General features: G+C 43.0%; 42 protein-coding genes and 2 riboswitches. Of the genes, 36 read left to right on the top strand and 6 right to left on the bottom strand.

Translation table 11 applies throughout. The annotated features are described in order from the left end of the window. Positions 1-96: 96 nt before the first annotated feature. From M2444_RS03900 to M2444_RS03890, 3 genes are all read right to left on the bottom strand, one after another. Positions 97-1032, bottom strand: coding sequence for an outer membrane protein assembly factor BamB family protein (locus M2444_RS03900; RefSeq protein ID WP_280786326.1), 936 nt, complete (start codon positions 1030-1032; stop codon positions 97-99). Between the two features lie 177 nt (positions 1033-1209). Continuing rightward, positions 1210-2166 (bottom strand): alpha/beta hydrolase, encoded by a 957-nt coding sequence (locus M2444_RS03895; protein ID WP_280786325.1) that lies wholly within the window; start codon positions 2164-2166, stop codon positions 1210-1212. A 148-nt stretch (positions 2167-2314) separates the two neighbouring features. Beyond that, the gene (locus tag M2444_RS03890; RefSeq protein ID WP_280786324.1) at positions 2315-3637 is read right to left on the bottom strand and encodes an APC family permease; all 1323 of its coding nucleotides are present in this window, start codon (positions 3635-3637) and stop codon (positions 2315-2317) included. Between the two features lie 128 nt (positions 3638-3765). Between M2444_RS03890 and M2444_RS03885 the strand changes: the two genes are divergently transcribed. After that, positions 3766-4662 (top strand): LysR family transcriptional regulator, encoded by an 897-nt coding sequence (locus M2444_RS03885; protein ID WP_094869129.1) that lies wholly within the window; start codon positions 3766-3768, stop codon positions 4660-4662. A gap of 63 nt (positions 4663-4725) precedes the next feature. Further along, positions 4726-5631 (top strand): tyrosine-type recombinase/integrase, encoded by a 906-nt coding sequence (locus M2444_RS03880; RefSeq protein WP_280786323.1) that lies wholly within the window; start codon positions 4726-4728, stop codon positions 5629-5631. 91 nt (positions 5632-5722) lie between these two features. Here the strand turns inward: M2444_RS03880 and M2444_RS03875 are convergent, their stop codons facing one another. After that, positions 5723-6646 (bottom strand): L-lactate dehydrogenase, encoded by a 924-nt coding sequence (locus M2444_RS03875; protein ID WP_042188714.1) that lies wholly within the window; start codon positions 6644-6646, stop codon positions 5723-5725. A gap of 172 nt (positions 6647-6818) precedes the next feature. Between M2444_RS03875 and bcaP the strand changes: the two genes are divergently transcribed. The 15 genes from bcaP (at position 6819) to murB (ending at position 22546) form a co-directional block, all read left to right on the top strand. Then, positions 6819-8201: a branched-chain amino acid transporter BcaP gene (gene bcaP / locus M2444_RS03870; RefSeq protein WP_280786322.1), complete on the top strand. Its 1383-nt coding sequence runs from the start codon at positions 6819-6821 to the stop codon at positions 8199-8201. Positions 8202-8227: 26 nt separating this feature from the next. After that, on the top strand, positions 8228-9517 hold the full coding sequence (locus M2444_RS03865; protein ID WP_280786321.1) for a WD40/YVTN/BNR-like repeat-containing protein: 1290 nt from the start codon (positions 8228-8230) through the stop codon (positions 9515-9517). A gap of 243 nt (positions 9518-9760) precedes the next feature. After that, positions 9761-9937, top strand: a complete 177-nt coding sequence (locus M2444_RS03860) for a hypothetical protein (protein WP_179085723.1) — start codon at positions 9761-9763, stop codon at positions 9935-9937. 191 nt (positions 9938-10128) lie between these two features. Continuing rightward, positions 10129-10521 carry a DUF2500 domain-containing protein gene (locus M2444_RS03855; RefSeq protein WP_280786342.1) on the top strand — a complete coding sequence of 131 codons (393 nt, stop codon included), beginning with the start codon at positions 10129-10131 and terminating at the stop codon, positions 10519-10521. 208 nt (positions 10522-10729) lie between these two features. Further along, the gene (locus M2444_RS03850) at positions 10730-11161 is read left to right on the top strand and encodes a cell wall hydrolase (RefSeq protein WP_094869125.1); all 432 of its coding nucleotides are present in this window, start codon (positions 10730-10732) and stop codon (positions 11159-11161) included. Between the two features lie 125 nt (positions 11162-11286). After that, the gene (gerQ, locus tag M2444_RS03845) at positions 11287-11766 is read left to right on the top strand and encodes a spore coat protein GerQ (RefSeq protein ID WP_094875742.1); all 480 of its coding nucleotides are present in this window, start codon (positions 11287-11289) and stop codon (positions 11764-11766) included. Positions 11767-12078: 312 nt separating this feature from the next. Continuing rightward, positions 12079-13395, top strand: coding sequence for a hemolysin family protein (locus M2444_RS03840; RefSeq protein WP_094869124.1), 1317 nt, complete (start codon positions 12079-12081; stop codon positions 13393-13395). A 160-nt stretch (positions 13396-13555) separates the two neighbouring features. Next, a complete protein-coding gene (locus M2444_RS03835) occupies positions 13556-14308 on the top strand; it encodes a DsbA family protein (RefSeq protein ID WP_280786320.1) in 753 nt (250 codons plus the stop codon). After that, on the top strand, positions 14305-14769 hold the full coding sequence (locus M2444_RS03830) for a disulfide oxidoreductase (protein ID WP_094869122.1): 465 nt from the start codon (positions 14305-14307) through the stop codon (positions 14767-14769). Before M2444_RS03835 ends, M2444_RS03830 begins: the two co-directional genes overlap by 4 nt. A 196-nt stretch (positions 14770-14965) precedes the next feature. Then, positions 14966-15123: riboswitch (cyclic di-AMP (ydaO/yuaA leader) on the top strand. A gap of 123 nt (positions 15124-15246) precedes the next feature. After that, positions 15247-17064, top strand: a complete 1818-nt coding sequence (locus M2444_RS03825; protein WP_280786319.1) for an APC family permease — start codon at positions 15247-15249, stop codon at positions 17062-17064. A 202-nt stretch (positions 17065-17266) separates the two neighbouring features. Beyond that, positions 17267-18274: an ABC transporter substrate-binding protein gene (locus M2444_RS03820; protein ID WP_094869120.1), complete on the top strand. Its 1008-nt coding sequence runs from the start codon at positions 17267-17269 to the stop codon at positions 18272-18274. Between the two features lie 218 nt (positions 18275-18492). Next, positions 18493-19548, top strand: coding sequence for a FecCD family ABC transporter permease (locus M2444_RS03815; RefSeq protein WP_280786318.1), 1056 nt, complete (start codon positions 18493-18495; stop codon positions 19546-19548). Then, positions 19548-20582: a FecCD family ABC transporter permease gene (locus M2444_RS03810; protein ID WP_094875746.1), complete on the top strand. Its 1035-nt coding sequence runs from the start codon at positions 19548-19550 to the stop codon at positions 20580-20582. The genes M2444_RS03815 and M2444_RS03810 overlap by 1 nt, the downstream gene beginning before the upstream one ends. A 100-nt stretch (positions 20583-20682) precedes the next feature. After that, positions 20683-21483: an ABC transporter ATP-binding protein gene (locus M2444_RS03805; protein WP_094869117.1), complete on the top strand. Its 801-nt coding sequence runs from the start codon at positions 20683-20685 to the stop codon at positions 21481-21483. Between the two features lie 151 nt (positions 21484-21634). After that, a complete protein-coding gene (gene murB, locus M2444_RS03800) occupies positions 21635-22546 on the top strand; it encodes a UDP-N-acetylmuramate dehydrogenase (protein ID WP_094875749.1) in 912 nt (303 codons plus the stop codon). Between the two features lie 69 nt (positions 22547-22615). Here the strand turns inward: murB and ymzB are convergent, their stop codons facing one another. Beyond that, positions 22616-22951, bottom strand: a complete 336-nt coding sequence (ymzB, locus tag M2444_RS03795; protein WP_280786317.1) for a protein YmzB — start codon at positions 22949-22951, stop codon at positions 22616-22618. Between the two features lie 63 nt (positions 22952-23014). On the opposite strand from ymzB, the gene M2444_RS03790 reads away from it, so the two are divergent. The 16 genes from M2444_RS03790 (at position 23015) to M2444_RS03715 (ending at position 38894) form a co-directional block, all read left to right on the top strand. Beyond that, positions 23015-23182: an ATP-binding cassette domain-containing protein gene (locus tag M2444_RS03790; protein ID WP_094869178.1), complete on the top strand. Its 168-nt coding sequence runs from the start codon at positions 23015-23017 to the stop codon at positions 23180-23182. 261 nt (positions 23183-23443) lie between these two features. Further along, a riboswitch (PreQ1 riboswitch) is annotated at positions 23444-23487 on the top strand. Between the two features lie 151 nt (positions 23488-23638). Next, positions 23639-24124 (top strand): preQ(1) synthase, encoded by a 486-nt coding sequence (gene queF, locus M2444_RS03785; protein WP_094869177.1) that lies wholly within the window; start codon positions 23639-23641, stop codon positions 24122-24124. Between the two features lie 29 nt (positions 24125-24153). Then, positions 24154-24816, top strand: a complete 663-nt coding sequence (queC, locus tag M2444_RS03780; protein ID WP_280786316.1) for a 7-cyano-7-deazaguanine synthase QueC — start codon at positions 24154-24156, stop codon at positions 24814-24816. After that, positions 24816-25298: a 6-pyruvoyl trahydropterin synthase family protein gene (locus M2444_RS03775; RefSeq protein ID WP_280786315.1), complete on the top strand. Its 483-nt coding sequence runs from the start codon at positions 24816-24818 to the stop codon at positions 25296-25298. The genes queC and M2444_RS03775 overlap by 1 nt, the downstream gene beginning before the upstream one ends. Continuing rightward, positions 25291-26013: a 7-carboxy-7-deazaguanine synthase QueE gene (queE, locus tag M2444_RS03770; RefSeq protein ID WP_094875755.1), complete on the top strand. Its 723-nt coding sequence runs from the start codon at positions 25291-25293 to the stop codon at positions 26011-26013. Before M2444_RS03775 ends, queE begins: the two co-directional genes overlap by 8 nt. Positions 26014-26143: 130 nt before the next feature. Next, on the top strand, positions 26144-26668 hold the full coding sequence (locus M2444_RS03765) for a cysteine hydrolase family protein (RefSeq protein ID WP_094875757.1): 525 nt from the start codon (positions 26144-26146) through the stop codon (positions 26666-26668). Beyond that, a complete protein-coding gene (locus tag M2444_RS03760; RefSeq protein ID WP_280786314.1) occupies positions 26669-27487 on the top strand; it encodes a VanW family protein in 819 nt (272 codons plus the stop codon). An 80-nt stretch (positions 27488-27567) separates the two neighbouring features. Beyond that, entirely contained in the window at positions 27568-28704 is a 1137-nt protein-coding gene (locus tag M2444_RS03755) for a zinc-dependent alcohol dehydrogenase (protein WP_280786341.1), read from the top strand. Between the two features lie 141 nt (positions 28705-28845). Continuing rightward, a complete protein-coding gene (locus M2444_RS03750; protein WP_179283590.1) occupies positions 28846-29760 on the top strand; it encodes a DMT family transporter in 915 nt (304 codons plus the stop codon). Between the two features lie 32 nt (positions 29761-29792). Then, positions 29793-30635 carry a class I SAM-dependent methyltransferase gene (locus tag M2444_RS03745; protein WP_094875761.1) on the top strand — a complete coding sequence of 281 codons (843 nt, stop codon included), beginning with the start codon at positions 29793-29795 and terminating at the stop codon, positions 30633-30635. 202 nt (positions 30636-30837) lie between these two features. Next, entirely contained in the window at positions 30838-32337 is a 1500-nt protein-coding gene (locus M2444_RS03740) for a sugar ABC transporter ATP-binding protein (RefSeq protein WP_280786313.1), read from the top strand. 32 nt (positions 32338-32369) lie between these two features. Further along, positions 32370-33362, top strand: coding sequence for an ABC transporter permease (locus tag M2444_RS03735; RefSeq protein ID WP_280786312.1), 993 nt, complete (start codon positions 32370-32372; stop codon positions 33360-33362). A 60-nt stretch (positions 33363-33422) separates the two neighbouring features. Then, complete coding sequence (locus M2444_RS03730; RefSeq protein WP_094869106.1) at positions 33423-34403, top strand: ABC transporter substrate-binding protein; 981 nt, start codon at positions 33423-33425, stop codon at positions 34401-34403. 113 nt (positions 34404-34516) lie between these two features. Continuing rightward, positions 34517-36127: a response regulator gene (locus M2444_RS03725; protein ID WP_280786311.1), complete on the top strand. Its 1611-nt coding sequence runs from the start codon at positions 34517-34519 to the stop codon at positions 36125-36127. Then, on the top strand, positions 36124-37908 hold the full coding sequence (locus M2444_RS03720) for a cache domain-containing sensor histidine kinase (protein ID WP_094875765.1): 1785 nt from the start codon (positions 36124-36126) through the stop codon (positions 37906-37908). Before M2444_RS03725 ends, M2444_RS03720 begins: the two co-directional genes overlap by 4 nt. Beyond that, positions 37905-38894, top strand: coding sequence for a substrate-binding domain-containing protein (locus tag M2444_RS03715; RefSeq protein WP_280786310.1), 990 nt, complete (start codon positions 37905-37907; stop codon positions 38892-38894). The genes M2444_RS03720 and M2444_RS03715 overlap by 4 nt, the downstream gene beginning before the upstream one ends. 68 nt (positions 38895-38962) lie before the next feature. Here the strand turns inward: M2444_RS03715 and M2444_RS03710 are convergent, their stop codons facing one another. After that, a complete protein-coding gene (locus tag M2444_RS03710) occupies positions 38963-39847 on the bottom strand; it encodes a LysR family transcriptional regulator (RefSeq protein WP_094875769.1) in 885 nt (294 codons plus the stop codon). 332 nt (positions 39848-40179) lie between these two features. On the opposite strand from M2444_RS03710, the gene M2444_RS03705 reads away from it, so the two are divergent. From M2444_RS03705 to pstA, 3 genes are all read left to right on the top strand, one after another. After that, a complete protein-coding gene (locus M2444_RS03705) occupies positions 40180-41112 on the top strand; it encodes a phosphate ABC transporter substrate-binding protein (RefSeq protein ID WP_094869101.1) in 933 nt (310 codons plus the stop codon). A gap of 91 nt (positions 41113-41203) precedes the next feature. Then, positions 41204-42106, top strand: coding sequence for a phosphate ABC transporter permease subunit PstC (gene pstC, locus M2444_RS03700; RefSeq protein WP_280786309.1), 903 nt, complete (start codon positions 41204-41206; stop codon positions 42104-42106). Further along, on the top strand, positions 42103-42999 hold the full coding sequence (gene pstA, locus M2444_RS03695; protein WP_042128135.1) for a phosphate ABC transporter permease PstA: 897 nt from the start codon (positions 42103-42105) through the stop codon (positions 42997-42999). Before pstC ends, pstA begins: the two co-directional genes overlap by 4 nt. Positions 43000-43035 lie beyond the last annotated feature (36 nt).

Genomic DNA, 43035 nt, shown 5'->3' with positions numbered 1-43035 from the left:
TATTAAGTTGGTTTTCGGGTAAAATAGTCATCGAGTAGGGTTCCTTTCTTGGTGGACTTCGCAATCCCGAGAATACCCTACTTTTTTGTTGCCTGGCTAGGCTCCAAATCCTGGTACACAACTTATTTTACGCCATCCTGTATATAGATAGGATCCTTGAAGTGACGTGAAATAATTACCTAGTCTACTAACATCTTCGAGTGGTTTATAGTTCTTTTTGGTCTTTGCTTTTCCGCTTTTAACATCCACATGCACCAGGGTCATCTGATAGCCTTTAAGAGGTTCGTTAGAGGCATCATTTGAAGCATTCGCTTGCTCCCGAAGTATTAAATCACCATCCCGATAAGCAACAAAGTTGTAAAATCCCTCCATTCTCCATAACCTCTTACCTGTAGCTGGATCGAGGCCGAAAAACTGTGTGCGTCTGTTATCAACGGTACTAGATACGACAAATATTCCGTCATAAAGGCCATATATACTCCCTGCATACATAGGGATGTCTTTATTTCCCCAAATCTTTTTACCTGTAACTGGATGATAAGCCGCTATTCCACCATGATCATTCCGGAAGTATAACACCCCGTTCATTAACTCTGCATAGGCACCGATTTCAATGGGATCTTTGGCAGCCTTAACTTTCCAAAGCAGTTTCCCTGTTTGGGCATTAACTTTTACAAGATAACCCTCATAAGTGATGAAGAAGACGGAATTTTTCGTTATAATCTCAGGGTGTGCGCCGTTTTTGTAGAACCATTTTACTTTTCCTGTGGTTAGATCAGCTGCTTTCAGTGTGCCACCTGATGAATAATAGAACAATCCATTTGAAATAGGAGCTTTTACATCATAAAGTCCCAAGCTATCTGTTTTGTCATGCCATAATGGTTTAATTGTGGTGACAGGATCGACTGTTGAAGAAGAGGAGGAGGCAAGGGGCGTTGCTGCAGCTTGAGCACTAGGCAAACATAGACCAACACCAGATAAGAGTAAGGAGGAGGAAATGACTGTCTTCAGAATGAATGGTCGATATTTCAATATTCTAGCTCCTTTTAGATCATTTAATATATATTGACGCAGAGTCTGGATATTTGTTTCTTATTTGTAAAAATAAACTTGTTTACATAATAATTATTATGTAAACAATAAAAAACGAATGGGTCTACACAAAATTCTTGTGTAGACCCATTCGCCAGGGTTAGAGTAATCAGATGTTTAAAAACCTTCACGAAGCCATGACGTCGCCAGCTGGATGGCGGCTTTTTTGGCATTGGTTTCAGCTAAAGGATTTAACATCACAAAATCATGTATGATCCCTTGAAAACGAACTGCCGTGACTGTGACTCCAGCTTCACGTAATTTGGCAGCATAAGCCTCACCTTCATCACGTAGAACGTCTGCTTCACCCGTTATGACTAGTGCTTCGGGTAGATCTCGTAACTGATCAACACTAGCTCGAAGCGGGGAGGCTGTGATCTGCTTCCGCTCCTCGGGGTCAGTTGTATATTGATCCCAGAACCATTTCATTCCATCACGCTGCAAGAAATATCCTTCGGCAAACTCATGATAGGATTCGGTATCAAAGGAGGCATTCGTTACCGGATAGAACAAAAGTTGTTTCTCTATCTTTGGGCCGCTGCGTTCTTTTGCCATAAGCGTAATGGCGGCTGCCATATTCCCACCGACACTATCACCACCTATGGATAGCTTGCTAGCATCAAGGGCATGATCACTTCCCTGTTCAGCGATCCATTTCAGAACAGCATAGATCTCTTCGATGGCTGTAGGATATTTTGCTTCCGGAGAGAGGCTATAATTTGGAAAAACAATAGCAGCCTCCGCTCCGACAGCTAGTTCACGTATCAGACGGTCATGCGTATGTGCATTACCAAACACCCAACCTGCACCATGAATGTAAAGGATGACAGGCTGCGGCGCGGAAGAGGAACTAGGAGGGCGAACAATTCTTACAGAAACATCACCGTTAGGTCCACCTGGCACCATTAGATCTTCAATATCTACTTCAGGTTTATATATATCACTGGATTGTACGCTATCTACCGTTTCTCTGCCTTTTTCTGGCCCAAGGTCAGGAAGAAACGGAGGTTTGGAATTATCTTCGGCAAATTTCTGCGCTGCTGGCTCAAGAACAATCTTTGGTTGATTTGGCATGATGTATCGTCTCCTTTGTCTGGTCATAGTATAGTTTACCCTCTTCATTCCATAACCATCTAAGGAGCTGCTGAAACGAAAATGAAATAGAAGCAACCCGTAACTAATCCTGGCAAAGGACGAGTTACGGGTTACTGATCTTTATAATTTATAACACTTTTTGTTGACCTTCATACATTTCACGACTTAAATCCTTTATTTCTGCACCCGCTTGTTTATGTTTGATACGAAAGATCAAAATAAACATCAAAGTAATTAGTAACGGATAGCCTATCGCCCAGCCTGTAAAAGGAAACACGGCAGCAGTAGCTAAAAAGGAAATCCAGCTTAGCGTCACACCTAAGCGACTTCCTTTGAGCAGGCGTATCCCTGCAGCACAACCTCCGATATAAGTCAGGATAAATGTCGCATTCGGAAACTGGATCAAAGTAGTGATGGAGATTGCTCCACTGCCGTACAGTGACATCACAGTTACAAAACAGAGGAGTAGAAAAGCTATTCCACCAATAGGGGTATGAAACGGTTTGGATAGCTTACCCATCCATTGCGGGGCATAGCCCTGACGTGATAACGCAAAAGCCACGCGTGAAGCGGCACCGGCATAAGCAATAATGGTGGCGGTACAGATGAAGAGACCTGTAAGACCTGCGATAAATCCTCCCCAGCGTCCAAGAGGCTGGCTGATGATCCAGACAAGGGAAGTGCTCGACCCGCCTTTAAGGTAGCTTTGTGTGCCAACCGTTGCTAAAGCGGATAAGAAATATAGAACACCTACAATAATTGCAGCGATGGTCACACCTTTAACTGCAGCACGTTGTGGATCTTTGAACTCCTCAGAGAGATGTGAGACAGCTTCCCAACCAATAAAACACCAAAATAGGATCGCTGCAGCCTGTCCAATGCTCATCCAACCGTGTGGGGCGAAGGGAGTGAAGTGTTCAACCTCCATCCGTGGAAGCGCAGTAGCAAACGAGAAGACGAGGACAGCTACAATCGCAATCACTACAGCAATTTGTACCTTTCCCGCCACTTGCATACCAATCCAGTTTGTAATTAGCCCAATGGCCAACATCACCGCAGCAATAGTAATTCTCGCGGGTTCATCCCAGCCCATGGCGGCTGTCATATAACCAGCTCCAGTCAGCGCAGCGACAGGCGCACCAATCGGAACGGACATTAGGAAGAACCAGCCCACTAAAGATCCGGCTTTAGGTCCGAAAGCAAGGGTAACGAAGTGGGACACGCCTCCAGCGTTAGGGAATTTGGCAGAGAGCAGGCCCATCGATAAGGCCATTGGCAAAATCAACAGCGTCATAAATCCCCATGCCAGTAATGAAGCGGGACCAGCCATTTCTGCAGCCAGCCCGGGAACGATTAAGACTCCTGAGCCCAATACAGCACCGATATAAAGAGCTATGGCTTGCGGCATGCCGATGTTTCTTCGTAAAGTGGTTGAACTTGAATCTTTCATAATTTTTTAATCCTGCTTTCATTGTCTTTTGTTATAGAGTAGCAGATAATAGATCCATTGGAAAAACAGATTTTTTGAATAGTATCCATTCGAAATTCCGATGGATAACTATTATTCAGGGGGCATCTATGGAATCACGTCATCTTTTTACCTTTATAGTTGTAGTGGAAACTGGAAGCTTCACCCGTGCTGCACAGAAGCTTGATTATGCACAATCCAGTATTACCGCACAGATCCAAGCGCTAGAGACTGAAATAGGTCAGCCTTTATTTGATCGGATCAGTAAAAAGATTATCCTAACCGATGCAGGCCGCCGTCTGCTTCCATTCGCACAAGAGATCTCCAGAATGCACTCTCTAGCGCAAGATGCTCTTCGCTCCGAGAGTGAGTTAACAGGGTCTTTACGAATTGGCGCACCTGAATCTCTGGCTGCTTTTCGTTTACCAGGCATTATCAAGGAGTTTCGTGTTAAATATCCGAAGGTCCAAATTCTTCTGAAGCCTGGAGCCTGCTGGGAGCTAACAGATCTAGTTCGTTCCGGTGAACTGGATCTGGCTTTCTTACTGCAACCCGAAACGGAAGATAAAGATCTGAATATAGAAACTCTGGTGCATGAACAAATGACCCTGATCGCCCCGCCGGAACACCCTCTAATTAATCTTTCGGAGGTAGAGCCTCTACACCTTAAGGGAGAAACGATACTGCATACGGAAACCGGTTGTAGCTACCGTACTTTGTTCGAGCATCATTTAAACAGCCACGGGGTATTTCCTGACCCTACACTAGAGTTTTGGAGTATCGAGGCAATCAAGCAATGTGTTATGGCCGGTCTAGGCATCGCTTTTATTCCAATGATTACAGTGAACAACGAATTAGCGGAAGGGAAGTTAGCCAGGTTGAATTGGAATGATGAATCCCAGCGGGTTGCAACTCAAATAGCCTATCATCATAAGAAATGGAAATCTCCTGTTCTAACAGAGTTTTTAAAAGCTGTGCAAAAGCATGCTGAAAAATGGAGCAGCTAAGTTTAATTCATATAGCCATTCTATGGTACAATAGATTGTCGAAATCAAGGGAGGCTCGAAGCCATGAATGAGTGGAGTGAAGACTACGAAGAGGGGCTTGAGGCTTTTTTAATCTGGATGAAGGATGCCGGTTACACTCCCTATACGCAGAAATCCTATTTAGTGGATGTAAAACAGTTTTTAGAAAGTCTGAATGGCAAAAAGCTAGAGTCCGTAAAGAAGCTGCATGTTATTTCTTTTCTTACGTCAGTGCGTGAACGTGGAGTAAGTGATGCTACCCGTAACCGGAAGCACGCCTCAATTAACTGTTTTTTCAAGGCATTAATTGAGCTGGAATTGCTTCTAACCAATCCTGCAGCTGGGATTAAGAAATCTAAAACGGAGATCAATCGCGAGCCGGTCTACTTAGATGAGGGTGATCTGGGGCGATTTTTGTCTTCTATAGATGGGAAATACAAAGGCCGTAATTTAGCAGTCTTTTTACTAATGTCCTATATGGGGCTTCGGGTGGGGGAAGTCCACACGCTTAATTTAAGTGATTATAATGTAGAAAGACATTCCCTTCGAGTGTTCGGTAAGGGACGTAAATGGCGTAATGTACCGATCCCAGAGGATGTGGTACCTTTTCTCGATCTGGCGATTGAAGAACGATTAAATCCTTGGCGCAGTAAAGAGGAAGCTATGTTCATTTCACAAAAAGGACGCAGGCTCTCCATACGTGGCATTCAGCAAATCGCTGCGGACACCTTCGATCGTTTCCAAAGGGATGTGCCTGCTGCACAACGTCGACCCTATTCCAGCCATAAGCTACGACATTCCTTCGCTACCATGCTGCTACGAAAAGGTGCGGATCTGCGGACGGTTCAAGAGCTGCTGGGACACTCTTCCATTCAGACAACAACGGTTTACACGCATATCACGAGCCGTGAGAAGGAAGAAGCCATGTCGAAATTGCAAATCCAGATTTGATAGAATTCTAAGTGCAATTCTTTTCATGAAAAAGGGGCTATCCCTTGCCATTGTATCATGACAGTAGGGAGAACCCCATGTATTCTTTTGCTTATAGTTCCAGCTTAGCTATCTCAGCTTTAAGCTTCTCGGCAGATTTCTGGAATAGAGCTCGTTCTGTTTCATTTAATGGAAGATCTAGTACTTCTCGTACACCGGACCGATCTACGACGCAAGGCGCGCCAAGGTAGACATCCGAAACTCCGTTATAATTATTCAATAAAGTAGATACGTTCAATACAGAGCCTTCATTATGAAGAATGGAGACTACAATACGATCTAGTGCTAATGCTATTGCGTAAGAGGTTGAGCCTTTGGCATCAATAATTTCATAAGCGGCATTCTTAGTATCTTGGAATATTTCATCTTGTTCTGCTTCGTCAAAACCGAGATCAATCCCGGCAACATTCGCTAGACTCCAAACCGGAAGTTCCGAGTCTCCATGTTCCCCGATAATCTGACCGTGAATACTGCGTGGATCAATTTCTTTGTGGCGTCCAATCAGGTAGCGAAAACGTGCACTATCCAGCACCGTTCCGGAACCGATGACTCTTCTGCGATCAAAACCGCTTATTTTCAAAGTGGCATATGACAAAATATCTACAGGATTAGTAGCAATAAGTAGTATCGCATGTTGATTATATTTGGTGATCTTTTGAACGATATCTTTGAAAATTGAAATGTTTTTGCGGAGGAGATCTATCCGGGTTTCACCCGGTTTTTGTGATGCACCGGCAGTTACAATGATGATATCCGCTTCCCGGCAATCTTCATATGTACCAGCCCATAGCTTCACACCACCAACAAAAGGCATACCGTGATTCATATCCAATGCTTCTCCAAGGGCTTTCTTTTGATTAACGTCAATAAGTACAAGCTCAGGCATACGTCTCCGTAGCAGTAATGTATAGGCTGTTGTTGTACCAACTGCTCCAGTACCAATGACTACGACACGATTGGGTTTCGGGGGGGCCATGATTCCATCTCCTCAGTAATTAAAATTTTTAGCTTTTAATCTTGTCCATCATAATCGCTAACGATATTGTTTTCAAGCAGGTCTTATTTAATGCATTACCCCATTTTGGGCATACTTAATAGAAATTCTCTAATCAATTTGACAACAAGACTAGACAGGAGAGAATGTAAGAATGGATTTATTTCGCAAAAAACCGCTAATCGCACCTTCAAACTCCGGTACAACCAAGTTAAATAAAACACTCGGTGCGCTGGATCTAACCATGTTAGGTGTAGGAGCGATTATTGGTACTGGTATTTTTGTAATGACAGGAGTAGCGGCAGCAGAACACGCTGGTCCTGGCCTTGTCATTTCATTCCTGTTAGCCGCGTTTGCCTGCGTGCTGTCAGCCCTTTGTTATTCAGAGTTTGCATCGAGCATCCCAGTCTCCGGAAGTGCCTATGCTTATAGTTATGTAGCTTTTGGAGAATTACTCGCTTGGATTTTGGGCTGGGACCTTGTGTTAGAGTATGGCGTTGCAGCAGCTGCAGTGAGCAGCGGGTGGTCAGGCTATTTACAGGGACTTTTAGAGGGCTTTGGTATCCATATTCCTACAGCACTATCCGGGGCGTATAATGCGGAAGCAGGTACCATTATTAATTTACCAGCAGTAATAATCATTTTACTAATTTCCTACTTACTAACACGGGGAACTAAAGAGACGGCTCGTTTTAATGCGATTATGGTTATTATCAAAATAGCTGTAGTGCTTTTGTTTATCGTAACTGGATTTTTCTATGTTAAACCAGAGAACTGGACTCCATTCCTGCCCTTTGGCTATCAAGGTGTTGTGAACGGTGCGGCAACTGTCTTCTTTGCCTACATAGGTTTTGATGCGTTATCGACTGCTGCAGAAGAAGTAAAGCAGCCTCAGCGCGATTTGCCTATAGGGATTATTTCATCCCTTGCTATATGTTCTGTATTGTATATCCTAGTTTCACTTGTATTAACGGGGATTATACCTTATACGGATCTCAATGTTAGTGATCCCGTTTCTTATGCGCTCCGTGTTGTAAATCAAGATATGATAGCGGGTTTAATCTCTGTTGGAGCTATTGCGGGAATGACCACCGTACTGCTCGTAATGCTGTTCGGTCAAACTAGATTGTTATTTGCAATCTCACGTGATGGTCTTTTACCACGAGGATTGTCTAAGATCAATGCTAAAACACAGACACCTATTCGGAGTACGTGGATGGTTGGGATCATTATAGCTGTATTAACGGGCTTTATTCCATTGGATCGATTGGCTAACTTAACAAGCATTGGAACACTGTTTGCCTTCTTTGTCGTTTCATTGGGGATAATTGCCCTGCGGGTTATTCATCCCAATATGAAAAGAGGGTTCAGAGTACCCTGGGTACCCTTCATTCCATTGCTAAGTGCGGCAACATGCGGATATTTGATGTATAATCTAGGAAGTGAGACATGGATTGGGTTTCTGATTTGGACGAGTCTTGGACTTCTGATCTATTTTCTATACGGCTACCGTAATAGTAAGTTAAATCATAAATAAGATTCCAATTGAGAGGAGAGAGGGCATTGACATCTAGAACCGCTGGATTGAAAACTCTAAGAATGTTTATGATGTTATTTTTTTTAGCGTGGATAGTCTCAGCATGTTCTTCACCACCACCGGAGCCTTCTCCACAGCCACAGCCTACAGAAGCACCGGAAGAAGGACAGACGATTACTCTGATTACACCACCAAGTAACGATACTAACAAAGAGAGTGGCCCGAAATATCAGGTTCAAACTCGAATTACGGGTTTTCATTTGCTTAGTGAGACAAAGGGCATGGTATGGGGTGTAACAAAAAATGAACTTCGTTTGTACGTTACCCATAATAACGGGTCGACCTGGGCTAATATCTCTCCTGCACCCAATGTGCAGTTCCTTTCCACACCTGTCTATGGAAAAGGCATCTTTTTCACTGACTCTAATCATGGTTGGATTATAAGAAGTGCCTTTGGTACGACAGAAAATATAGTGTTACGAACCACAGATGGAGGGAAGAGCTGGAAAATCTCTTCATTAGGTGATGATAATAATGTATCTTCCGTTTATTTCAATTCACCAACTCAGGGATGGCTAATGACCTCTGCGAACGCTACTCCTAATAAGGAAAGCAAGGCGATTTATTCAACGACAGACGGTGGGGCCACATGGGAAGAAGTGATGCAGAATGAACAGTATAATCCGAACCTTCCAAATCATTCGATCCCGTTCACAGGAGTAAGTACTGGAATGATCTTCAAGAATCATGTAGAAGGATTTGTGACTTTGCAAACCGGTGCCCTTCCTAAGATCTTTATAACTAAGGACGGCGGGCAGAGTTGGAATCCAGGACAGTCTTTTCTGGTAAATGAACAACTGGAAAGCTGTGACAGAGTCATTACTGGCAAACCAGAGTTCTTCGATGCTAGTAAGACTAATGGTTGGATGTCTGTGGGCTGCCAAAATGATAAAGATAAGACGATTACTTACCACGGTTACTTTACCGCTAATGGTGGAGACAACTGGAAATTCACCCCTTTTGAATTAAAGAGTCCAACCGGAGGGAATCATCAGAGCGCTCCGACGTTTCTGGATTCGCAAGTTGGTTGGGCCATTATTGGTGATACGCTTTACCATACCGTTAATCAAGGGAAAACTTGGCTCCCTCTTAAGGAGAGCAGTGTTCTGCAGTCTAAGCTTGAGGAATATCCTGAGACGATTAAGATGCAGTTTATTTCCGCAGAGGTGGGATGGCTTTTGCTTGAGAAAAAAGAACAAAAACGCTCGCTCCTCTTACAAACTACAAATGGTGGGATTAGTTGGCGTGTGATGTAAAGTGAAGCTGTTTCAAAAGTGGTATCTACTACTTTTGAAACAGCTTTCTTTAAAAAATAAACAAGAATGAACTTCCTAATCAATTTGTTTTTGATTGATTGAATATAAGGAAAAAACTTAATTAAAATTTTCTTTAAAGATGTGAAAAAAATCACATGACATTTAAATGATCGTGTGATATATTTAACACATAGAACAAGTTCAAATTTTCACAAACTTAACTTTCGAATAGGAGAGATTACAATGAAAACTTTTGAAACAGATTATATGACAAGAAACCTACTGCAACTTTGCTACAACTGTGATGATGCTCACCTGTGTGAAACGGAAGAACAATGCAGAGCATGCTGGGCAGACAATGGTATGTTAGATGTTGAGACTGATGAAACGAAGCAATTGCTAGACCTCGTTCATGCTTAATCTGAACACTCAATACTATGATTAAAGACCACACGATTTCTTGATTTCTAAGAAAACGAAGTGGTCTTTTTGCATGAAGTCTCACTAATTTAATGCTTTCTGGACTAGAAGAGGCATATACATGTACAGAAGTGCCTGAAGTTAAGCTAAGGGTTGAATTAATGGGTATGAAGGGGGACAATGTCATGGGAATGGGCCCGGATCTTTCATGGATGTTTGATTTCTCTGGAACAGTGATGCCAATATTTCTCATTGTAATGGTTGGTATTCTTGCAGTTTCAGCAGGCAGGGGTTTGCTTCAATGGAGCCGGAACAATAGCTCACCCATGCTAACTATCCCTGCCCGTATCGTCAGCAAACGGAGTGAAATAAGGCAGCAGCAGGTTCAAGAAGATAATGGTTCAAGTCGTACAAGTACAACATACTACTTAACGTACGAATTGAATGGAGGCACTCGAATTGAATTTAAAGTAGATGGCCATGAATATGGAATGAGTGCAGAAGGCGATAAAGGCATGCTTACCTATCAAGGAACTAGATATCACGGATTTGAGCGACAACCACAATACTCCACAGCGGAGTAGTCATTAGCATTCATTCTTAAACCATTCTTCTGTTCTATTCAACGGAGCAGAGGGATGGTTTTTATTTGCGGTCTAATAAGCAACTAGACGGAATGTAAATGGCTTTAAAATTAGGTGGGAACTGTCACCTCTTGGGCTAATGCACATACAATACACCATGCAGTTAAGAACGAGGTTGTTTACGAAGCAACCCCAAGGAGGAGACAGCGTGGCCGTCATCAAAACGAACTCGGAAGATGTGAGGGTGCTAGCGCGGTTGATGAGAGCGGAAGCTGAGGAAGATGGAGATCTCGGTATGCTTATGGTTGGCAATGTTGGTGTCAACCGGATTCTTGGCAATTGCCTTGATTTTTTGAACATTCGTACTGTGAATGACATGGTCTATCAAAGTCCGGGAGGATTCGAAGCCCCGCAAAAAAGCTACTTTTATCAACGAGCAAGAGAAGCAGACATCCGTCTTGCTAAACGTGCAATTGCAGGTGAAAGAACATGGCCGGCGACCAATGCTTTATGGTTCTTCCGTCCTGTAGGAGATTGCCCTCCAACCTGGTATAACCAACAAAACACTGGCCGCTTTAAAGCTCATTGTTTCTTTACTCCGACTGGAGAAGATTGCCCGGCTGTATTTATTGGTAATTAACAGGGTAACTGTGTAAAAGAGAATTACTCATTATTATGAGTAATTCTCTCAGTAAGCTAGTGTAAAGGTTCTTTTGTATCCAAAGGGAGCAACTGCTCCGATAAATATTTAGGAGGTTTCATTAAATGATCGTTCAACCATACCGTCCCGTTACTTACACTATTGGCAGTGTTTCTTCTTCAGGTATGCAAATGCCAATGTCTACAGGAATGCAAGGCATGCAAGGCATGCAAGGGATGCAAGGCATGGGTAGCATGCCACCACAAGTTAGCAGCGGAAGTCCGATGACACCAGGAGGGGTTGTAGTTCAAAACCCGCCTCAACAGTTTGAACAATCGTATATCGAAAATATTTTCAGACTGAATTTAGGCAAAGTAGGTACATTTTATTTTACTTACGAAAATAACAAAGAGTGGAATGCCAAAGTTTACAAGGGTGTGCTGGAAGCTGCGGGCCGTGACCACATTATTATTAGTGACCCAGTAACTGGTCAACGTACTGTATTACTTATGATTTATTTTGATTATGCTACATTTGATGAGCCCCTTACTTATCAGTACCCTGGTGTGATCGGTAATCCTCCTACAACAAGAAACTGTCGTTAATCAAGGTCTTATATTTGTGTATGAACCCCCTCACTTAACCGTGAGGGGGTTTTCTCTGTTTATGCTGATATTTTGGAATAATAAGGGGAATAAAGGCCTATTTTTTTTCGAAAGGACACGCATGCTTGCGGTTTGCCCCAATATATTAATATAATAAAGTATATATTCAAAAACGTGATTCTAGACTGGAGATGAAAGCATTGGGAAATTGATACTGAAAGGAACAACTGGCAAGCGATTTGCCAATACTCTTAAAAAACGAAGGAGGTGGGCCTATCCATCCGTACGGAGAATGGTGGATAGGATTATAAATTGAGCGACCCTTTACCCGGTATATTACACGTAGGTCTTATTATTCTGTTGGTATTATTAAATGGATTCTTTGTTTCAGTTGAGTATGCAATGGTGAAAGTACGAAGCGGTAGAATCGATACCCTTATTGAAGAAGGTAGTAAAAAAGCTTTAAAAGCGAGAAGCATTGTACGCAACTTGGAAGGTTATCTATCCGCCTGTCAACTTGGTATTACATTGGCTTCACTTGCGTTAGGATGGTTGGGGCAGCCCGCTATAGCTAACCTTGTTGGGCCCTTATTAGGAAGTATAGGTTTTGGAGTAACCGCTGTTAATGTTGTATCTTTGATTATTGCTCTAATGTTTATCACTATCTTGCATATCGTGCTAGGAGAGCTTGCACCTAAGACTATTGCAGTTAACAAGGCTGAATCTGTCCTTTTGCTAACATCGGGGCCGATGAATGTGTTTTACAAGATCATGTATCCAGTGATTTGGATCGTAAACGGGCTGGCACGTGGTTTATTACGGATCTTCCGTTTATCCCCTGCTTCAGAGCTGGGAACGGCGCATACGGAAGAAGAAATCCGTATTATCATGCAAGAAAGTAATAAAAGCGGCTTTATTGATAATACCGAAATGGCGCTGGTTGACAATATTTTTGAATTTGTGGATACAATGGCCCGTGAGATCATGATTCCTCGAACAGAAATGATCTGCTTGAATAATCATCTTTCAACGGAAGAGAACCTTGAGATTGCTTTTGATGGAATGAGAACGCGTTATCCAGTCTGTGATGGTGATAAGGATCATATCCTAGGCTTCATCCATATTAAGGACTTAATTAGGGATCGTGAACAAAGCTATAATAAATTGATCCGTCCTATACTAACTGTACCAGAATCTATTCAGATTAGTGCTCTGTTGAAAGTCATGCAGCGCGCAAAGACACAAATCGCCATTCTGATTGATGAGTACGGTGGAACATCAGGAATGGTTACGCTGGAAGATATCATGGAGGAGATTGTAGGAGAAATTCAGGATGAGTTCGATGAAGAACGTCCTGGTGTTGAGAAGCTGGGGGAGGATGAACACTCCATCGACGGCTTGATGCTTATTGAAGAGATCAATGATCTTTTGGGGCTCCATATGGATACTGAGGATTATGATACGATAGGCGGTTGGCTGTACTCTAAATTGGAGGTTAATCCACCTCAAAAAGGACAGTCTGTAGAATTTGATGATCATCTGTTTATTGTGGAAGAAACGGATCATAAGCGGATTTCTCGAATTAAACTGCTGAAGTTACAGCTATTGACTGAAGAAGCTGGTGCATAACGAACTTATTAGAATGATTAGGACACAGTGCTATAGTGCTGTGTCTTTTTTTACAGAGCTTTTACAGTATTGTTTGCCAAAAAGAGACTAAAAATTATATAATTTTAAATGTATATGATAAAAACTACATTAGTCCACAGAGGACAGAAAGGAACTCTCCTTGAGTAAACCTAATAAAAGTACAAGCGTTCCCCAGCTTAGCAAACAAGAGAAACGGCGGGTAGAACAGGAGCAGCAAAAGCAGAAGACGAGAATTTTAATTATTAGTTCAATTGCTTTAGTAGTCATTATTTTTGTTGGATTGTTTATGTTAGCTTCGAAAGATGCCACAAAAAATGCAACTTCGGGAGAACCAGTAGCATTCAATTACAGTGAGCTACCTAGAGTTGGTAAAGAGGATGCACCTGTTAAAATTGTTGAATTTGGAGACTTAAAATGTCCAGCGTGTTCCCAATTTGCAACTTCAGTTAAACCGAAAATTGTTCAAGATTTTGTCAACGAGGGAAAAGCAGCGCTCTACTTTGTAAATATGGCTTTCGTTGGTCCAGACTCTGAAACGGCCTCACTTGCTGCATTATCTGTTTATCATCAGAATAATGATGAGTTCTGGAAGTTCTATGATGCTGTATATGCTCAGCAAGGTGATGAAAGTGAAGAATGGGCGACTGAAGATTTCTTAGTAAGCCTTGCGGAGAAAGAGAAGTTAGCTATCGATTACGAACTGCTTCGTAAAGATATTAAGGATCGTACGTATGCAGATGAGCTGAATAAGGGTATGCAGTTAGCTAGTGAAGCTGGGGTGACGACTACACCATCCCTTTACATCAATGGAGTAATGATTGCGGATCCTTTTAACATTGAAGCGATTTCAACTGAAATTAACGACGCCGCAAAAGCTGTGGAGGCAAAGTGACAAAGTTCCTATCTTTTTGCAAGCGTAACTGCCTGTATCTGGCCTGGTTCGTCTCTTTAGTTGCTGTAGCTGGTAGCTTGTATTTGAGCGAAGTATTGAAATATGAACCTTGTAAGCTTTGCTGGTTCCAGCGAATTTTTATGTATCCGCAGTTATTCCTCTTGGGAATTGCGACGTTTCGAGGAGATAAAAGGATTATCCCATATGTACTTCCATTAAGCTTGATTGGTGGCAGTATCTCGATTTATCATTATGCGGAGCAGAAGATTCCTGCGTTAAGTAAAGTGCTTCCTTGTACAATTGGTGTTCCTTGTAATAAGGATTACTTGAACTATTTCGGATTCATTACGATTCCTTTTCTTGCTTTAATCGCGTTTGCTTTAATAAGTATTTTACTTTGGTACGGACGCAAGGAAGAAGAAGTGATGGAATTAGAAACAGAAGAAAGTTTAGGATTTTGATTTTTCAACTTTGAAGGAACGAAAAAATGTGAAAAGTGACTAAAAACACGACCCAGAGGGATAATTGAAGAGAATGAAAGAGAGCATCCAATTAGACGCTGTATTTGCGCTTTTTGGATGTTTTTTCATTCTTTTTTCATTTTTTTCAACGCTTTACTGCATACACTTTGTAGACTAATATTAGACCTTGTGAGAAGTTGAATATGCGCTGAATTTTCTTAGGAAAAACGGGGGAACCAAACTTGGCATATGTGCCAATGGGGTGAATCGGAATAGGTCGATTGGACTTGTACCGTAGGGCTAAACCACAGCCCGAATCCGCCAGCTAACCTCGTAAGCAAGGTGGGATAATGACCATGCATAGCATGCGGATCATTTCCGTATGCTATTTTTTGTGTCTGCATTTATGAAATCCACCAATGAAAACAGCGCGCGGAAATTCCGTTTCAGCTCCCAAAGAAAGGAACTGTATCCACCATGGTAAGCAAGGTAAAACGACTATTGATCGGGCGTCCGATGAAGTCGAACGAACTCGATCATGAAAAGTTATCCAAGGTTAAAGCACTGGCTGTCCTGTCTTCTGATGCGCTCTCGTCTGTAGCCTACGGAACGGAACAAATTCTGATTGTACTGGTGGCTGCCGGGTTTACTGCCATCTGGTATTCCCTGCCAATTGCATTAGCCGTATTGGGCCTGCTGGCCATCCTGATTTTATCCTATCGGCAGACGATCTACGCTTATCCGCAAGGAGGAGGAGCTTACATCGTTGCCAAGAGTAATCTTGGTGTTCCGACAGGGCTTTTAGCAGGAGGGTCTTTGTTAGTGGATTACATTCTGACCGTAGCTGTTAGTGCCTCGGCAGGGACAGATGCGATCACATCAGCGTTTCCAAGTCTTCATAATCACACGGTTCTTATTGCTGTATCCGTAATTATTCTTCTAACATTGATTAATCTTCGCGGAGTTACAGAATCGGCTTCATTTATCGCAATCCCAGTGTATTTGTTTGTGGTGTCGATTGTAGTTTTGATTATCTCCGGTGTTATTAAATATGCAGCAGGTGGCGTACATGCGAATGTCCCTGAAATAGGCAGCGCCGTCTCCAATGTTAGTTTGTTTCTACTATTAAAAGCCTTCAGTTCTGGTTGTTCGGCACTTACGGGTGTAGAGGCTGTATCTAATGCCATTCCAAACTTTAAAGCACCGGCTGAAAAGAATGCAGCCAAGACCTTAATGGTCATGGGGGTTATACTTGGATTTATGTTTACAGGTATCACATTACTGGCCTATTGGTACGGTATAGTGCCTGATGAAAAGGCAACGGTTGTTTCTCAGATCGCTGAATCGACCTTTGGTCGCGGAACTTTATATTTTTTCATTCAAGGGATTACAGCAGTCATTTTATTCTTAGCAGCTAATACAGCTTACTCAGCGTTCCCGCTGCTCGCCTTTATGTTTGCAAAAGATAAATATATGCCACATGCTTTTATGGTTCGTGGTGACCGTCTAGGTTTCTCAAATGGTATTATTTTTCTAGGTGTTCTGTCTGCTGTACTTGTAGCTGCATTTCACGGAAATACAGAAAGCTTGATTCCTCTTTATGCGGTAGGTGTCTTCATTCCGTTCACATTGTCCCAGCTTGGAATGATGGTTCATTGGTTTAAAACCAAACCAGCGGGATGGAAAAAAAGATTTGTTGTAAATACCATCGGTATGCTGACTACATTGACAATTACGCTTATTTTTATCATTACTAAGTTCTCAAGCGTATGGATGGCGTTCATTTTCTTACCTGCTGTAATGTTTGTGTTCCACCGCATTCACAAGCACTATTTGAACACAGCAGATCAGCTTCGTATATGTCCGGCTACGGATAAACCTTTGATTAAAGGAAGTACGGTTGTTGTCCCTGTTGCTGGTGTAACACGTGCTGTACTGCATTCCATCAGCTATGCCAAGTCTCTAACAGATAATGTAGTAGCCGTGTATGTTGGCTTTGATGAAGAGGACATTCAAAAGATGGAGCAACGGTGGGAGGAATGGAATCCGGGTGTACGCCTGATTGTACTTCGTTCCAGATATCGCAGTATTATTCGTCCGTTAGTGAAATTTATTGATACCGTGGAGTGGAAGACCGCAGCGACGGATCATATCACGATTCTGATTCCACAGTTTATAACTAAGCATTGGTGGCAAGCTGTACTTCATAATCAGACCAGCTTTTTAATCCGTTCGTATCTAATGAATTCAAAAGATGTTGTAGTTGCGACTGTCCCCTATCATTTGAATAAATAATGGATTATTAAGGAGAGGCTATATCCGGAACGTTCGGTATATAGTCTCTTTTGTATTTTTTTTGAAGGAAAATGCTGCAAATCAACAAAATTTTAAATTTATAGGTTGACACAGAGAATGAGAATCAATATCATTTAAAAGTGAGACAGAGGTAAACAACACCTTTGAATATCAAAGCAGGTATATATTAGGAGGGTTTTTAATGTTTTCGTTAAACAGAAAAAGATTTGGAAGCATGAAATTGACGATGATCGGACTAATAGTGATGACGCTATTCCTATCAGCTTGCGGTAATAATAATGCTGAAAGTTCATCCAATGCAGGAACGGAGCCTACAACAGCGCCTACTGCAGAAGCTACAGAAGCACCGGCAGCACCAAAAACGTTAACGGATGCGATGGGGCATGAAGTAACGATCCCTGCTAATCCTGGGCGTGTTCTGGGTTCTTATTTGGAAGATTCTTTGGTAACGCTGGGTGTGACTCCAGTAGCCCAATGGTCTGTGCCAAATGGCGTTCAGGATTATCTGGCTGCTGAATTGAAAGATGTCCCTACCATTAGCTACGATCTCCCATTGGAGGCAGTAACCAGCTTCGCTCCGGATCTGATTCTTATCCCATCGGAGTCTTCCGTACAGAATGGTATCTACGACCAATTGAATAAGATTGCACCGACTTATGTGATCGGGGATAAGCTAAATCAAGATTGGCGTAAATCGCTACTCAAGATTGGTGAAATTCTGAACAAAACCCCTGAAGCAGAGAAAGCCATTAAAGATTATGAAGACAAAGCGGCGGCTGCGAAAGAAAAGCTTAAAGGAGCTATTGGTGAAGAGTCCGTGGCGATTTTATGGCTGGTACAAAAAAACTTCTATATTGTAGACGAAACTCGCAGCAGTGGTGCTGTATTATATACAGACCTTGGTGTAAAGCTGCCTAACTTAGTAACAGAAATTCCTGTGGGTACAAGAGCTACTTGGAATCCAATTTCGCTGGAGAAGCTTTCTGAGCTGACTGCAGATCATATTATCCTTGTAAATAGTGATAAGACTGAGGGTTCGGAGATTCTGGACAGTGCCATTTGGAAAGGCATCCCGGCTGTAAAAGCTGGTAATGTGCATGAAATGAGCTCAACAAGCAGTTGGCTATACAGTGGTGCGAACGCTGGTGGCAAAATCATTGACGATGTGTTAACAAGTCTTGTGAAATAAAAGTCGTAATTCACCATGAATGAGACTGCTCATTTGGGTGGGGAAGGGCGTGCAGATCAGTATCTTAGATACAAAGATCTGCACCATTTTTTTATAAACTTCGCCCACATTACGGGAAAATGGCTCCTGCAATTGTACAACATTAATTTTTTTGCGATAATGAGAATGATTGTTGTTATCATATAGACTATTGTAACTATCGATTAAGGAGACGACTCATGGTTTCACCCTCAGATTTCGCACATCGCAATAAAAATGATACACAAAAAGCTCTACATACCCGTCCGGCAGCTGCAATAGGTATTCTGATTTTTGGACTTGCTGCTATTGCCTTTGGACTGGCATTTTCAGTCTCAGTGGGTGCGGCAAATATCAAGCTAGCTACGGTATGGGAAGCAATATTTCAATTCAATCCAGATATACAGCAACATCAGGTGATTAGAGAACTAAGACTTCCACGCGTGATCGCAGGTGCTTTAGTCGGTGCTTGCTTCGCAGTAGCCGGGGCAATTATGCAGGGGATGACAAGGAACCCACTTGCGGATTCAGGTCTGCTCGGCTTGAATGCGGGAGCGGGTGTAGCGCTTGCTATAGTATTTGCTTTTGCACCTTCGCTCTCCTTCACTACACTTATGTTGTTTTGTTTTATTGGTGCCGCAGTTGCTTCTTTTATCGTATTCGGAATTGGGTCGCTTTCCTTTAATGGCCTGACACCGTTGCGGTTGACACTTGCGGGCTCTGCTGTCAGCGCATTACTAGTTGCTGTTAGCCAGGGCATAGCGATTCTTTTTAACTTATCTCAGGATATTGCTTTTTGGTTAGCTGGTGGAATGGGAGGAGCTAGCTGGACTCAGATCAGAATCATTTTCCCTTGGGTGTTTGTGGCATTAATTGCAGCGATGATGTTATCACGTTCCGTCACATTGCTCAGTTTAGGTAAGGAAGTGGCCGTTGGTCTGGGGCAGCGGACTCGATTAGTCCAGTTGGCATGTATGATTGTTGTAGTCGTTCTTGCCGGAAGTGCAGTATCCATGGTTGGCCCGATTGCTTTTATAGGACTAATTATTCCACATGTTACGCGTTATTTCGTGGGGGTAGATTATCGCTGGATTATTCCTTGCTCGGCAGTACTTGGGAGCTTATTGATTATCTTTGCGGATATCGCCGCTAGAATGATCAATGCACCTTATGAAACGCCGCTAGGCGCTTTAATTGCCATTATCGGGGTACCCTTCTTCATTTACTTGGCGAGTAAGCGGAAGGGGGAGCTGTAATGCACAGATTAACCCTTTCTCCAAATGAAAAAGAACGCCGCAAACGCGTGCTTACAGTATTATCGCTCCTAGCTATACTGATCGTCGTCATGTTTATTATCAGTATGAATACAGGGTTTATGCGCCTATCCCCATTGGAGGTATTACATACACTGCTGGGAGATGGAACACATCAGCAAAAGCTTATTTTATTTGATTTTAGATTACCTCGCATCGTAATTTCACTGTTGGTTGGAGCGGGCTTTGCAGTGTCAGGCTGTATCTTACAGAGTCTCGCACGAAATGCACTTGCTGAGCCGGCTACGCTGGGCATAAGTGCGGGTGCAGGTTTTGCGGTAATCATTTTCATCTCGTTTTTTCCGGCTACAACAGCAGCTCCGGTATTCGTCTTGCCGCTCTTAGCGCTTGGAGGGGCTAGCTTAACCGCCGCTTTAATCTATCTTCTCGCTTATCGGAAAGCAGATGGTCTATCTCCAACAAGGTTGATCCTTATCGGGATTGCGGTCGCTGCCGGAATTAATGCTTGCCAGCTTGTGTTGGCACTTCGGCTTGATCCTAATAATTATCAATTTGTAGCGACTTGGATCGCCGGTAAAATATGGGGTGGGGATTGGAGATTTGTCCTTGCTCTGTTACCTTGGATAGCGATTTTGTTACCGTTTGCCTTCTATAAAGCACGGATTCTTAATGTATTGAATCTAGGCGATCATACTTCACTAGGGCTTGGAATGAGAGTGGAGAAGGAGCGTATTCTTCTACTCATGACAGCAGTGGCGCTTGCCGGCTCCTGTGTTGCTGTAAGCGGAGGTATAGGCTTCGTTGGACTGATAGCACCACACTTGGCTCGCAGGCTTGTAGGTCCCCGTCATCAGGTATTATTGCCGGCTAGTGCGTTGACAGGGGCACTCCTTATGATTACTGCCGATACGATCGGCAGATGGGTATTACAACCTGCAGAAGTTCCCACGGGCATTGTGGTTGCAATTATTGGCGCACCTTACTTTTTATATTTACTCGCCAAATCAAAAGCGTGAGTATAGCTCCATACAACGTAGCGCGTGCTTACGAAGCGGAATTTATTATGTAGTTCATTCTAGGAGCATAGCTCCATAAAACTTATAAGGAGTTGTTATCATGTCAGAACGTTTGAATACAGAAGAATTAAGTATTGGGTATGCAGAGGCTACAATTGTTAAAGGATTGAACTTGACTATCCCAACGGGAAAAATCACTGCACTAGTGGGCGCTAACGGCTCCGGTAAATCTACAATCCTCAAAACGATGGCTCGGATCATGAAGCCTAAGAGCGGCAGTGTAATGCTGGACGGCAAATCAATCCATAACTTTTCAACGAAAGAGGTAGCTCGTCAACTTGCGATTTTACCGCAAAACCCAACAGCTCCAGACGGTCTAACGGTTTCTGAGCTTGTCAGCTACGGTCGTTTCCCCCATCAAAAAGGTTTCGGTACAATGACCGCAGAGGATCGCAACATTATCTCGAACGCAATCTCCGTTACGGGGATGGAACCATTCCATGATCGTCCGATTGACCGTCTATCGGGTGGACAACGTCAACGCGCTTGGATCGCTATGGCATTGGCACAAGAGACGGATATTTTGTTCTTAGACGAACCAACAACATTTCTAGATATGGCTCACCAGCTTGAAGTCCTACAGCTTCTGCAAAAGCTGAATGAGGAAGAAGGGCGTACCATTATCATGGTCGTGCATGATTTGAATCATGCTACTCGTTATGCGCAGCATATGGTAGCTATCAAGTCGGGTACTGTGATTAGTGAAGGATCACCTACTGAGGTTATGACCCCAAATGTATTGCGCGAAGTGTTTGGCATTGAAGCAGATATTGTTCCAGATCCACGTACGGGAGTGCCACTGTGCCTTCCTTACGAGCTTGCTGCCTATAAAGCGGTATAATCATATTCGATAATCATACAACGAACAGGCTCCCGTCATTGACAAGGGAGCCTGTTCGTTGTTACAGTTGGGGTTGCCTACAAATCCATGATACCACTACTAAAAATAGATTAAGGACCATCATTTATACATGGTTAAAGGAGCATGAAACATGAATATTGACAAAATTCAAAATGACCTAGAGCAGCTAATGACTGCAGGAATTGTGAAGAGTCATGAGAACTTAAAAGATCACGTGTATACCAAAATGGGCGGTAAAGCAGATATTTTGGCAGCACCAGCTACTTATGAGGAAATTCAAAAGATTGTTACATATGCGGAACAGAATGGGATCACCCTTACGGTACTTGGGAACGGTTCGAATGTGATTATCCGTGATGGAGGTGTGCGTGGAATCGTTCTGCAGACGGCAGGACTAACGGATGTGGGGATTCGAGACAATCTCTTATATGCGGAGTGCGGCGCTAAGATTATTGATGTTTCCAGATATGCGCTGGATATGGAGCTTACGGGTCTTGAGTTCGCCTGTGGCATTCCAGGAACGGTTGGTGGAGCGTTATACATGAACGCAGGCGCTTACGGCGGAGAAATTAAAGATGTACTGCATAGTGCGCTAGCTATAACTAAGAGCGGGCAATTGGTGACTCTGCAAGGGGATGAGCTGCAATGGGGTTATAGAAAAAGCGTGTTCGCAAGCGGTGAATACATCGTACTTGAGGCCAATTTTGCTATGACTTCAGGTGATGCATTAGCCATCAAGTCGAAAATGGATGAACTTACTTACCTGCGTGAATCCAAGCAACCGCTTGAGTATCCTTCCTGTGGTAGTGTCTTTAAACGTCCTCCAGGTCGGTTTGCAGGTCAGTTAATTCAAGAGAGTGGCTTGCAGGGAACAAGAATCGGTGGTGCTGAGGTATCCAAGAAGCATGCAGGGTTTATTGTAAATGCAGATCATGCAACCGCCAGCGATTACATTGGGCTAATTCACCATGTAAGGGCGACTGTGAAGGATAAATTCGGTGTGGAGCTGGAAACTGAAGTGGAGATCATTGGAGAAGAGTAACTTATTAATCGTATAAATCGAAAGAGCCCCAGATTTACTGTGGGCTCTTTTGCTGTTATTACAACTTGCTTAATTTACTGAGAGGGTATATATAGCTCGATCTGTCGTGATTTCCGCCTTACGATCTCCTATGTCCTCAATCCGAAGCCCGTCAATAGCTAAGTCATAGGTGGAGTGTGGTAACGATACTAGCTCACCATCGGCGTTTAAAGTGCTGCCAAATCCTTTTAATATTATTGCACTCCCTAGATAATCATCGATAACATCCTCCGCACTCCGAAACTCAACAGCCTCTAGATTAAAATGAATTTTATCCAGATCACGAAGCTCTTTCTTTTCAATTACAATAGTTTCATTCACATGACTGTTAATCCAGTCCATAAGTTTCTGTATACTTTGTTCCATTAGATGAGCCCACCCTTACCTCGAAGATTATTAAGTTTAAGTTACCCTTTTCTTAGGATTTGAATCCATATTTCTGCTATATTAGAACGAATTACTTTTGCTGTAAAAAAGGGCGAGGCCTTTGGGTTTCTAGGTCCCAAGGGTGCTGGGAAGACAACAACAATGTGCATGATGACAGGTCTACTTCAGTCTACAAGCGGAGAAATTTTAATTAATGGCATGAATATTTAACATCATAAAAAAGAAATTCATGCTCAAATTGGTGTTGTTTTCGAGCTTCCGAATCTATACATGCGTAGTTCTATTCGAAATAATCCGGACCTGTTCGCTGATCTGTATAGGGTAACAGGAAATCGAGTGAATGAAGTCATGGAAACTCCAACTGTTTGACAAGGGAAAAGCTAAGGCAAAGCGTAGAACTTGTCAGGAGCAGGTTACCCATGGTATAGTTCAAGACGCAATATGCTTAAAGAAGAAGTCTGCACGGATGATGCAGGAGAGGTTCGCGAACTCCCTCTATAAAAAACTAAGAGTATATTAAATCATATAAGCGGATGTGCTCCTTTATCGGGACGTTGCAACCGTTTCTTCTTAGTGGAGCCAAGTTTTCGAAATCTCGTTCTTCTTTCCATTACCGGCCAAGGCCGAAGGAAAAGAGAGGGGTTTTTTGTCGTGTCAGAAGGAAGAATGAAAGAGGAAATGCAAGAGGTTACTTTGCTTGGAAATCAGGGAACGCAGTACCAGTTTGGTTATGATCCAGATATTCTTGAGGTGTTTGATAACAAGCATCCTGGGCGTGATTATTTTGTTAAATTTAACTGCCCTGAGTTCACAAGCTTATGTCCTGTAACAGGCCAGCCAGATTTTGCTACATTGTATATTTCATATATTCCTGAGCAGAAAATGGTGGAATCCAAATCATTAAAGCTATATTTGTTTAGCTTCCGTAACCATGGTGACTTTCATGAGGACTGTGTCAACATTATTATGAATGATCTGATCGCACTGATGGATCCACGATACATTGAGGTGTGGGGCAAGTTCACTCCGCGTGGAGGCATCTCTATTGATCCTTATTGCAACTATGGAAGACCGGGTACGAAGTATGAGGCGATAGCGGAGCACCGCTTAATCAATCATGACCTCTATCCGGAAAAAGTGGACAACCGCTAATCCCAATAAGTTGATAAGGAGAGATTTAGATGAATAAGAAAGCACTCGTCGTATTCAGCGGCGGACAAGATAGCACCACTTGCCTGATTTGGGCTTTGAAGCAATTTGAGGAAGTGCAGGTCGTTACCTTCAATTATAATCAGCGGCATGCGGCCGAAATCGAAGTGGCTACAGAAATAGCGGCTAAGTTTAACGTAAAACAGCATATCCTTGATCTGGGGCTGCTGAATCAGCTGGCACCCAATGCACTAACTCGGCAAGATATTGATATTGTTGCTGGCGAAGGTGATGAGCTTCCTAGTACGTTTGTAGACGGACGGAATCTGTTGTTTTTATCTTTTGCCGCAATACTAGCTAAACAGCTGGATTACTCCCATATCGTCACTGGTGTCTGCCAAACGGATTTTAGCGGGTATCCGGATTGCCGTGATGTTTTTGTGAAATCATTAAATGTTACGCTGAATTTATCTATGGACTATGAGTTTGCGATACACACTCCACTGATGTGGCTGGATAAAAAAGAAACATGGAAGATGGCCGATGAACTGGGCTATTTTGATTATGTTCGTGAACACACATTAACCTGTTACAACGGCATAATTGGCAGTGGCTGTGGAACTTGTCCAGCTTGTCTATTACGTCAGCGTGGACTTGAACAATATGAGGCAGAGAGAATGGAGGTCAGTTCTTAATGCTTAACGAGGTCTCAGTCTGCAAAATATTTACGTTCGATGCGGCGCATCAGTTAGTGGGTCACAAGGGAAAATGCAGCAATCTGCATGGACATACGTATAAGCTCGAAGTAGTGCTTAAGGGTAAACCTATGATCGCGGAAGGTCATTCAGACGAAGGGTTTGTTATTGACTTCAGTGATATCAAGACGACTGTGCAACAAAGCCTAGTAGACCGTCTAGATCATGCTTTTCTCGCTATGGGAAATGAACCTGTATTAGAGACGTTAATGAATACTGGCTCCAAAGTAGCCTTGTTGTCATTCCGGACTACAGTTGAGAATATGTCCTCATACATTGCCTACAAGCTTAAGCAAGCGGGGTTGCCGTTGTACGCTGTAAAGCTATGGGAGACTCCAACCTCCTGGGCAGAAGTACTAGCTGACGATATCCCTGAGGATGGACCTTCTTACCGCTTGTATGGAGGCTGTGACTGTGAGTAAGATTCCCGTAATTGAGATGTTTGGGCCGACTATTCAAGGTGAAGGTGCGGTGATTGGTGTGAAGACGATGTTTGTCCGCACCTATGGCTGCGATTATCGCTGTGGCTGGTGTGACTCCTCTTTCACTTGGGATGGCACAGCGAAAGACAAGGTTCGAATGATGACCTCGGATGAAATTATGAATGAACTTTTAGCTATAGCTGGAGATAATTTCGACTGTGTTACGATTTCCGGAGGTAATCCTGCTTTAATTGGTGATGGGATGGGCACTTTTATTAACCAGCTTCATGAGCGAGGGAAACAAGCGGCTATAGAAACTCAGGGCAGTAAATGGCAGGACTGGTTCAATGATGTGGATGTGCTGACCATCAGTCCGAAACCACCAAGCTCAGGGATGACGACAAATTGGGAGATGCTAGATACCATCATGCGTAAGATGGAGAATCCGGGCCGTTCTACACATAGCCTGAAAGTCGTTGTGTTTGATGACAAGGATTTTGATTATGCAAAAGACGTTCACCAGCGATATCCCAATGTGCCGCTCTTCCTGCAGCCTGGGAATGATGATGTCACTGAAGAAGGAGACATTTCTGCTCGACTTTTGGGAAGGCTGGAGTGGCTGTTTAATAAAGTGATCATGGATTCAGAAATGAATAGAGTGCGAGTACTTCCACAGTTGCATGCTTTGATCTGGCATAATAAACGCGGTAAGTAAAAAGGATTGTAATGATGTGGGTGTCTGCTTAGCAGATGCCCTTTTTTTGTTGATTGGAGTCTTTAAATAGGTAGATAGAGTGTCCCATAATCTGGTATTATTTTTGTAAAAGCTCTAGGAGGTTATCCACTTGGAAAATTCAACTGCACTATTAATTATTGATGTTCAAGAAGCCATGTTCTCCTACCCTGATCAAAAGCTGTACGATGAAGAGGGGGTGATGGAGAGAATTATTTCCCTTCAGCACAAAGCTAGGGTGGCAGGCACTCCAATTGTTTATGTCCAACATACAGAAGATGAGGAATATACAAAAGGAACGCCCACGTGGCAGATTAGTCATCGTATCACACCGCAGGAAGGCGAAGTTATTGTGGAGAAGCCTACTTGGGATGCTTTTCACCGAACCGTACTGCAAGATGAGCTACAGAAGCTGGGGATCACGAATCTGGTGATTTGTGGAATGCAAAGTGAGTTCTGTCTAGATACGACGATAAGACGCGCATACAGCATGGGCTATAAAAGTGTATTGGTTTCAGACGCTCATAGCACCTTTGATAACAAAATGCTGAATAGTGAACAGATCGTTAAGCATCATAATGCACTGCTTGGAGGGAGATTCGCCCAGTTACGAGCTGAAAGCGAGGTTCAGTTCTAGATGAATACCTCTCAGGCTGCCATGAAACCTATTCAGCGTTCCCGACTTAGACTATTTGCCGGAAAGCGATATTTTATTTACAAAAGATATCTGAAATGGTGTACTAGCCGCAGCAAGGTGGCGAAGCAACGCACTAGTGAAGTTTTATCTAATGAAGTGATGACTCATGCTACACCGTTATTAAGAAGTCTACGGAATGTAGATATGGTGCTTCAATACAATAAAATAACCAATTTACGTCTGGCGATAGCGAAACTGGATGGACTTATGGTGCAGCCGGGGGAGACTTTTTCTTACTGGAGAAGCATCGGGAAGCCCACGAAGCGAAAAGGGTATCTGGAGGGAATGGTGCTGCATTATGGTGGCTTCCATTCCGGGGTAGGCGGAGGCTTATGCCAGCTGTCCAATCTGATCTACTGGATGACACTGCATACACCTCTTACGGTTACGGAACGGCATCGGCACAGCTATGATGTTTTTCCAGATGAACAGCGTACACAGCCATTTGGAAGCGGGGCCACCTGTTCTTATAATTATTTGGACCTTCAAGTGAAGAATAACACAAATCAAGCCTATCAATTAAAGCTCTGGCTGGATGACAGCCATTTACATGGGGAATGGAGATGCGAGGAGCAATCCCTTTATAAATATGAAGTGTACGAAAGTGATCACCGAATTAGTCTAGAACCTTGGGGAGGCTATATACGCAGTAACAAGATTAGTCGAAAAGTATATACACGTACCGGCGACCTAATTGGAGATGAAGATGTAACCGATAATTATGCGCTTATGATGTATTCCCCGCTTCTTCATGGATAAGAAGATAGGTCTTAGGGTTATAACATAGATGATGTTATCGTTACACCCTTTGCCATACTCTAAAGGAGCGGATGAACAGTATGAAGGCACTAACCTACCAAGGGAAGAAAAAAGTTAAGGTTAAAGAGGTAGCTGATCCGAAGCTTGAGAAAAAGGACGATATTATCGTTCGGATTACAACTACAGCGATTTGTGGCTCAGATCTACACATCTATAACGGTGAGATTCCAGGTATGCATGATGATTATATTATCGGTCATGAGCCTATGGGGATTGTTGAAGAAATTGGCCCTGACGTAACTAAAGTCAAGAAAGGCGATCGTGTCATTATTCCCTTTAATGTGGCCTGTGGCCAGTGTTTCTTTTGCCAGCATGAGATGGAGAGCCAATGTGACAATTCTAATGATGCTAAGGACACAGGTGGTTACCTAGGTTATTCTGATACTTATGGTGGCTTTGCTGGAGGGCAGTCCGAGTTGCTGAGGGTACCTTATGGTAATTTCGGCCCCTTTGTGGTTCCTGAGGATGCAGAAATGGAAGATGAGAAAATTCTTTTCTTATCAGATATTGTGCCTACAGCCTGGTGGGGAGTAGAAAGCGGAGGCGTGAAGCCAGGGGATACAGTTATTGTTCTTGGCTGTGGACCTGTTGGTCTGTTAACTCAAAAATTCGCCTGGATGAAAGGTGCTTCTAGAGTCATAGCTGTTGACCATGTTGGTTACAGGCTGCAGCATGCGAAGCAAACCAATAAGGTTGAAATTTATAATTTTGAAGAGATCAAGGATATTGAGGCGCATTTGAAGGATATTACTCATGGGGGAGCAGACGTAGTTATTGATTGCGTAGGTTTGGATGCCAAAATATCTGCTTTGGAAAAAGTGGAAACCACATTGAAGCTACAAGGCGGCTCACTCAGCGCATTTAGGATGGCCTCGGATATTGTGCGTAAATTCGGGACTATTCAGCTGGTAGGGGTTTATGGGCTTAATTACAATATGTTCCCGCTGGGTCATCTATTTGAACGTAATATTACTTTAAAGATGGGACAAGCCCCAGTTATTCACTATATGCCTTTGCTTTATAAGATGATTAAAGAGAATAAATTTGATCCTACAGATATCATTACGCATCGCCTGCCAATCAGTAAAGCAGAGCATGGCTATGACGTTTTTAGTGAGAAAAAAGAGAATTGTATCAAGGTTGTTCTAAAGCCGTAACCTTATAGAAGCATGAGCTCTCGTCAGAAATGACGTGGCTTATGCTTTTTTTAGTGAAATCTAATGAAAATAGATGCATTTTTTTACGGTCTGCGTTAAATTAACATAAGTGACTTTAGATATTGAAAGGACGCGTACCATGTGAATCTTAAAAAACCGCCACTTCCTATTCCAATATTAATGTTGATTGGGATTGTGGCCATCTCATTTTCTGCTATTTTTATTAAATGGTCTGCAGCACCAGCGTCTATTCAAGGCATGTATCGGCTGTTATTCACCTCGCTATTGATGTTACCTTTTGCAAGGCCATACAGTGGAGCAGCGGTTGCGCTTCGTAAAAAGGACTGGATCATGTTAGTGCTCTCAGGCACTATGCTTGCTCTACATTTTTTGCTTTGGATGGGCTCTTTGAAGTATACTTCGGTAGCTAGTTCAACGATGATCATGGCGCTGGAGCCGGTTTTTATTATGCTGGGCGTTTATTTTTTGTATAAGGAAAAAACGGCTGCGTCTGCTATTCTGGGACTGAGTATTGCTATTGGCGGTGTAGTATTTATCGGCTGGGGAGACATTGGAATCTCTGCGGATAATCTTAAAGGCGATTTGTTATCGGTTGGAGGTACTGTAGCGGTAGCTGTGCATATGCTTATCGGTCAAAAGCTAGTGGTGCGTATGCCTTCCTATTTGTATAGCTTGATAGTCTTCTTGTCAGCAGCTGGCGTGTTTGCCATATACAATCTGTTCATGGGGATTTCCTTCTTTAATTATCCTGCGAATGAGTGGGGGATTTTCATATTGCTAGCTGTGGTACCCACGGTATTTGGGCATATTTTATTTAATTGGCTACTTCAGTATGTATCCGCAACTACGGTATCCATGAACATCTTAGGAGAACCCGTGGGTGCTAGCATCCTAGCTTTTCTGCTCTTAGGTGAACAATTAACAGCGCTGCAATGGGCTGGTGGACTGTTAGTCATGTTTGGACTCGGTGTATATTTGTACGCTGGAAGAAAGAAAACTATTCGGGTGGCAGATGCCATTCAGAATGCTTCATAACAGATATTTTAATCATAAAGGGGTCACAAGGAATGGAAGAACAAGATCACAATGTAGAACTACCTTCTGGAAAAGGCACAGGGCCAACCAGTGAGGAACTATGGAACGAAGACACATACACAGCTTGGGTTACTCGATTTGGTACCCCTTCAGAAGCAGCAGCCAAATTAATCAAGGAACCAAGTGCGAAGCTGTACCCGCTCTCTTCTTATTTTGGAGAAGTAAAGGGTAAAAAGATGATGAATCTCATGGGATCAAATGGCATGAAGGCCGTCGCTTTGTCTTTACTTGGAGCGGACGTAACCGTTGCCGATTTCTCGGAAGCAAATGCGCGTTATGCCGCTGATCTCGCACAAGAAGCGGGTGTTCAGCTTACCTACATCGTTTCAGATGTTCTTAAGCTTCCAGAACACGTCCTAGATGGTTCATATGACATCGTATTTGCTGAGTTAGGAATCATGCACTACTTTACCGATCTTGCACCGTTTATGGAAACCGTCCGTCGTTTACTTTCTCCTGGTGGGATTTTTGTTCTGCGTGATTTCCATCCAGTGACAACTAAGCTTATAACCTCGAAGGGATCTACGGCTAAGATTCGCAAGCACAAAGTTAGTGGGGATTATTTCGATACAACATTGGAAGAAAAAAAGGTCTCGTATTCTAAGTATTTGCCCTCCACAGGCAAACCTGTAGGCGAACAGGAACATAGCGTTGTCTACTGGCGCCGCTGGACGCTTGGAGAAATCGTTACAGCCGCTGCTAGTTCTGGACTTGTGATCCGCCAATTGGTTGAAGAGCCCAATTTATCCTCGGATGTTTTTGATAAAGGAATCCCAAAGACGTACACCTTGGTGGCTGGAAAGGGTTTGAATTAATAATTCTTATAAAAGACTGCATCGTCCATGAAAAGACGGTGCAGTCTTTTTTACTTGCTTTAAAACATAAAATTTTAAACTTTTTTGCGGAGAATATTCCATTACATTTGAAGCCTATAGGCAATACAATAATTTTACATTCAATATTGAAAGCGATTACTTTAATAAAAAGCACTCCTAAAGGATTTGAGGTGGAGATGAAATGGACGAATTATTACTACGAATGGCGGGGATTGATAAATTTTTCCCCGGTGTTCACGCATTGAATCAATGTCAATTTGAGCTGAAGCGTGGGGAAGTGCATGCATTAGTTGGTGAAAATGGCGCAGGAAAATCTACATTAATGAAGATTGCAACAGGAGTCTATTCCAAGGATGCGGGTCAGATGTGGTACAAGGGATCTGAGGTGGAGATTGCCAATACTCACGCTGCGCAGGAACTTGGGATTAGTATTATCCATCAGGAACTGAATCTAATGCCGCATCTTACAGTGGGCCAAAATATATTTATTGGTCGTGAGCCGCGTAAGGCACTGAAATGGTTCGTTGATGATCTGGAGCTTAATCGTAAGGTGCAGGAACTGTTTGATCAGATGAATCTAAAACTGGATCCGAAGACTTTGGTCTCAGATCTGACAGTTGCTAATCAGCAAATGGTTGAAATCGCAAAAGCTTTGTCTTTCAATGCGGAGGTACTGATTATGGATGAACCAACTGCAGCGTTGACAGATACGGAAATTAACGAGTTATTCCGTATGATTGAGCAATTACGAGAAGAAGGTGTAGGCATTATATACATTTCTCACCGCATGGATGAGTTGAAACGGATCACAGATCGCATTACAGTCATGCGGGATGGTTGTTACGTGGATACTGTTCGGACGGATTCAATAACCATTGATCAGATTATTAGCATGATGGTCGGTAGAGAACTCTATCAAACGTCAAAGCCGACGATTTCCAAACAGACGCAGCAAGTCGTTCTGGAGGTTCAAAATCTTTCTAGCGGGCAGTTGTTGAAGGATATCAGCTTTCATCTGAATAAGGGTGAGATTCTGGGTTTCGCAGGATTAATGGGAGCTGGACGTACTGAGGTTGTTCGCGCAGTATTTGGGGCTGATCCTATCGATAAAGGTGAGATTAAGCTGCATGGAAATACGGTACGTATACGACATCCTCATCAAGCAGTGCAGCAGGGTATTGGCTATTTGTCCGAAGATCGCAAACGCTACGGACTGCTTGTAGAGATGGACATTAGCATGAATAATGCAATGGCTTCCTTCTACAAGTTCCGCAATGCCTTCGGATGGATGAGGGATCGCGAGATGCGAAAGACAGCGGAGCAGCATGTGGAAGCACTAGCAACCAAGACACCAAGTATAAGTCAAAAAGTCAAATTCTTATCCGGTGGCAATCAGCAAAAAGTGGTTATCGGTAAATGGTTGACGAGAGACTGCGATGTGCTGATTTTCGACGAACCGACACGTGGAATTGATGTAGGGGCGAAAAGTGAGATCTATAAGTTGCTTGATCAGCTGGCCAGCGAAGGAAAAGCGATCATTATAGTCTCTTCAGATCTCCCAGAGATTCTAAGAATGAGCCATCGCATTATTGTCATGTGTGAAGGACGTATAACCGGAGAACTAACCGCAGAAGAAGCATCGCAAGAAGCAATTATGAAATATGCGACGATGCGTTCATAATCGTTCAAGAGTTTATCGGAGGTGTCAAGGTCATGAAGATCGCAGATCAAGGGATTAGCCAACCTATCGGCTCGAAGCAAACCGGGGCGCAATCAGGGTTCAAACAAAAATTATTGGCATTCGCAAGTTTGATCATATTGGTCATCGTATTTTCAGTAGCCTCAAGTAACTTTTTTCAATTCTCTAATCTAGTTGGAATTCTGGTCTCTACTGCTGTAATTGGAGTATTAGCTCTAGGCGCAACCTTTGTAATTATTACAGGTGGGATCGATCTTGCTTTGGGTACGGTGATGACCTTCTCCTCCGTGATGGTTGGCGTCTTCATTACATTCTGGGGTCTACCTGTTCCACTCGGAATTGTAGGCGGGATTCTAGCTGGTGCACTATGTGGCTTTATCAGCGGTTTAATGGTGGCAAAAATGGATATTCCACCATTCATTGCTACGCTGGCGATCATGATGATTACTAAAGGATTATCACTGGTCATAACGGGTGCTAAGCCTATTTATTTCAATGATGATCCGATCTTTGCCAAGATTGCTATGGGTAAGATGATCCCAGGCATTCCGAATACCATCATTATCTTCTTATTGCTCGGAATTATCGCAAGCATCATATTGTCGAAGACCATTATTGGGCGCTATAATTTTGCGCTTGGCAGCAATGAAGAAGCGACTCGCTTATCCGGTGTAAATACGGTCAAATGGAAGATTGTAATCTACACCATCACAGGGATGTTCAGTGGAATCGCTGGTATCCTGATGGCCTCACGACTTAATTCAGCGCAGCCGTCACTTGGCACCGGTTATGAATTAGAAGCTATAGCGGCTGTCGTCATTGGAGGCACATCTTTAAGCGGGGGCGTAGGATCTATTCTAGGTACGATTATTGGTGCACTCATTATGAGTGTACTGACGAATGGCTTACAGATTATGTCGGTTGCTCAGGAATGGCGGACAGTCATTGTCGGTGTTGTCATCATCATCGCAGTGTATGCTGATATTCTTCGCAGACGGAAGCGATGAAAGAGGTATTATCTCCATACGGAGTGATATACAAAGCAAATGACGAGGGGGAAGATTTAAATGAAGCAACGTCGAAAAGGGATTATTATGCTTGCCAGTTTGTTACTGGCTACTACCTTACTTGGTGCTTGTAACAACAGTGATAGCAAAAAGAGTGCATCCGGTTCAGACAAACCCTATATCCCAGTCATTTCAAAAGGCTTCCAGCATCAATTCTGGCAAGCGGTGAAGCAAGGAGCCGAGAAGGCTGCCAAGGAGTTTAATGTCGAGATTACGTTTGAAGGCCCTGAAAACGAGAGTCAGGTAGATAAACAAATTGAAATGTTGCAGACGGCGCTAGACAAGAAACCTGCAGCAATCGCTTTAGCGGCTCTGGACAGCAAAGCAGCGATTCCATATCTGGAAAAGGCAAAGGAAAACAATATCCCCATCATTGGGTTTGACTCTGGTGTAGACAGCGATATCCCTGTAGCAACAGCAGCGACGGACAATAAAGCAGCCGCCGCTTTAGCAGCTGATAAAATGGCGGAGTTGATTGGCAAGAAAGGTAAAGTAGGTCTAGTCGTACATGACCAAACAAGCAGCACAGGTCAACAACGTCGTGATGGTTTCTTAGAACAAATGAAAGCGAAATATCCAGACATTGAAGTATTAGAGCCACAATATGGCGGTGGAGACCAGTTGAAGTCAACGGATCTTGCAAAAGCGATGATGCAGGCCAATCCGGATCTTAAAGGGATCTATGGCTCAAACGAAGGCTCTGCGGTAGGTGTGGCTAATGCCGTAAATGAATTGCAGATGGGTGGAAAGATTGTGGTCATCGGATTTGACTCTGGTAAACAGTTAATGGATGCCATTCGTAGTGGTGTTGTGGCTGGCGCGGTTACACAGGACCCCATTGGGATTGGTTATCAAGCGGTGAAAGCAGCTGTACAAGCGATTAAAGGGGAAACCGTAGAAAAGAATATTGACACCGGGTTTCATTGGTACGATAAGAACAATATGGATTCTGATGAGATCAAACCTCTGCTATACGAATAGAAGTTATTAATAATAGAGGTTGCCTCAAATAGGCAACCTCTATTATGCTTATTTGAAAAGGTAAACATTTACATTACAGGTGATCGATGAGTGCATAGCTAAGGAGGTGTTGGATGTATAAGATTATTCTGGTTGATGATGAAGATGAGGTTCGTGAAGCGATTAAACAGAAGATATCTTGGAATAATTATGGTTTTGAGCTCGTTGGAGATTTCGATAACGGCAGAGATGCCCTTGATGCGATCGAGCAGTTTCGACCAGATGTGATTATTACAGATATTTGCATGCCCTTTATGGATGGTTTAGGACTGGCAAAAGCTGTTATGGAACGGTACCGCGACATGAAGGTCATTATCGTAACTGGATATGAAGACTTCGATTACGCCAAACAGGCAATAACCTTGAAGGTGACAGAATATTTGTTAAAACCAATTAATGCTCGTGAGTTTGCAGAATTTCTAAGCAAAATGAAGCAGGATTTGGATGAAGAGTATTTACAAAAGGCCAATATCGCTAAGCTTCGCATGCAATTAAATCAGAGCTTACCTTTACTGCGCGAACGTTTTCTGGAGAAACTGGTTACGACTCGAATGAAGAACGATGAGATCGAGAATAAAATGAATTATTTTCATATACAGCTTCAGGGCGCGGTTTACCTTGCAATCGTAATCGAGATAGAAATGGAGAGTCGAAGCCAGGACATTGCTTCTGATGCTGAGCTACTACGTTTTGCTGCATTTAACATTGTGCAGGAGCAACTTGAGAAGGGGCAGTGCGGGGTGGTGTTTCAGACTAGAGATGGTAAACTCGCTGCGATATTATCAGGAGATTCAGAAGCAATTGAAGTTACAACACAGCTTCTCGCGGATCAGGTTCAGACCAGCTTGAATAAGTATTTGAAGCTGACCGCCACCATCGGCATCGGTAGAAAATACGCTAGCATGCAACAAATTCCACAATCCTTCCAGGAAGCGATTTCATCCTTAGAATATCGTTATCTTTTAGGCGTCGATAAGGTGATCTCCATTCAGGATCTTGAGTTTGGCAAAGGGTTGGATCAAGCGCACTTCACTTCTTGGGAAAAGCAATTTATATCCGCGTTGAAGACAGGGAAAGCATCAGCGATCTCAGAGGTTCTCTCACAATGGTTTCAGGAATTAAAGAGCAATAGCTCTTCTATAGAAGGTTGCCGCAGTATCATTTACCAGATGCTCGTTTCTCTAATGAATTATGTGGCCGATATTGGATTCCCCAATACTGAGCTGGTTTCGCATAATATGTTCGCAGAAGTTGCTGCTCTAAAGACTTTAGAGGAAGCGAGGAATTATTTGGAGAGAACTTGCCATGAGCTGATCCTCAAGCTGTCGGAACAAAGAACTACGGTAAGGGCTTCTCAGATGAAAGCCGCGGAAGCTTATATCCGGGAGAATTATTATAATGACAGTTTTTCACTCAATGAGTTATGTAGCCATATTTTTATGAGCATCAGTTATTTCAGTGCAACGTTTAAACAGCATACCGGTGAGACTTTTATTGAGTATTTGACTCGCCTCCGTTTGGAAAAAGCTAAAGAACTGCTTACCATCACACAGCTGAAGACTTATGATATCGCTGCTAGAGTGGGCTATGCTGATCCTCAGTATTTCAGTGTTATTTTTAAACGAAATGTTGGGATCACACCTAAGGAATATCGACAGCGACAGAAGGAGAATCTTCTTCTATGAAACCTCATCGTTTCTTCCGAAGTCGAAGTATTCATAATAATATCGCGATTTCTTTTTCGCTTCTTATCCTCTGCACCACTATAGTACTTACCTATACTTCATATCGACTCTCCTCAGCAGCCGTCATGGGGAATTCCGTAGCCTATACCTCACAATTAATAGAACAAGTAAAACTGAACATCGAGAATTATATTAGCAACATGGAGAGCATTGCTGCTCTGGTGTTAACTAGCAGTGATCTTGAGAAATATGTAAGAGGTTCGAGTTCTGGACAAGAAGGGGAGACCAAGGATAAGCAATTAGCTAGCCAATATCTACGATCTGTAGTCCAATCCCGCTCGGATATTTCTTCTATTGTGTATGCAAGCTCGGAAGGGATAACCGTTTCAGATCGACTGGATGCAGTTTTGAAACCGCTTCCCGAATTGATTGCTCAAGAGTGGTATCAGCAAGCATTGAACCAGACGGGAGTGGCTGTCTCCTCTTCACATGTGCAGCACTTATTTCAGAATGAATACCGTTGGGTAGTGTCGATCAGTAGAAAGCTTTCCGATTCTTTTTCTGAAATGGAAGCAGACCGACAGGGTGTGCTACTCGTAGATCTTAATTTCAGTGTTATTAACAATTTGTGCAAACAAATCGAACTGGGAAAGCGCGGTTATGTATTTATCGTAGATCCGACAGGGAGCCTAGTCTATCATCCTCAACAGCAGTTGATTTATTCGCAGCTCAAGTTTGAGCAATTGGATACTGTTCTTGGGATTAAGAACGGGTCAGTTACGGTGAAAGCAGGGAACGAACAGAAACTGTACACCGTGGATACCACTAGCTTTGGCTGGAAGATTGTAGGGGTCACCTATCCAGATGATCTGGTTGCTAACAAACAGCAGATGCAAGGGACCGCCGCCTTGTGGGGAGCCGTAAGTCTGATCTGTGCTATGGCAATTTCTGTGCTGCTGTCCTACGCATTAACCAAACCGCTCAAGAAATTAGAAATGAATATGAAAAAGGCTGAACGCGGTGAGTTCGACATTCGCGTGGAGATTGAGAGCACGAACGAAATCGGTAAGCTAGCCCGTACCTTTAACCTGATGATCCTGAAGATTAAAGAGCTGATGAGTCAGATCGTCATGGAGCAAGAGATGAAGCGTGTGAGTGAGCTTAAGGCCTTACAAGCACAGATTAAGCCTCACTTTTTGTATAATACGCTGGACTCGATCATTTGGATGGCAGAGACCGGTAAGATGGAGGAGGTAGTCGAAATGACCTCTTCATTATCGAAGCTGCTACGTTCTACGATTGGTGAGGGCGAGGAGCTGATCCCGATCGCTAGAGAACTAGAACATATTCGGCACTATCTAACGATTCAGAACATGCGCTATCGCCATAAATTCACATATTCGATAGAAGTGGATGAAGACATTCTTGAATGCAGTATTTTGAAAATGGTCCTTCAACCCTTAGTTGAAAATGCGATTTATCATGGGATAAAGCATAATCCTGAGCAAGGTCACATCCTGATTAAAGGCAAAAGAGAGCAAAAAGATATTACTATTCAAATTATTGACAATGGTGTCGGTATGAATCCAGATCAGATGGGGAAGTTACTGCTTCAAAAGCCAGATTACAGGATTGGCAGTGGGGTAGGCGTCGCGAATGTAAACCATCGCATTCAGCTTTATTTCGGGGACCATTACGGTTTGTCTTTTGCAAGTGAAATGGAAGAAGGGACGACGGTCACTTTAAGAATTCCTGCGCTCTATGAGGAGGAGAGTCCATGAGTTCACTTTGGTCAAAAATAGGCCTGTCTGCTCTACTGTTATTCTTTATTGTAGCGCTCGGGTGGGTAGGTTATCGTATGTTTACGAATGAACTTGATCCAAAAGTCAGAACCATTATCTACGTTCCTAAGACTATCGATACCAGCATTGAATTCTGGGAGGTAATGAAACAAGGTGTGGCAACTGCTGCCAAGGAATTCGGTGCAGATGTCCATACGGTAGGAACAGATACCGAGTTAGATGTGGATAAGCAGATTCAATTACTAGAACAGGCGATTGAGGAGAAGCCTGATGCCATTATTTTGGCTGCTACCGACTATTATCGTCTTGTTCCGGTTGCAGAGCAGATTAAAGCTGCGGGTATCACGCTTATTACGGTAGACTCGGGACTGAACGGCGGTGTATCGGAGAGTTTTATCGCCACAGATAATTATGAAGCAGGCCGCAAAGCAGCGCAGAAGTTGATTGAAAATATTTATAGCGACGATCTAGTCGCCATTATGAATTTTGTACAAGGCTCCGCTACAGCTATCGAGAGAGAGAAAGGGGTTAGGGATGCTTTATCTCAGAATGGAGTTAATCTTGTGCAGGATACCCTTTACAGTAACGGTTCTTCGAAGAAGGCATATCAATTAACTGTTGATCTTCTACGGAAACAGCCACAACTAAAGGGAATCATTGGTCTCAATGAGCCCTCTACATTAGGTGCGGGACTGGCAATTATGGATATGGGCTTAAAAGACAAAGTGAAGCTGGTGGGGTTCGACAATTCCAGTAGTGAGGTTCAATTGCTGGAGAATGAAATTATGCTGGGAACGGTGATTCAAAAACCTTTTACTATGGGGTACTTGGCTGTGAAAACTGCACTTGAAGTCGTTTCAGGCCACAAAGTAGCTCCTGTTATGGATACAGGCTCCGAATTCATTACGAAGGAAAATATGTACACAAGTGAGAATGAGAAGTTAATGTTTCCGTTTATAGAATAAGCCTAAAAAAGGGAGTGCTCAAGTCCGTAATGGCTTTGGGTGCTCCCTTTTAATATAAAATATAAGGTCTAAACGTTGTTTAATATTTCCGCTAAAGACTGCTGTAAGGGTGTTAATATATGATCTTTTCGCCAAGCCAGTACAAAACCACCGCTCTCAGGCAAAACTCCCGGTAGAGGAGCATAACAAAGACGACCTAATGCAAGTTCTGCTTCAATGCTGACTCTAGAACAAATGCCTACGCCATCTCCCTCGCTAACTAACTTCTTTAGGGATTCAGGTGAATTTATCTCGGATCGGTTCCACAAGCGAATATGATTTATTTCTGCCCATTGATCCGCAAATCCCCGTAAACAAGAACCACCCTCATACTGAATCCAAGGCTCAAGCGCGATCTGTTCTGGTGTTAGCTTCTCTATAGTTGCAAAAGGGTGACTAGGGGCAAAAATCAGCACAGGCTCGTCGCGGACAATCAGCTGAAAGTTAAAGGATTCATCATGCCAATCTGAAGTGTGCAAAATAGCCATTTGAATTTCTCGGCTTCGGAGTCGTTCCTTTAACAAATTATCACTTTGGATCGTCATCGAATTATTAATCCCAGGATATTGTTTCATGAATTGGATTAGCGCTTTAGGTAAAATATAAGTTGCAGGTATATAACTTGCTTCCAGCTTCAAAGTACCATGTGTTGGGGAAGAAAACTGTTTAACAGTACGTTCAGCTTCGGCCGTAAGTGAGACAATCTTGAGCGCATATTGATAAAGGGCTCTACCCGCATCTGTGAGCAGGACTCTTCCACTTCGATACAGGAATAAAGGAGTTCCAAATTCATTCTCTAAATTCTTCATATGAAAAGATACAGTGGGTTGTTTAAGGCCCAATTCAGCAGCTACATCGGTTACTTTCTTATATTTTTCAAGTAGAATAACGATCTTTAACTTCATAATATTCATGACTTTCCTCCGCACAATGCTAAGTTGGATAACAAATTATATCCCCATTATAGATTAAATCTATACATATATATAGTTTCTATTGGTATTTTTATCGTTCGCTTTACAAAGTTAAGAAGTTTCTCTAACGAACGAGCTCTAGAATAAGAAGAGTCAGAGGGGCCAAGAAGCTCCGGACAACAACAATAACATATGCGTGCAATACACTTTTACAGTAAACAAGCATATGGGGGCCAAAGCTCCACAACACCATGTTAAAGCTTTCGAAGCCAGTTCCGCATGAACTGTATGAGGAAGCCGTGCTAACAAAACATTTAGGAGGAGACAAAACAATGCAATTCAAAAAATCTTGGGTTATGACTTTGGCTTTAACAAGCGTACTGGCACTTTCGGCCTGCGGTAATGGTGGGGCAAACAACACGGGAGGAAACGCTGCAGCTACAAATGAAGGTAGCGGCGCTAAAATAAGTGGTTCGATTCTAGCATCAGGTTCAACAGCACTACAACCATTAGTTGAGCTGGTAGCAGAGAATTTCATGGATAAAAATGCTGGGGTGGACATTCAAGTTCAAGGCGGCGGCAGTGGTACTGGTCTTACTCAAGTAGCTGAGAAACAAGTAGATATCGGTAACTCTGACGTATTCGCAGAAGAAAAACTAAAGGATGCAGATGCAGAAAAAGCAGCAGCTCTTGTAGATCATCAAGTAGCAGTAGTAGCGATCGCAGCAGTAACTCATCCGGATGCTGGTGTAGACAGCTTGACTAAGCAACAGCTTATCGATATTTTCACAGGTAAGGTTACGAACTGGAAAGAAGTTGGCGGAGCGGATCAAAAAATCCAAATCATCAACCGTCCAGGCAGCTCCGGTACTCGCGCAACCTTTGAAAGCTTTGCACTTGGAACTAAAACGGAAGATATCCCAGGATCGATTCAAGAAGATTCCTCCGGTACTGTTAAGAAAATGATCGGAGAAACTCCAGGGGCTATTGGTTATCTGGCTCTTTCATACCTTGATGATTCAATCAAAACACTTAGCCTTGATGGTGTAGAAGCATCTGTGGACAATGTTGTTTCTGGTAAATATCCAGTATGGGCTTACGAGCACATGTACACAAACGGCGAACCAAATGAAACAGTAAAAGCATTCCTTGACTTTTTCTTGACAGACGAAGTACAAACAGGTGAAGTTGTTGAGCTTGGATACATTCCAGCAGTAAAAATGCAAGTTACTCGTGACGTTGCAGGAAATGTTACAGCTAAGTAATTCACTTCTAAGTAATTTGTAAGGATTAGAATCTCAAGTGATTAGAGGCGGATACATCTGCCTCTCTTTTCACTTTAGAAAGAGGGAGCAATTGAGGGTGAAAATAAAGAACTCACGCATCGAGAAACATCATATTGAAGATTTTGTGGGACGTACATATATGTCCTTCTGTGTACTGCTATTGATCACAATCATTGTATCGATGGTATATTTTGTGGCGTCTAAAGGGATTTCAACTTTCACAAGTGGCGATGTTAGCGTTAAAGATTTTCTGTTCGGAACAAAGTGGTCACCTGAAGCAGATACGCCATCCTTTGGTGCATTTCCGTTTATCACGGGATCCTTCTTAGTTACTCTACTTGCAGCATTGATTGCTAGTCCACTTAGCCTTTGCGCTGCGCTGTTTATGACGGAGATTGTCCCAGGATGGGGCAAAAAATTGCTTCAGCCCGTAATCGAGCTGTTGGCAGGTATCCCTTCAGTTGTTTATGGTTTCATCGGATTAAGTGTTATTGTACCGTTTCTACGCAACAACCTGCCTGGTCAAGGCATCGGGGTAGCTGCAGGCGCGCTTGTGCTCTCGGTCATGATTCTTCCGACGATTACAAGCGTGGCTGCAGACGCGCTGGCTTCATTGCCGCAAAATTTAAAGGAATCCTCCTATGCGCTTGGTGCCACCCGGTGGCAGACGATCTCTCGAGTGATTATTCCGACAACGTTTCCTGCTATTATGACTGGTATTGTCCTGGGGATGGCACGTGCATTCGGTGAAGCCCTTGCTGTACAGATGGTTATCGGGAATGCGCCATTCGTACCAAAATCACTCTTTGAATCAGCTTCTACCTTGACGAGTGTAATCACGCTTGGAATGGGGAACACAACCATGGGCTCTGCGCACAATAATGCTCTGTGGAGTATGGCACTGGTTCTTATGCTGATGACCTTTGTATTTGTCTTCTTTGTGAGACTGCTTGAAAGGAGAAATAAAATTTGAAGCCGAGAACCGTAAATAAAATTGCCACAAGCCTTATTGTGTTTTTCGCATTGCTCATCGTAGCTATTCTGGTTGGTCTATTAGGATATATCCTCTTTCGAGGCCTTAGTCACATTAGTTGGGATTTTCTATTCTCTGCACCACAAAAAATTCGAGCAGGTGGAGGAATTGGTCCTCAATTATTCAACTCCTTATTCCTTTTGGTACTCACGCTAATAATTACAGTACCGCTTGGACTGGGTGCCGGTATTTATATGGCTGAATATGCTCGTCCAGGAAAAATCACCGGCTTTATTCGCTTAATTGTTGAAGTATTATCTTCGTTCCCTTCAATCGTAGTCGGCTTGTTTGGTCTATTGCTGATTGTTAACTATTTTAATCTTGGCTTTTCCTTAATCTCGGGAGCACTGGCATTGACGGTCTTTAATCTACCGCTGATGGTTCGGATTACTGAGCAAGCTTTCCGTAGTGTTCCGAAGCAACAAAAAGAGGCAGGTTTTGCACTAGGATTGTCCAAGTGGAAAATCGTAACCTCTGTGTTATTTCCAGTAGCATTACCAACGATTATTACCGGTACTATTTTGTCCGCTGGCCGTGTCTTTGGGGAAGCAGCCGCGTTGATGTTTACTGCAGGAATGAGTAGTCCAAGACTAGATTTCACCAACTGGAATCCACTTAGTCCGAACTCACCACTGAATCCTTTCCGTCCCGCTGAAACACTGGCTGTTCATATCTGGAAGGTAAATAGTGAAGGCCTTGCTCCTGATGCCGCGCAAATTGCTGCGGGAGCTTCAGCAGTACTTGTAATTATGGTGTTGATCTTCAACTTAGCAGCACGTTATTTCGGAAGATTTATTTATCGTAAGCTTACAGCTTCAAAAAGAATGAACTAATTCCTAAAAATTAAAGTAGAGATGTAGGAGGAGTAA

This window comes from Paenibacillus sp. PastF-3, from assembly GCF_029893135.1.
GTDB lineage: Bacteria > Bacillota > Bacilli > Paenibacillales > Paenibacillaceae > Paenibacillus_AQ > Paenibacillus_AQ nitricinens.
This window is presented reverse-complemented; position numbering and strand designations above follow the sequence as displayed.

Bases quoted from the DNA above. Each gene is read 5' to 3' on its own strand.
- M2444_RS03820 (WP_094869120.1), top strand. From the start codon at position 17,267: ATGTTTTCGTTAAACAGAAAAAGATTTGGAAGCATGAAATTGACGATG.
- M2444_RS03885 (WP_094869129.1), top strand. From the start codon at position 3,766: ATGGAATCACGTCATCTTTTTACCTTTATAGTTGTAGTGGAAACTGGA.
- M2444_RS03890 (WP_280786324.1), bottom strand. From the start codon at position 3,637: ATGAAAGATTCAAGTTCAACCACTTTACGAAGAAACATCGGCATGCCG.
- queF (WP_094869177.1), top strand. From the start codon at position 23,639: ATGAAAGAGGAAATGCAAGAGGTTACTTTGCTTGGAAATCAGGGAACG.
- M2444_RS03725 (WP_280786311.1), top strand. From the start codon at position 34,517: ATGTATAAGATTATTCTGGTTGATGATGAAGATGAGGTTCGTGAAGCG.
- M2444_RS03740 (WP_280786313.1), top strand. From the start codon at position 30,838: ATGGACGAATTATTACTACGAATGGCGGGGATTGATAAATTTTTCCCC.
- M2444_RS03745 (WP_094875761.1), top strand. From the start codon at position 29,793: ATGGAAGAACAAGATCACAATGTAGAACTACCTTCTGGAAAAGGCACA.
- M2444_RS03860 (WP_179085723.1), top strand. From the start codon at position 9,761: ATGAAAACTTTTGAAACAGATTATATGACAAGAAACCTACTGCAACTT.
- M2444_RS03755 (WP_280786341.1), top strand. From the start codon at position 27,568: ATGAAGGCACTAACCTACCAAGGGAAGAAAAAAGTTAAGGTTAAAGAG.
- M2444_RS03805 (WP_094869117.1), top strand. From the start codon at position 20,683: ATGTCAGAACGTTTGAATACAGAAGAATTAAGTATTGGGTATGCAGAG.
- M2444_RS03875 (WP_042188714.1), bottom strand. From the start codon at position 6,646: ATGGCCCCCCCGAAACCCAATCGTGTCGTAGTCATTGGTACTGGAGCA.
- M2444_RS03775 (WP_280786315.1), top strand. From the start codon at position 24,816: ATGCTTAACGAGGTCTCAGTCTGCAAAATATTTACGTTCGATGCGGCG.
- M2444_RS03730 (WP_094869106.1), top strand. From the start codon at position 33,423: ATGAAGCAACGTCGAAAAGGGATTATTATGCTTGCCAGTTTGTTACTG.
- gerQ (WP_094875742.1), top strand. From the start codon at position 11,287: ATGATCGTTCAACCATACCGTCCCGTTACTTACACTATTGGCAGTGTT.
- M2444_RS03855 (WP_280786342.1), top strand. From the start codon at position 10,129: ATGGGCCCGGATCTTTCATGGATGTTTGATTTCTCTGGAACAGTGATG.
- murB (WP_094875749.1), top strand. From the start codon at position 21,635: ATGAATATTGACAAAATTCAAAATGACCTAGAGCAGCTAATGACTGCA.
- M2444_RS03895 (WP_280786325.1), bottom strand. From the start codon at position 2,166: ATGCCAAATCAACCAAAGATTGTTCTTGAGCCAGCAGCGCAGAAATTT.
- queC (WP_280786316.1), top strand. From the start codon at position 24,154: ATGAATAAGAAAGCACTCGTCGTATTCAGCGGCGGACAAGATAGCACC.
- M2444_RS03705 (WP_094869101.1), top strand. From the start codon at position 40,180: ATGCAATTCAAAAAATCTTGGGTTATGACTTTGGCTTTAACAAGCGTA.
- M2444_RS03760 (WP_280786314.1), top strand. From the start codon at position 26,669: ATGAATACCTCTCAGGCTGCCATGAAACCTATTCAGCGTTCCCGACTT.
- ymzB (WP_280786317.1), bottom strand. From the start codon at position 22,951: ATGGAACAAAGTATACAGAAACTTATGGACTGGATTAACAGTCATGTG.
- M2444_RS03735 (WP_280786312.1), top strand. From the start codon at position 32,370: ATGAAGATCGCAGATCAAGGGATTAGCCAACCTATCGGCTCGAAGCAA.
- M2444_RS03715 (WP_280786310.1), top strand. From the start codon at position 37,905: ATGAGTTCACTTTGGTCAAAAATAGGCCTGTCTGCTCTACTGTTATTC.
- M2444_RS03710 (WP_094875769.1), bottom strand. From the start codon at position 39,847: ATGAATATTATGAAGTTAAAGATCGTTATTCTACTTGAAAAATATAAG.
- M2444_RS03810 (WP_094875746.1), top strand. From the start codon at position 19,548: ATGCACAGATTAACCCTTTCTCCAAATGAAAAAGAACGCCGCAAACGC.
- M2444_RS03880 (WP_280786323.1), top strand. From the start codon at position 4,726: ATGAATGAGTGGAGTGAAGACTACGAAGAGGGGCTTGAGGCTTTTTTA.
- M2444_RS03720 (WP_094875765.1), top strand. From the start codon at position 36,124: ATGAAACCTCATCGTTTCTTCCGAAGTCGAAGTATTCATAATAATATC.
- bcaP (WP_280786322.1), top strand. From the start codon at position 6,819: ATGGATTTATTTCGCAAAAAACCGCTAATCGCACCTTCAAACTCCGGT.
- M2444_RS03825 (WP_280786319.1), top strand. From the start codon at position 15,247: ATGGTAAGCAAGGTAAAACGACTATTGATCGGGCGTCCGATGAAGTCG.
- M2444_RS03815 (WP_280786318.1), top strand. From the start codon at position 18,493: ATGGTTTCACCCTCAGATTTCGCACATCGCAATAAAAATGATACACAA.